Origin of the sequence: Bradyrhizobium erythrophlei (assembly GCF_900129425.1) — a bacterium.
Taxonomy (GTDB): domain Bacteria; phylum Pseudomonadota; class Alphaproteobacteria; order Rhizobiales; family Xanthobacteraceae; genus Bradyrhizobium; species Bradyrhizobium erythrophlei_C.
Genome location: NZ_LT670817.1, coordinates 5,307,741 through 5,365,411 on the forward strand (window position 1 = coordinate 5,307,741; position 57,671 = coordinate 5,365,411).

Annotated in this window: 47 protein-coding genes (1 of these 47 only partly in view); 19 read left to right on the top strand and 28 right to left on the bottom strand. The window is 62.4% G+C overall.

Features of this window, described 5'->3' with window-relative positions; translation table 11 throughout:
- Window positions 1–145: 145 nt before the first annotated feature.
- The 5 genes from B5527_RS25445 to folE all read right to left on the bottom strand — a co-directional run bounded on the left by B5527_RS25445 (window position 146) and on the right by folE (window position 6,210).
- Entirely contained in the window at window positions 146–1,321 is a 1,176-nt protein-coding gene (locus B5527_RS25445; protein ID WP_079603987.1) for a DUF2336 domain-containing protein, read from the bottom strand.
- A 234-nt stretch (window positions 1,322–1,555) separates the two neighbouring features.
- A complete protein-coding gene (locus B5527_RS25450; protein WP_079603988.1) occupies window positions 1,556–3,565 on the bottom strand; it encodes a phospholipase D-like domain-containing protein in 2,010 nt (669 codons plus the stop codon).
- A gap of 127 nt (window positions 3,566–3,692) precedes the next feature.
- Window positions 3,693–4,769, bottom strand: coding sequence for a transglycosylase SLT domain-containing protein (locus B5527_RS25455; RefSeq protein ID WP_079603989.1), 1,077 nt, complete (start codon window positions 4,767–4,769; stop codon window positions 3,693–3,695).
- A gap of 227 nt (window positions 4,770–4,996) precedes the next feature.
- The gene (gene hisI / locus B5527_RS25460; RefSeq protein WP_425305024.1) at window positions 4,997–5,425 is read right to left on the bottom strand and encodes a phosphoribosyl-AMP cyclohydrolase; all 429 of its coding nucleotides are present in this window, start codon (window positions 5,423–5,425) and stop codon (window positions 4,997–4,999) included.
- A gap of 29 nt (window positions 5,426–5,454) precedes the next feature.
- On the bottom strand, window positions 5,455–6,210 hold the full coding sequence (gene folE, locus B5527_RS25465; RefSeq protein ID WP_079603990.1) for a GTP cyclohydrolase I FolE: 756 nt from the start codon (window positions 6,208–6,210) through the stop codon (window positions 5,455–5,457).
- 238 nt (window positions 6,211–6,448) lie between these two features.
- Here folE and B5527_RS25470 point away from each other — a divergent pair, with 238 nt between their 5' ends.
- A complete protein-coding gene (locus tag B5527_RS25470) occupies window positions 6,449–6,904 on the top strand; it encodes an iron-sulfur cluster assembly scaffold protein (RefSeq protein WP_079603991.1) in 456 nt (151 codons plus the stop codon).
- Between the two features lie 135 nt (window positions 6,905–7,039).
- Here B5527_RS25470 and B5527_RS25475 read toward each other — a convergent pair whose 3' ends face one another.
- A complete protein-coding gene (locus B5527_RS25475) occupies window positions 7,040–7,954 on the bottom strand; it encodes a hypothetical protein (protein ID WP_079603992.1) in 915 nt (304 codons plus the stop codon).
- A gap of 228 nt (window positions 7,955–8,182) precedes the next feature.
- Between B5527_RS25475 and yidD the strand changes: the two genes are divergently transcribed.
- Together yidD and B5527_RS45480 are read left to right on the top strand one after the other, a co-directional pair.
- Window positions 8,183–8,536, top strand: a complete 354-nt coding sequence (yidD, locus tag B5527_RS25480) for a membrane protein insertion efficiency factor YidD (RefSeq protein WP_079603993.1) — start codon at window positions 8,183–8,185, stop codon at window positions 8,534–8,536.
- 106 nt (window positions 8,537–8,642) lie between these two features.
- Window positions 8,643–8,810: a hypothetical protein gene (locus B5527_RS45480; protein ID WP_172842663.1), complete on the top strand. Its 168-nt coding sequence runs from the start codon at window positions 8,643–8,645 to the stop codon at window positions 8,808–8,810.
- A gap of 105 nt (window positions 8,811–8,915) precedes the next feature.
- Here B5527_RS45480 and B5527_RS25485 read toward each other — a convergent pair whose 3' ends face one another.
- Both B5527_RS25485 and B5527_RS25490 read right to left on the bottom strand, forming a co-directional pair.
- Complete coding sequence (locus B5527_RS25485; protein WP_079603994.1) at window positions 8,916–10,142, bottom strand: hypothetical protein; 1,227 nt, start codon at window positions 10,140–10,142, stop codon at window positions 8,916–8,918.
- A 2-nt stretch (window positions 10,143–10,144) separates the two neighbouring features.
- Window positions 10,145–11,518, bottom strand: a complete 1,374-nt coding sequence (locus B5527_RS25490) for an APC family permease (RefSeq protein ID WP_079603995.1) — start codon at window positions 11,516–11,518, stop codon at window positions 10,145–10,147.
- Between the two features lie 359 nt (window positions 11,519–11,877).
- On the opposite strand from B5527_RS25490, the gene B5527_RS25495 reads away from it, so the two are divergent.
- Both B5527_RS25495 and B5527_RS25500 read left to right on the top strand, forming a co-directional pair.
- Entirely contained in the window at window positions 11,878–13,116 is a 1,239-nt protein-coding gene (locus B5527_RS25495) for an alpha/beta hydrolase (RefSeq protein ID WP_079607491.1), read from the top strand.
- A gap of 164 nt (window positions 13,117–13,280) precedes the next feature.
- Window positions 13,281–13,607 carry a GrlR family regulatory protein gene (locus tag B5527_RS25500; protein WP_079603996.1) on the top strand — a complete coding sequence of 109 codons (327 nt, stop codon included), beginning with the start codon at window positions 13,281–13,283 and terminating at the stop codon, window positions 13,605–13,607.
- 9 nt (window positions 13,608–13,616) lie between these two features.
- Here the strand turns inward: B5527_RS25500 and B5527_RS25505 are convergent, their stop codons facing one another.
- Window positions 13,617–13,964 (bottom strand): hypothetical protein, encoded by a 348-nt coding sequence (locus tag B5527_RS25505; RefSeq protein WP_079603997.1) that lies wholly within the window; start codon window positions 13,962–13,964, stop codon window positions 13,617–13,619.
- A gap of 489 nt (window positions 13,965–14,453) precedes the next feature.
- Between B5527_RS25505 and B5527_RS25510 the strand changes: the two genes are divergently transcribed.
- Complete coding sequence (locus tag B5527_RS25510; RefSeq protein ID WP_079603998.1) at window positions 14,454–16,568, top strand: pentapeptide repeat-containing protein; 2,115 nt, start codon at window positions 14,454–14,456, stop codon at window positions 16,566–16,568.
- A 101-nt stretch (window positions 16,569–16,669) separates the two neighbouring features.
- Window positions 16,670–18,718: a threonine--tRNA ligase gene (gene thrS, locus B5527_RS25515; RefSeq protein ID WP_079603999.1), complete on the top strand. Its 2,049-nt coding sequence runs from the start codon at window positions 16,670–16,672 to the stop codon at window positions 18,716–18,718.
- Here thrS and B5527_RS25520 read toward each other — a convergent pair.
- Together B5527_RS25520 and B5527_RS25525 are read right to left on the bottom strand one after the other, a co-directional pair.
- A complete protein-coding gene (locus B5527_RS25520; RefSeq protein WP_079604000.1) occupies window positions 18,715–19,086 on the bottom strand; it encodes a helix-turn-helix domain-containing protein in 372 nt (123 codons plus the stop codon). The genes thrS and B5527_RS25520 overlap by 4 nt on opposite strands.
- Before the next feature lie 10 nt (window positions 19,087–19,096).
- A complete protein-coding gene (locus tag B5527_RS25525; RefSeq protein ID WP_245332248.1) occupies window positions 19,097–19,411 on the bottom strand; it encodes a type II toxin-antitoxin system HigB family toxin in 315 nt (104 codons plus the stop codon).
- A 338-nt stretch (window positions 19,412–19,749) separates the two neighbouring features.
- Between B5527_RS25525 and B5527_RS25530 the strand changes: the two genes are divergently transcribed.
- Window positions 19,750–20,313: a nitroreductase family protein gene (locus B5527_RS25530; protein WP_079604001.1), complete on the top strand. Its 564-nt coding sequence runs from the start codon at window positions 19,750–19,752 to the stop codon at window positions 20,311–20,313.
- 79 nt (window positions 20,314–20,392) lie between these two features.
- Here B5527_RS25530 and B5527_RS25535 read toward each other — a convergent pair whose 3' ends face one another.
- The 3 genes from B5527_RS25535 to B5527_RS25545 form a co-directional block, all read right to left on the bottom strand.
- A complete protein-coding gene (locus B5527_RS25535) occupies window positions 20,393–23,761 on the bottom strand; it encodes an adenylate/guanylate cyclase domain-containing protein (protein WP_079604002.1) in 3,369 nt (1,122 codons plus the stop codon).
- 1,064 nt (window positions 23,762–24,825) lie between these two features.
- Window positions 24,826–27,297, bottom strand: a complete 2,472-nt coding sequence (locus tag B5527_RS25540; RefSeq protein WP_079604003.1) for a putative bifunctional diguanylate cyclase/phosphodiesterase — start codon at window positions 27,295–27,297, stop codon at window positions 24,826–24,828.
- Window positions 27,298–27,476: 179 nt separating this feature from the next.
- Window positions 27,477–28,526 (bottom strand): hypothetical protein, encoded by a 1,050-nt coding sequence (locus B5527_RS25545; RefSeq protein ID WP_079604004.1) that lies wholly within the window; start codon window positions 28,524–28,526, stop codon window positions 27,477–27,479.
- A 207-nt stretch (window positions 28,527–28,733) separates the two neighbouring features.
- Here B5527_RS25545 and B5527_RS25550 point away from each other — a divergent pair, with 207 nt between their 5' ends.
- Entirely contained in the window at window positions 28,734–29,783 is a 1,050-nt protein-coding gene (locus B5527_RS25550) for a patatin-like phospholipase family protein (RefSeq protein ID WP_079604005.1), read from the top strand.
- Between the two features lie 10 nt (window positions 29,784–29,793).
- On the opposite strand, the gene B5527_RS25555 is transcribed toward B5527_RS25550, so the two are convergent.
- The 5 genes from B5527_RS25555 to psrA all read right to left on the bottom strand — a co-directional run bounded on the left by B5527_RS25555 (window position 29,794) and on the right by psrA (window position 35,346).
- Window positions 29,794–30,222, bottom strand: coding sequence for a CBS domain-containing protein (locus tag B5527_RS25555; RefSeq protein ID WP_079604006.1), 429 nt, complete (start codon window positions 30,220–30,222; stop codon window positions 29,794–29,796).
- 222 nt (window positions 30,223–30,444) lie between these two features.
- Window positions 30,445–31,218, bottom strand: coding sequence for a rhomboid family intramembrane serine protease (locus B5527_RS25560; protein WP_079604007.1), 774 nt, complete (start codon window positions 31,216–31,218; stop codon window positions 30,445–30,447).
- A 263-nt stretch (window positions 31,219–31,481) separates the two neighbouring features.
- A complete protein-coding gene (gene phnY, locus B5527_RS25565) occupies window positions 31,482–32,930 on the bottom strand; it encodes a phosphonoacetaldehyde dehydrogenase (RefSeq protein ID WP_079604008.1) in 1,449 nt (482 codons plus the stop codon).
- Between the two features lie 29 nt (window positions 32,931–32,959).
- Window positions 32,960–34,204 (bottom strand): phosphonoacetate hydrolase, encoded by a 1,245-nt coding sequence (gene phnA, locus B5527_RS25570; protein WP_079604009.1) that lies wholly within the window; start codon window positions 34,202–34,204, stop codon window positions 32,960–32,962.
- Window positions 34,205–34,224: 20 nt separating this feature from the next.
- Entirely contained in the window at window positions 34,225–35,346 is a 1,122-nt protein-coding gene (gene psrA, locus B5527_RS25575; protein ID WP_079604010.1) for an iron-containing alcohol dehydrogenase PsrA, read from the bottom strand.
- 99 nt (window positions 35,347–35,445) lie between these two features.
- Between psrA and B5527_RS25580 the strand changes: the two genes are divergently transcribed.
- Window positions 35,446–36,327 (top strand): LysR substrate-binding domain-containing protein, encoded by an 882-nt coding sequence (locus tag B5527_RS25580; RefSeq protein WP_197689212.1) that lies wholly within the window; start codon window positions 35,446–35,448, stop codon window positions 36,325–36,327.
- 81 nt (window positions 36,328–36,408) lie between these two features.
- Here B5527_RS25580 and B5527_RS25585 read toward each other — a convergent pair whose 3' ends face one another.
- Window positions 36,409–37,947 (bottom strand): Do family serine endopeptidase, encoded by a 1,539-nt coding sequence (locus B5527_RS25585; RefSeq protein WP_079607493.1) that lies wholly within the window; start codon window positions 37,945–37,947, stop codon window positions 36,409–36,411.
- A 482-nt stretch (window positions 37,948–38,429) separates the two neighbouring features.
- Here B5527_RS25585 and B5527_RS25595 point away from each other — a divergent pair, with 482 nt between their 5' ends.
- Together B5527_RS25595 and B5527_RS25600 are read left to right on the top strand one after the other, a co-directional pair.
- Window positions 38,430–41,054, top strand: coding sequence for an MMPL family transporter (locus B5527_RS25595; protein ID WP_079604012.1), 2,625 nt, complete (start codon window positions 38,430–38,432; stop codon window positions 41,052–41,054).
- A 349-nt stretch (window positions 41,055–41,403) separates the two neighbouring features.
- The gene (locus B5527_RS25600) at window positions 41,404–41,961 is read left to right on the top strand and encodes a PAS domain-containing protein (RefSeq protein WP_079604013.1); all 558 of its coding nucleotides are present in this window, start codon (window positions 41,404–41,406) and stop codon (window positions 41,959–41,961) included.
- 1 nt (window position 41,962) lies between these two features.
- Here the strand turns inward: B5527_RS25600 and B5527_RS25605 are convergent, their stop codons facing one another.
- The gene (locus B5527_RS25605) at window positions 41,963–43,114 is read right to left on the bottom strand and encodes a zinc-binding dehydrogenase (RefSeq protein ID WP_079604014.1); all 1,152 of its coding nucleotides are present in this window, start codon (window positions 43,112–43,114) and stop codon (window positions 41,963–41,965) included.
- Between the two features lie 174 nt (window positions 43,115–43,288).
- On the opposite strand from B5527_RS25605, the gene B5527_RS25610 reads away from it, so the two are divergent.
- On the top strand, window positions 43,289–44,452 hold the full coding sequence (locus tag B5527_RS25610; protein ID WP_079604015.1) for a CynX/NimT family MFS transporter: 1,164 nt from the start codon (window positions 43,289–43,291) through the stop codon (window positions 44,450–44,452).
- 91 nt (window positions 44,453–44,543) lie between these two features.
- Complete coding sequence (locus B5527_RS25615; RefSeq protein ID WP_079604016.1) at window positions 44,544–45,158, top strand: PilZ domain-containing protein; 615 nt, start codon at window positions 44,544–44,546, stop codon at window positions 45,156–45,158.
- An 18-nt stretch (window positions 45,159–45,176) separates the two neighbouring features.
- Here the strand turns inward: B5527_RS25615 and B5527_RS25620 are convergent, their stop codons facing one another.
- The gene (locus tag B5527_RS25620) at window positions 45,177–45,809 is read right to left on the bottom strand and encodes a hypothetical protein (RefSeq protein WP_154072518.1); all 633 of its coding nucleotides are present in this window, start codon (window positions 45,807–45,809) and stop codon (window positions 45,177–45,179) included.
- Between the two features lie 421 nt (window positions 45,810–46,230).
- Here B5527_RS25620 and B5527_RS25625 point away from each other — a divergent pair, with 421 nt between their 5' ends.
- The 3 genes from B5527_RS25625 (at window position 46,231) to B5527_RS25635 (ending at window position 48,786) form a co-directional block, all read left to right on the top strand.
- Window positions 46,231–46,851, top strand: a complete 621-nt coding sequence (locus tag B5527_RS25625) for a transglutaminase-like cysteine peptidase (RefSeq protein WP_079604018.1) — start codon at window positions 46,231–46,233, stop codon at window positions 46,849–46,851.
- Window positions 46,852–47,098: 247 nt separating this feature from the next.
- A complete protein-coding gene (locus B5527_RS25630) occupies window positions 47,099–47,566 on the top strand; it encodes a hypothetical protein (RefSeq protein ID WP_425305025.1) in 468 nt (155 codons plus the stop codon).
- A gap of 332 nt (window positions 47,567–47,898) precedes the next feature.
- Entirely contained in the window at window positions 47,899–48,786 is an 888-nt protein-coding gene (locus B5527_RS25635; protein ID WP_079604020.1) for a dienelactone hydrolase family protein, read from the top strand.
- Window positions 48,787–48,889: 103 nt separating this feature from the next.
- Here the strand turns inward: B5527_RS25635 and B5527_RS25640 are convergent, their stop codons facing one another.
- A complete protein-coding gene (locus tag B5527_RS25640) occupies window positions 48,890–49,510 on the bottom strand; it encodes a hypothetical protein (protein WP_154072519.1) in 621 nt (206 codons plus the stop codon).
- Between the two features lie 276 nt (window positions 49,511–49,786).
- Between B5527_RS25640 and B5527_RS25645 the strand changes: the two genes are divergently transcribed.
- Complete coding sequence (locus tag B5527_RS25645) at window positions 49,787–50,191, top strand: hypothetical protein (RefSeq protein WP_079604022.1); 405 nt, start codon at window positions 49,787–49,789, stop codon at window positions 50,189–50,191.
- 10 nt (window positions 50,192–50,201) lie between these two features.
- Here B5527_RS25645 and B5527_RS25650 read toward each other — a convergent pair whose 3' ends face one another.
- Window positions 50,202–50,732, bottom strand: a complete 531-nt coding sequence (locus tag B5527_RS25650; protein WP_079604023.1) for a gamma carbonic anhydrase family protein — start codon at window positions 50,730–50,732, stop codon at window positions 50,202–50,204.
- A gap of 48 nt (window positions 50,733–50,780) precedes the next feature.
- Window positions 50,781–51,110, bottom strand: coding sequence for a DUF6949 family protein (locus tag B5527_RS25655; RefSeq protein WP_079604024.1), 330 nt, complete (start codon window positions 51,108–51,110; stop codon window positions 50,781–50,783).
- A 227-nt stretch (window positions 51,111–51,337) separates the two neighbouring features.
- Here B5527_RS25655 and B5527_RS25665 point away from each other — a divergent pair, with 227 nt between their 5' ends.
- Window positions 51,338–52,051 (top strand): hypothetical protein, encoded by a 714-nt coding sequence (locus B5527_RS25665; protein WP_079604026.1) that lies wholly within the window; start codon window positions 51,338–51,340, stop codon window positions 52,049–52,051.
- 1,000 nt (window positions 52,052–53,051) lie between these two features.
- On the opposite strand, the gene B5527_RS25675 is transcribed toward B5527_RS25665, so the two are convergent.
- From B5527_RS25675 to B5527_RS25685, 3 genes are all read right to left on the bottom strand, one after another.
- Window positions 53,052–53,264: a DUF3126 family protein gene (locus B5527_RS25675; protein ID WP_079607494.1), complete on the bottom strand. Its 213-nt coding sequence runs from the start codon at window positions 53,262–53,264 to the stop codon at window positions 53,052–53,054.
- Window positions 53,265–53,429: 165 nt separating this feature from the next.
- On the bottom strand, window positions 53,430–54,257 hold the full coding sequence (gene cysE, locus B5527_RS25680) for a serine O-acetyltransferase (RefSeq protein ID WP_079604028.1): 828 nt from the start codon (window positions 54,255–54,257) through the stop codon (window positions 53,430–53,432).
- Between the two features lie 290 nt (window positions 54,258–54,547).
- Window positions 54,548–57,671, bottom strand: partial view of an AAA family ATPase gene (locus tag B5527_RS25685; RefSeq protein WP_154072520.1) — the 3' portion only. The gene runs 227 nt beyond the window's last position; only the last 3,124 of its 3,351 coding nucleotides appear in the window; the start codon falls outside the window, past its right edge — the gene reads right to left on this strand; it ends in the stop codon at window positions 54,548–54,550.

Consider the following 57,671-nt stretch of genomic DNA (forward strand, 5'->3'; position numbering starts at 1 on the left):
ACTCACCGCATTCTAGTTTCGTCGTCCCTGCGAACGCAGGGACCTATACGCCGCAGCTTATCAGCTGCGCGATGTCGTAGATGCTTTCTCAAACAATCAAGGCCGGTGGTTATGGGTCCCTTGGGTTCGCAGGGACGACACCGAATCACGCCGCGATCAGCTCGTGCAGGATCGGGGCCATGGTCTCCTCCACAATCAGTTCGTCGCAGAACATGCGGGCCTCCTCGCGAGCCGACTCGGTCGCAAAGCGCCGCAGCAGGATCAACAGCGGCTCGGCGGCCTGGCGGTCGTGTTCGCAATGCGTCAGCACGCGTTCGACCATCCGGCGCCGCAACCTTGCCGCGCCCCCGACGCTGTCGACATATCCGGTTTCATGGGTGACTTCGAGCGCTACCCTGAACGCCGCGAATGTCGATTCCGGCAATCCGGCGCGCTTCAGCAGCGCCTGCAGGCTGGCGCCGCCGCGGTCGTGGAGCAGCGCCGAGACCCGGGCCTGCGGCAGACCGGACAATTCCGACAGCGCGGAATCGAACAGTTCGAGATTGCCCGACAGCAATGCCCGCAGGATCAGTCCGGCGGTGAGTTGGCCGGTGGCGCGCAGATGCCGGACCAGGCCGCGCATGTCGTCGCCGCGCGAACGCGCCGCGATATTTACGGTGGAGCGATCGCGCGCCTCGCTCGCGATCCGCACCGCCCGGTCCGCACTCAGCCAGTTGCGGGCGACGACGAATTGCGCCAGCGTGTCCGACAGTTTGGCGACCAGCGCCACCCTCGTCGCCGCGGGCAGATCTTCCAACACCAGCATCGATTCCCGGATCGCTGCGAGATGGCCGTGACGCTCGACGATGCGGTCCCACGAAAACGGCGCCAGTTCGGCATAGGCGTTTTCGATCAGCTCCAGCGCCGCTGCGGGCGCGCCAACTTCGGCGATCGCGGCGCAAACCGAGGCCGGCAGATTGACTCGGCGGGCGACGGCGCATTGCATCTCGCAATTGCCTGTCGCGATGATGTCGACGAGGTCGGCATCGATCAGCAGCGGAGAATGTTCGAGCACCGGAAGCGCGACCGAGGCCTGGTCGAGCGACAGCGCCTGCACGATGGCGGCAGGCGCTTCCACGCTGCGCGCAAATACTTCGGCCATGGCCTGGCGTACCAGGGGCGATGCGTCATCGAGCAGCATCAGCAGTGCGCCTTCGGCGGCGGCGCGATCGTCTTCAGTGAGATCGGAAATCAGCCAGGCTCGCGCCAGCGATCGCGTTGCCTCTGCCCGCTCGCCTGCCGGAGCGGTGCGTATCCAACTGATGAACTGCCGAACGATCATTGCCCTGCCGGCTTACGCAACCCAGAACGACACCGTGACGCGGTGCCACTGCAAGACAAAATAAACCACGACGCTTAACAAAGCGTTCACCATAAACGGCTGGTTTTATTGACGTTTTGTTAAGAGAGAAAGGTCGCGTCCCCCGGCCCGCGCTGCGGTTCGCACAGCGCCGCCAACGGACGCGCCGCCTGTTAAGCCGGAGGTTGAAGGAGGAACGCGATTAGCCGGTCGGCGTCACGATCCTTTCCTGGATTTTTTCGGCGTTTTTGTCTTGGCCGGCCTCTTGGCTTCAGCCTTTCTTTTCTTGGCTGCAGACGTCTTCGTCGACTTCTTCTTTCTCGCCGCCGCGATCTTCGTAGGGGTCACCTTTTTCGAACCGCGTTTCGTGCGTTTCGGCGTGGAGCCATTGGCTGGCGGCACGTGCGCAGATGGCGCCGTCGCCGCTGCGGCAGCCGTCGCGGCCGGCTGATACGATCCCATCCAGAACGTAAGTTCGGCCAGTTCGTCGCCGGCGAGATGGCCGTTCTGCCAGTCGTCTGCGTCAACAAGGCCGTGCCAGACCTTCGGGTCCTGCCGATGTTCCTCAACATAGGCGTTCCAGCGATAGGACTGATAGATTGCGATGATGTTGGCAGCATAAGCGACGGCCAGCGGCCGGTTGCCCTGGATGATCATCAGGTTGTCGTCGTTCTTGCTCGACGCCTTGAACCCCAAATTATGCGATCCGGTCATGACCACGGGATTGTCGCCGAAAGGATCGAGCACGATGACCTTGCTGTGAATATGAACACCCTGCCCGAGGATTTCGGTCGCCCAGTCATGAAAGGTATCCTTGATGTTCTTGGGCACCATCGACTCGTAGCCGAGGTGCTGCGGCGGCTGCGTGCCGCCGTTGAACAGCGTGACGGGAGTGGCCGCCGACGGATCGAGAGCTGCATGGGCGGAAGGTTTGGCCGGCGTACCCCCGGTCGACTCCGTGGTGAGACCGGGGATCTCCTGATTCACCACACCGCGGAGATAGAGATCCCCATCGTAGTTGGGTGTGCCCTCGTGGTGCCGGAACAGGATATTTTGCAGCAGCGTCCATTTATTCGCCGGCTGATCGTCGGCGACGAACGCCCCCGGATTGAAGAACAGGAACAAGATGCCTTGCTTGGCGGCGTTGATGAGTTTGCGCGCAAAGTCGAGATCCTGCTCCTTGTCGGTCGGCGCAAACCATTGCGTGATCGTGCCGCCATCGACGTTGAAGACATTGGCGGTGGTCTCTCCGTTGGTCTTGGCCAGGCTGGGCGGATAGGCGTCTTTGGCGTTCTTCAGAAGATTCCATTCGTCGAGGAAATACTGCGCAAGTTTCGCGTCGTTGACGATGATGCCGTTATTGGCCTGCGTGCACAGCCCGGTCATCGTCCAGTTCGTGCTGCCTGAGAGCACGCGTTGAGGTTTGCCGGCAGAATCGCAACACACCAGGAATTTATTGTGCGCGAAGTGTCCCTGGGGAACGAGGCGGTTGTACAGATCCACGACGCCGCGCATTTCCGCGCGCACCGCCTTGTTCTCGTCGTTGTCGTTTTTCTTGCTGAAGGCGCCATTGGCCAGGATCAAGTGGCATTTCTTGCCTAACGCCTTGAGGGCTGCCTTGAGTTCCGGATCGTTAAGCTCGTACAACGCTGCATAAACCTGACCGTTGTTCGCCTTGACGTCGGCGAGCAGGTCCAGAATCTGCGGCCGCAGCAAACCGCTCAACTCATTCCTCAACGCGTTCTTCGGAGGCTGCGTCGCGGCGATCAAATCGGCCATCTTGGGCGGCGGGTTGCCAAGGCTGCTGAGCACGCGCGTTACCCACTGCGCGGCGACGATGCCCTTGTTGAAGTATGCCGAGATATTCGGCGACACCTGACCCGTGATCGTCATCGGCGGCGTCAGCGGGCTGGCCTGGTCGGTCGCAAGCTGAAGGTGGTCCTTGTCGCCGATCACCGGCACCACGGAATATTGCACGACCTGACCCGGCTTCACGCCATAGTCCCACCACATGAAGCGCTGAACGGGATGCTTCCAGGGCGCCGTGGGATCGAGCTTGTCGTCGTCGGCGAATCCGACGAAACCGTGCAAATAGACGTCGGGACTGCCTTGCACCACGCGGCGGATCGTAAAGCCGCGACATCCCTTGATCGGATTGAGATTGGCCGGCAGCCACACCAGCGCCGTATGATCACCGTTGTCATAAATTTTTACATCAATGGACATAGAATATCCTCCAGCGGATGAAACCACCCGTCAACCGAGGCTAGTACTCTACCTGAAATCGTACAAGCCCGCATCCACAGCTTGCGGCGACAAAGCTGCAGGATGGCGCGGCATCGACTGTCGTTGGCTAGCTGAATGTACCGTAGCGATCGCTGAAGAGATCGAGCCCATGCGGCGCCTGAACGTTGGGTGTCGCCGTCGCGGCTGAGCTCGCAACCGGACTTGCCGCAGGCGCGGCCGAGGTCGCTGGCGCGACCGAAGTCGCTGATGCGACCGAGGTCAGCGACGACGAGCTGCCCCACAATTCACGAACTGCAGGCGAGACCGGCTGGGCGCGATCGCCGGCCTGAAACAGCGAACGGAATACCGGATCGGTCGGCGGCGAAGTGTTGGCCGCCGTCGATGCGGATGCCATCGTGACCGGCGTGACCGAGCGGGCATCCGGAAAACTCGACAGGTAGGCTGCATTGGCGATCGGCGCAGTCGCCGCCGCGCTGGCGACCGACATGGTTGCCGGGATATCGCCGACCGACGCCATCGCGCTGCGCGTCGCCTGTGAATTGGCGGCACTGGCGTAGCGCGAGGTCAGCACCGAATGGACTTCCGAAACGCTGCGGGCGCGACCGGAGCGGTCGTAGAAAATCGAATGGTTCGCCGCGGCGGCGTTCGGAAACAGCCGCGCGCCGGAAGCCTGCGGATTATCCTCGGCGTTCGAGATCAGCTTGGCGGCGCCCCCAACGCCCATGAAATGCGCCATATAGAGTTCGGCGTCGGTCGGGCGGCGGCCGATCTGGCCGGTGAGCTTGAAACTGTTGGACTGGGTCAGAACGCCCGCCATCGCAGAGCTGGCGGCCGGATCGTCGCGCAGCTTCAGGATCGCACTTCGGGCGCCGGGATCGCTGACCGAATAGGTGCCCGACGAGGATTTGGTGATGGCGTCGGCGTACTTGCCATAGCCGAGCTGCGGACCCGCTTCCTTCACGGTGCCGAGCCAGGTCTGGTCGATGAATTGAAAAAGCCCGTGCGCCGACGAGGTCGGGGCGCCCGCCGTCGGATTGAAATCGGATTCCATCTTCGCGGTGGCGAGCAGGTATTCGAAGCTGGAGCCGGTGGCGTTGGCGGCCTGCTTGATTGCCCCGGCTATCCGCGCGCGCGACGGGTCGACACCTGCCGTCGCCGTGGCGTTTGACGTGTCGACCGACATGTTTGGTCCTCGCTCCCCGCGAAATGACCCCCGGGCCTGTTCGAGAGCTCCCACTAACGCTCAAGCCGCGGTCACACTGCGGTGATTATGGTTAATGCCGGGTTAAATTTCATCCTCCGTCATTCCGGGATGGTCCGGAGGACCAGAGCCGGAATCTCGAGATTCCCGAATGTGCAATTGCACATCTGTGGTTCGCCTGCGGCGCCCCGGAATGACGGCACGCGAAATCATTTCCGATAGACCGCCTTGGGATCGAACAGCCGGTCCGCATCGACGAACGACAACTGCGCCCCGCCCTCGCCGGCATCGACCTTGCGGTAGAAGCAGGAGCGGCGGCCGGTGTGGCAGGCGGCGCCCGTCTGCTCGACCCGGATCCAGACCGCGTCCTGGTCGCAGTCGAGCCGCATCTCGACCACGCGCTGGACCTGGCCGGAGGTTTCGCCCTTGCGCCAGAGCGCGTTGCGGGAGCGGCTGAAGTACCAGGCCTCTCCGCTGGCGATGGTCTTGCGGAGGGCCTCGTCGTTCATATGCGCGACCATCAGCACGTCGCCGGTGCCGGCGTCGGTCGCCACGCAGGTCACGAGGCCGGACGCGTCGAATTTGGGCTGAAACGCCAGCCCTTCCTCAAAGTCGTTGATAGCTGCGGATGTCGACACGGGCAGTCCTCGCAGATTCTCGGCGAGGGTTAGCGCTGCGGCCCTCGCACCATGGACAGGAAACGCGCCTGCTCCGCAGGATTGTCGCGGAACATGCCGGTATAGCGGCTGGTGAACGTCATCGCGCCATGCTTGGCGACGCCGCGGACCGACATGCAGGTATGCTCCGCCTCGATCATCACCGCAACGCCGCGGGGCTTGAGAATTTCGTCGATCGCGGCCGCGATCTGGGCGGTCAGATGCTCCTGGGTCTGCAGGCGGCGCGCAAAGATATCGGTGAGGCGCGCCAGCTTCGACAGACCCACCACCCGCTCGACCGGCGTATAGGCGATATGCGCCTTGCCATAGAACGGCATCATGTGATGCTCGCACTGCGAGGTGAATTCGATATCGCGGATCAGCACGAAGTCGTCGTAGCCCGCGGTCTCGCCGAAAGTGCGGTTGAGCACCTCGGCCGGGCATTGATGATAGCCCTGATAGAGTTCGTCATAGGCTTCGACCACCCGGCGCGGCGTATCCAGCAGGCCCTCGCGGCCGGGGTTTTCGCCGATATAGCCAAGCAGGGTCTGCACCGCCTCCTCGGCTTCCGCACGCGACGGACGCGGCTGGTCGGCACGTACGGCCGCGGCCAGAAATTCGGAAGGATCCAGCTCGGCTGGACGGGGATCCGGAATTTTCGTCTCCGGAATCTTGCCGTCGGCAGACTTTACGTCTGAGGGCTTGACGTCGGAAGGCTTGACGTCGGAAGGCTTGCCTGGGCGGAGGGATTTGATCAAAGCGTCCATGTCAACTCCGTTCGACCGGTCTCACGGGAGACCGGAGTGTCACCGGCAGACGGGGCGGCTTGCCGCCGGACGCCTGAGTCCCACCATTCTTAACATCCCTGCGACTGAATTGGTTTTTCATTTCAGGCCGCTTGGGGCAAACGGACGGACTGTATTTCCGCCATTTCCACCCATATATAGGACCATGGACCGCGGTCGCCAAGGGCGTTCGCGCCGGCAAGCCCGAGACCCCTATCTTATGCTGAACGACATTTACAACAAACGGATCATCGAATTGGCCGGCAATATACCCAGGCTCGGAAGACTGGCCGCACCAGACGCCAGCGCCACGGCGCATTCCAAGCTGTGCGGCTCGACCGTCAAGATCGACCTCACAATGGACGGACCTGTGGTCACCGACTTTGCCCATGACGTAAAGGCCTGTGCGCTGGGCCAGGCTTCGTCCTCGATCATGGCGAGGCACGTCGTCGGCTCGACCGCGAGCGAACTGCGCGACTTGCGCGAGACCGTCCGCAGGATGCTGAAGGAAAACGGCAGCCCTCCACAAGGCAAGTGGGCCGACATCGCGCTGCTCGAGCCGGTGCGCGATTACAAGGCGCGGCATGCCTCGACCATGCTGACCTTCGATGCTGTCGTCGACGCGATCGGCCAGATCGAAGCGAAGGCCAAAGAGGCGGCCCCGGCGCAGGGGTGAGATTGCGTCATTCCGGGGCGATGCGAAGCATCGAACCCGGAATCTCGAGATTCCCCGATGTGCAATGGCACATCTGAGGTCTGGTGCTAACGCACCATCCCGGAATGACAGGTTCATCCTTCGGATTTACCGCAGCTACTTGGCCGGTGCCGTCACGGCCACGCCGCCAGTCGGAACCATCGCTTCGGCGGTCTTGGTGGATTTCGCAGCTTGCGGATTTGTCCCGGTCTCCGCCGCGGTGCTGACGAAGCGATCCTGCACGGGTTTGGCGGTCAGTTCGGCCACCGGGGCGTTGGCGCTGCCGGTCTGCGGCAGCACGTCGGCAACCGCATCGGTGGTCACCAGATTGGTCAGCCGCAACTCCGGCGCCGACAGTTCGTGCAGATCTTCCCACGGCGGCACGTTCAGCGACAGCGACAACAGATCGCCCGCGCCGCCCATGTCGAAGGTGTATTTGGCGAGGCGCCCGATGTCGCGCTCCACAATCATCATGTCCTGCGCGGTGTAACTGGCGGCCTTGGCGTCGTCGGCGCGGTCGCCCATCCAGATCTGATGCACCCGGACATGCGCGGCCGCAGGCACGTAACGCGTCTTGCCGGACAGCAGCAGGAACACGCACATCGACTCGCAATAGGCTTCCGGCACCACGCTGGCACGCTCGCCCTGCGCAGTGTGGGTCTGGACGCTGATGCCGACGGTGGTCAGCGCACCGAGGTTGCGCCAGCGCCGTCCCAGCGCGATGGAGTCGTTGACCGAACCGCCGCTGGAATCCAGCACGATGGTGGCGCCGCCGAGCTGGCGTCCCCGCGCGAAATCATCGAAATCTTTTGGACTATCCGCGGTCACGATGCCGACCGCGCTGACCCAGCCCCGGCAATTCGGCCCGCACGCGACCCAGTCGAACCGCATCGGCAATTTGCGTTCTTCGAGGGTGACGCTGGCATGTGCCGAACCGGCAGGCGCAGCGGGGATACCGGGCAATGCAATGCAAATGGCGGTGGCGCCGAGCAGCCCCCAACCGCGATAACCGAGCGACTTCACAAACCTCAATTTGGTTCCCCCGCAAGCCCCGAAGAGCAATGGCAATGGCCCCAGTTCAACGCCCGATGATTCCGCATACAGGCGTTATGAAAAAGGTAACCGTGAGAATCCTTGCCGTCCATTAAACTTTGCTGCACTGCTCTTCAGAAATGTTATATTTTTAAAAATGTGGCACAAATATCTGCGCCCGCCGGTTCCATGCTCGGGAACCGCGCAAACCGCGCACATGATTGCGGCATGCCGCCCATGAAGCATTCATCGCCCCATTCCTCATTATGCCCCGACTGCGGTGGCGTGGTGCAGCGCCTGCCGCGCAACGCCGGGCGCGCCATGATCTGGATTTACCGGCACACCCTGTCGCCGCTGGTCGGTTACAACTGCCGCCATTTGCCAACCTGCTCGGTCTATGGCGACGAGGCGATCGAGCGTTTCGGGCTGTGGGGCGGAGGCTGGATGACGCTGGCGCGGCTGTTACGCTGCCAGCCATGGGGCACGTCGGGAATCGACAACGTGCCGCTGACAAGGCCGCCTGGCGCGCGCTGGTATTTGCCGTGGCGGTTCGGGCGATGGCGCGGCGTCAACGCGCCCTGAATAGTTTGGTGCACTGCTTTCAAGCCAAAGACGCATCTCTGCCGTGCGGGGAACCGCGACCTCACAGCCGAATTGATTTGATGCTTCCGCAGGCAGGACACAAACAATGCGCTGGAAAATCAGCCACCACGGTCACGATCCCCGACAGATCGACCTTCTCGCCGTACTCGCGCTTCTCATTATTATCGTCGCGGCTTACCGGTATTTCACCCACAGCCCTGAGGCCGCGCGCGCGACGGCCTTCATCGTGCCGAGCCAAAGCGTGCGGTGGTAAATCAAAGCGCGGCCGAACGGCGCGCTTTGGACGTCAGGGCACGCATCGATGACGCCAGAACATGATCTTTTCGGAAAACCGGCTTCCACTTTTCCGGATCATGCTCTAGCGCCACGGCCATGCTGAGAACCATGGGAAACCTCTCGGCTGAACAACGTCCGGCTGACGTGGCCGCCGCGGGCGCGGTTGCGTCTGTCGCGGCGGTTCGGCCGACGACGTCGCGTCAACGCGCCCGGAATCGCCTGAGGGCAACTTGACGGACAGCAGCAGGTTCGATTCAAACGAACGCCAGCGGTAGCCAATGCCGAAATCCATCGGCTGGCTGCGCTTGAACAGCTCGGCATATTGTTCCTGATATTTCCCGGGAAACTCGGCAATCGGACCGGCGTAGCGGCCGAACGGAAAAAATTGCCATTGCTTCGGATCGTAGTCCGCGAGCGGAATCCCTGAATCGTCCTGGATGATGGTGGCGCTGTTGGCGAGAAGAAAATTGCGCACAGTGGAAAAACTGCCGGAATGCATCAGATAGGAGGCGCTCTTGATCAGGCTGTTGCCGGGCGCGAGCGTCGCGCAAAACTTCAGGAAGCCCGAACTTCTGACGCCGCCATTGGAAAGATCGGTGGAAAAAAAATACAGCGTCTTTTCCTCGCCATCGCTGCCCGCAAACACGATCCGGACGCCGCGCGTGGCGTTCCTGCCGGGATTCTCGTTGGCGAAATAGGCCGCGCCCTTGGCGTCGAGCGCGATCAAGCTGACGTCGCGGATGGTCTTTCCGGAGCGCGCCAGGAACACATAGAGGATCGGCAAGGTGCCGCTCAGCTGTCCGGCGTGCAGATCGGTTTTCATATGCTTGGTGATGAAGAAGCTGAAACTCAGGACCGAGCTCAGCGAACGCTCGACATCGTAAAGCGCGGGCCCGATACCGCCGTACGGCAATCTCGTGAGATCCGGCACCGACCCGACCGGTTCGAGCGCGCTCAGCACGTAGGTCGTCGCCTTCGCGTAAAACGCGTCGGCGTAGAGAAAGTCCGGACCGCTGAACATGTAGAACATCGTCGGCCGCGGCGCGGCCAGATTGGTGGCCGCCCAGGCCCGGATTTTCGAAAGCTGGCGCTGCTCGAGCTGCCCGAACGCGTTATCGAAGAATTTTGCGTGCCGCTGCCATGCCGGATCCTTGGTCAGCGGCGTCAGCGGCGATTCGGCCGAGGGCGGCATCCCCGCAAGGAAACGCGCGGTGTCGTCTGCGGTCACAATGTCGGCGGCGCGGGCCGGTCCGGCAACCGCGAGGAACATGGTTACGGCGACAGCCGCAATTTTCGCGCGTTGGAGCATCACTAGTCGCGGTCCGGAGATGCGGTCGCGGGACCTCGATCGGTCCGCTTGCGAAAAAAGGCATAAATCAAAAGGCCCGAAACCATGATCAATATACCGAAAAACGACTGCAACGGCCGCTCCGTCAAAAGATAGTACATCATGAATGCGGTCACGAGCAGGAAAACCAGCGGGGTTATCGGGTATCCCCAGGCGCGATAGGGCCGCGGCAGGTCGGGATGGGTGACGCGCAGCTTGATGACGCCGAGTACGGTGAAGAACGAGCAGAACAGCAGCGCGGACTGGATGAAATCGAGCACGGCCTCGAAACTGCGGGTGAACAGCATCAGGCTGGCGACCGCGAGCTGGAAAAGGATGGCGTAGGCCGGCGCGCCCCGGCTCGATTTACCAGCAAACAGCCGCAAGGCCGGGATGTCCTCGCCCATGGTCATCATCACGCGGGGCCCGATCCACATCATCGCGCTGATGGACGATATCAGTCCGACACAGATCATGGTGCCGACGATGCGGCCGCCGATGTCGCCGAAGATGTGGCTGCCGGCGATGCGCGCGACATCGAGCTGCCCGGAGAGCTTGTCGATCGGTGTGGTGTATAGGAACACCGCGTTGAGCGCGACATACAGCACAAGCACGATCAGCGTCCCCGCCAGCAGCGCGCGCGGCAGGTTTTGCTGCGGCGTGCGCATCTCGCCGATGATGTAGGTGGCCGCGTTCCACCCGGAGAATGAATACATCACGAAGACGAGCCCGATCGCGAATGGCGCGCTGGTGACATGGGTGAAGTCGGCCGCATCGGGCGCGAAGGAAATCGGTTGCGGCGTGCCGACGACAAATCCGGCAATCAGGAACGCGACGATCAGCACGACCTTCAAGACGGTCGAGACCAATTGAAAGGTGCTGGAGTGCCTGACGCCGCTGAGCTGTACGATCGACACCAGCCAAACGACGCCTATGGCCAGCGCCAGCGGCGGGGCACCGGGGAAAACCGATTTGCCGTATTCCCCGAACGCCATCGCGGCCAATGCCACCGGTGCCGCAAAGCCAACCGTCGCCGACACCCAGCCCGCCAGAAATCCGAAGGCCGGATGAAAGGCGCGGGTCAGGAAGTTATATTCACCGCTGGAGCGCGGAAACATCGCGCCGAGTTCGCTGTAGGAAAAGACGCCGCACAGCGCGACGATCCCTCCCACGGTCCACAGCAACAGAATCGAAAACCCCGACGGGATGTCCTTGACCTGAAAGCCAAGGCTGGTGAAGACGCCGACGCCGATCATGTCGGCCACGACGATGGCGGTGGCCACGATGACTGAAACAGTCGACCCGCCACCCGGGAGCCGGCCGGCCCACGCCGCGCTTTCCGTTCCTGATGCCGCCATAGAGTCCCCTTCGGCGTCACGCCCGTCATTTTTCATCGTGCAGGCTGACCCCGTTCAATTCAAGCAATGTTAACAATGATTTAAATCGTGACCCGATTTGGTACCCCTGTACCGGCGACGCACCGGGCCTCGACGGCATCATGGAAAGCCGCCCCACAATCACGACACGATTGCGTGTTCCGGTACGCTGTCCGGGTGGGGAGTTTTCCCGGAAGCTTAACGTCACCTAAACGCCGCCGAGCTGAAATACGCGAATAGCCGGTGGATCTTGGGGCAGTAGGTGGATGGCCGGGGCGAGTCCGCAATCGCAGATGCATGATCGTGCCGTCCGGGTGATGTCACCGCGCGCGCGTCAGCGTATGCAGGCTCCTCAACATCACTCCGGGTCGGAGCGATGGCGCTGGATCGGCCTTCTATGCGCGTTCGTCCCGCTGTCGTTTGTTCTCGTTCAATGCGGACAGGCGCCGAACGCCGGCACGCTGGCAGCCAATTCACAGGCCTCGATCGGGGACACCTTCGACGACCGCTTCCCGAAACCCCAGTTCAGGGATCGCTTCCCGACGGCGAGCGAGAGCCTGGAGCAGCGCCAGGCCGACGACGTGCCCGTCAAGCGCACGGCGCAGGCAGCACCCGCGCCATACCGGGTCGCTTCGCTGGCGCCGACGGTGCCCTACCAGCGCCCGGCCCGAGAGGATCAGACCACGCTGGTCAGCCTGAAATCCTCGGCATTTCCCTATCTCGGCAACAATCCGCACACCGACGAGCCGTTCCTGAACGTTTCCAGGGACGGGCGCCGCGGCCATCGCAGCTACAGTGGCCGGGTTTACTGGCAGGACGAGACCTTCAACGACAGCCGCGTCCTGATGCATGTCCCGGAGAATTTCGATGTCCGCAAACCGGGCGTCATCGTCGTGTTCTTCCACGGCAACGGCGCAACGCTGGAGCGCGACGTACGCGACCGGCAGCGCGTGCCGCAGCAGATTTCGGAATCCGGCGTCAATGCCGTGCTGCTGGCGCCGCAGCTTGCGGTCGACGCCGCCGATTCCAGCGCGGGCAAATTCTGGCAGCCGGGCGGCCTCAAGCGCTTTGTCGCGGAGTCGGCCGATCACCTCGCCGCGCTCTACGGCGATCCAGCCGCCGCCAAGGCGTTTGCCAACATGCCGGTCGTCATCGTCGGCTACAGCGGCGGCTTCGTGCCGACGGCCTGGAGCCTGGAGGTGGGCGGCCTCGGCGATCGCGTGCGCGGGGTGTTCCTGCTCGACGCGGTTTACGGCGAACTGGACAAGTTCGCATCCTGGATCGAGAATAACCGGTCCGGCTTTTTCGTCAGTTCATATACGCATTATACCGAGCGGCACGACCGCGATCTGATCCAGATGCTGAAAGCAAAAGGCATCACCGTCACCCGCGATATGGACGCTCCATTGCGTCCCGGCAGCGTGGTATTCGTCGAGACACCCGAGGGCGTGACCCATCGCAATTACGTCACGCACGCCTGGACTGAAAATCCGGTCAAGGAAGTGCTGGCCAAAATGGCGGCAACGCCGGCGCTGACGCGGGTCGCGACGACAGGCACCCCCTCGCCCGCTCGCCGATAACCTGACGCGCTTGCGCGCCGTCGCACCGCCGCAAGTTTCCCATCATACCGTCGTCGAAATGTGATGTTGATGCCCGGGCGATTTCCGTTCCGCGGGATTGTTCGGCGCAGGCCGGGGCCCTAGGGTGCCGCGCGCTTACATCTGCAACCAAGCGGGGGCTAAACTTGCAGGAAGGCCTCTACAAGGTTGAATTTCATACCGTTCACGGCACCGGCAACGGCGTGCTCTACGCCACGTCGGGCAAACTCCGCGGCGGTAATTCCGGCTTTGCCTTTATTGGCAACTACACCCGCAAAGGCGACGAAATCCACGTCAAGGTCTCGACCCTGCGCCATAACGCCGACCCCGAACTGAAGCCGCTGTTCGGTACCGACATGATCACCCTCACGCTGAAGGGAACGGCGAATGGCGACATGGTCGATTTCGAAGGCAGCGCCCTGCAACTGCCCGGCGTGGCCTTCAAGGCGGTGCTGACGCGTATCGGCGACTGACCGAGCGCTCTAGAATTTCGGGATGCTCTCCGCGAAGCCGTTGAAGCAGGCCAGCCGCGCGTCTTCTTCCTTGCTGAAACGGCAATCCGCCACGCCCTTCGCGGCGGGCGCCTTGGGGTTCGGTTTCGGCGGAATCACGGCGTCGTAGCAATCCAGCCGCCCCTTGGTTCCGTCGTCGATTTCCAGACAGGCCTGCAGCCGCTTGGCGATCGATAGGTGCTTCGACGCCGCGGCGGGCGGCTTGGCCTGGACCGGCTTGACTTGGACCAGCGGCTTATCCCCGACGGTCGGAGGGCTGCTCTGAGCCATGGCGGCCGCTGAATAGAACATCACGACCAGCGCAAGTATTCTTCCCATGTCACTTTACCTTCGGTTTTGCCTGTCGATGCAATCTTGTATCGAGCCGGGCGGCTCGATCGAATCGAAAATTCCCGCGGCGGACCAAGCACACGACACAAGGCTTGTCGACGGGTTCCGCTTCGGAACGGCTCGCTTATGTCGGTAACGTCGAGGTTTGTCGAGGCCTGGTGGACCGGCACCGGCCAGCACAAGACGGGCTATTTCGCCGCGCGGTCCTGCGACACGTTCGTTGGCACGGGGCCGCCGTCTTTTCGCGGCGGACAGGTTGCGAGCAGGCTCGCAAGCGATCGATCCGCGCGAGGCTTCGTTCGGTCGCCGCAGCCCGTGCCTGCGGGGTCGGCGCACCGCCGGAGAAACGCAGCACCACTTTCGGCGACCGGCGATTTTCGGCCAGCCTTTGAACCGCAACTCCCCGCGACGGCGGAAACTTGCACAACGGCATGTCACCTGCAACTATCTCAACCTCTGCGGGCGGGGTGAATTGTCTTGCCGGACGCCAGGAAAGTGGACCCATTCGACGTCGAAGCGCTGGAGCGCGCGGTTAATGACTCGGCCACGCGCGTGTCCGCCATCTGGATCAGCTTTCTCGTTTTCTCGCTTTACCTTCTGATCGCCGCTACGACGGTCACGCAGCGCCAGCTTCTGCTCGCCGCGCCGGTCCAGCTTCCGGTCTTGAACATCGCTCTGCCGTTGTGGGGCTTTTTCTTTCTCGCGCCGATCCTGTTTGTGATTCTTCATATCTACGTGCTGCTGCAGGTCCTTCTGCTCGGACGCACGACCGCAGCCTATAATACGGCCGTCGCCCGAACCGATCTTTCACCCGAAGAGAACGCCTCGTTGCGGCAGCGTCTCGCAAATACCCTGTTCGCACAGATTTTTGCGGGTTCGCCGCGCGAGCGCGAAGGTTTTGTTGGCTTGCTGTTGAGGGCGATCGTCTGGATCACACTGGCAATCGGGCCGATCCTGATTCTGTTGGCGTTCCAGTTCAGCTTTCTCGCCTATCACAGCCATATCGCGACCTGGACCCATCGCCTGCTGATATTGGTTGAGCTGGCGGCGTTTTTTCTGATCTGGCCGCTCGCTCTCGATGCGCGGAAAGATCTTCAATGGCCAACGGTTGAGGCCGGCCTCAAACACTTGATCTGGATACCCCTTCAGCTATCCGGATTGAGGCGGCCCGACGGAACGTCGTGGTCGCGGCTTCGCGAGCAAGCGATTCCACTGTCGGCTGCCGCTGTTTTCATTCCGGTTTCTCTGTCGCTGGCGACATTCCCGGGTGAGCCGCACGTCAACCTGTTGACCCGACAGCCGCTGCTTTCCGTGCAATGCACGCGGTGGATTCAACAACAATTCAACCTCGCTCAAATTTCGATCGACCTGCGGTTCGATCGTCTCGTTCTGCCGCAGGTAGATGTCGTCGACGACGACAAGCTCGCCAATATTGCAAAGCACGCATCCGAGCGAAAACTGGCGCAAAGCCAAGGCAAACGGACCCAAAATTTTCGAGACCGTGATTTCAATTGCGCCGACATCTATGGCGCAGACCTTCGACGTGTCGATCTGACCGGAGCTTTTTTATTGGATGCGAACTTGAATTCGTCTGCTCTTGACGGTGCGCTGCTCGATTCGGCCCATCTGCAGGGCGCTCACCTCGATTTCGCGCAGCTTCAGGGAGCGTCTCTCAAAGAAACCTGGCTTCAAAACGCATGGCTCTCGAACGCAGATCTGCGGGGCGCATCGCTCGATAGCGCCCAGCTTCAGGGCGCATCGCTCGACGGCGCCGAACTTCAAGGCGCATCGCTTTTCGGGGCTCGGCTACAGGCCGCATCGCTTGATAGAGCACAGCTTCAGGGGGCATCGCTGGAAGACGCCGACCTTCAGGGCGCATCGCTGATTGGCAGCAAGCTTCAGGGCGCCACCATCGTATCCACCCAGCTTCGGGGCGCATACTTCGAAGGCAGCCAGCTTCAGGGCACCAACCTCACGGATAGCCCGATGAGATACAGCCGCCTGTCCCGCGTGTATGTGTGGGGCGCGATGGTTGCGAAAGGTTGCGGCGACGCCGATGTCAGCGTACAGGATGCCACGGTCGTTTCGAACGGGGGTACGGACGAACAAGTCCCCGCGACACCTGATGCAATCGCGAAATACATCGAGCGCTCGGTCGCGGGTATTCTTGACGCGAGCAAAAAGGAAGAAACCCGGGCGCAAATGCTGGCCGGCCTCAAGGTTACACGTGCCGCCAACGATGCCGCGCAGATCAGGAAAATCTGGAGTGATTGCGAGGCGGCGACCAAGACCAGATCTCGATCGGAACTGGATGACCAACTCGCCCATTTCTTGCGCAATCTCTCATGCAATACTCGCGACGATCGTAAGGCCGTGGCCGAAGGCATTGTTCGCAACTGGGTCTTGCAGGCTCCGGATCGTATCACGTTCAATGCCACTATTGCCCGTGGTCTGCTCGGCGAAGATGGAGAAGATTGTGCAGCGACCAGGGATTTGGATGAGCCAACAAAGCAAAGCCTGCGCGATGCCGTCGCCAGGGCAAATAAGATGCCTTCATCCACCGCCGCCCAGGAAAAGCCCCCCGCGGAATAATCTCGCGACTCCGGTTCCCTTCCCGCTCTCCTTACGCTAAAAGCCTGCTCGAATCCCGCTTACCTGCGCTCGTTCGCAGGAGTGAGCATAAGGAGACTGCAATGCCAGACAAGAATACGCCCGCGTCAGGATTCCAGTACAGCCTCACGAATCTGAAACCGGTCGAACCCGTGCACAAGATCGCCCTCACCTTCCCCGACGGCGCGCAGCGCGAATTCCCCAAAAACATCACCGGGCTCGATATCGCCAAGGGCATCTCGCCGTCGCTGGCCAAGCGGACCGTGGCGATGGCCCTCGACGGCGTGGTGGTCGATCTCGCCGACCCGATCGAGCATGATGCGAAAATCGAATTCATCGCCCGCGACGATGCGCGTGCGCTGGAACTGATCCGGCATGACGCCGCCCACGTGCTGGCCGAAGCGGTGCAGTCGCTGTGGCCGGGCACGCAGGTGACGATCGGCCCGGTAATCGAGAACGGCTTCTATTACGACTTCTTCCGCAACGAGCCGTTCACGCCGGAAGATTTTGCCGCGATCGAAAAGAAGATGCGCGAGATCATCGCCCGCGACAAACCTTTTACGAAGGAAATCTGGAGCCGCGAGCAGACCAAGCAGGTGTTCCGCGACAACGGCGAGATGTTCAAGGTCGAACTGGTCGACGCCATTCCGGCCGACCAGACCATCAAGATCTACAAGCAGGGCGACTGGTTCGACCTGTGCCGCGGACCGCATATGACGTCCACCGGCAAGATCGGCAATGCGTTCAAGCTGATGAAGGTGGCTGGCGCCTATTGGCGCGGCGACTCCAACAATCCGATGCTGACGCGCATTTACGGCACCGCATTTGCAAAACAGGAAGAGCTCGACGCTTACCTCAAGCAGATCGAGGAAGCCGAGAAGCGCGACCACCGCAAGCTCGGGCGCGAACTCGACCTGTTTCATTTCCAGGAGGAAGGCCCCGGCGTGGTGTTCTGGCACCCCAAGGGCTGGACCATCTTCCAGGCGCTGATTGCCTATATGCGCCGCCGGCTGACCGGTGATTACAGCGAGGTCAACGCGCCGCAGATTCTCGACAAGTCGCTGTGGGAAACCTCCGGCCACTGGGACTGGTACCGCGAGAACATGTTCGCGGCGCAATCCGCCGGCGACGAGGCCGAAGACAAGCGCTGGTTTGCCCTGAAACCGATGAACTGTCCCGGCCACGTGCAGATCTTCAAGCACGGCCTGAAGAGCTACCGCGACCTGCCTTTGCGCTTGGCCGAATTCGGCGTGGTACATCGCTACGAGCCGTCGGGTGCAATGCATGGCCTGATGCGGGTGCGCGGATTCACCCAGGACGATGCGCATGTGTTCTGCACCGAAGCGCAGCTCGCCGACGAGTGCCTGAAGATCAACGATCTCATTCTGTCGACCTATGCCGATTTCGGCTTCGAAGGCGAACTGACGGTCAAGCTCTCGACCCGCCCCGACAAGCGCGTCGGTACCGACGAGATGTGGGATCACGCCGAGCGCGTGATGGCGACCGTGCTCTCGGAGATCGCGGCCAAGGGCCATAATCAGCAGATTAAGACCGCGATCAATCCCGGCGAAGGCGCGTTCTACGGCCCGAAGTTCGAATATGTGCTGCGCGACGCCATCGGCCGCGACTGGCAGTGCGGCACCACGCAGGTCGACTTCAACCTGCCCGAAAGATTCGGCGCGTTCTATATCGATGCCGACGGTTCGAAGAAAACGCCGGTCATGGTGCACCGCGCGATCTGCGGTTCGATGGAGCGCTTTATCGGCATCCTGATCGAGCATTATGCGGGTAACTTTCCGCTCTGGCTGGCGCCGATCCAGGCCGTCGTCACCACCATTACCTCGGAAGGCGACGAATACGCTGAGGTGGTTGCCGCGGCCGCGCGCCGCGCGGGCTTGCGTGTCGAACTCGACCTGCGCAACGAAAAGATCAACTACAAGGTCCGCGAGCATTCGCTGGCGAAAATCCCGGCACTTCTCGTGGTCGGCAAGAAGGAAGCCGAGACCCATTCGGTCTCGATCCGCCGGCTCGGCAGCGACGGACAAACGGTGATGCCGACCGACGAAGCGATCGCGGCACTGGTCGATGAAGCGACACCGCCGGACGTGAAGCGGGCGCGAGCAGCCGATTAGGCAGCCTTGTGTTGCCCGATCTTGATCAACGATTCGGCGGGAATGCCAAGCCCCGTGTGCAATCGCCTGATCATATTGAGCGTAAGCTCACGCCGGCGATTTAGTACTTCGTGCACACGATTGCGGCTGCCGATGAAGGGGATGAGATCGCGCGGCTGCAGCCCGCTCTGCTCCATGTGGTATTTGATCGCCTCCACCGGGTCCGGCAAATCGAGCGGATAGTGCTTCCGTTCCCATGCTTCCACCAGCGTCACCAGAACATCAAGCCGATCGCCCTCGGGCGAATTGCGCCTGGCATTCATTAATCCCTCGATCTCCCTGAGAACGCGGCGATAGTCACGATGGGATTTGATCGGTGCGATGTCCATGACTGAAGCCTTAGATGCTCTGTGCGTCGATAGCGTCGTATTGCCGATGAGTACCAATGAAGCGGATGTAGACGACGCGATAAGGATAGTTGATCCAGACCACGATGCGATACTTGTTGCCGGCGATGTTGAAGACCACGCGGCCGTCCTTGAGAACACTGGCGCTGCGGATATCACGTTTGACGTCCGCCGGCTTCGCCCAGTCGGCCTGCCTCACCTGCCGAAACCAGGCCATAACCGGCTCGCGGGCGTCAGCAACGCCCGCGCTTCGGTTAAGAAAGGCCTTGATCGTGCTGAGCGCTATCACTCTCACCCAGTCGATCATAGCATAGTCCCATTTTGGGACCAAGCGTTTTATTGTGCGGGCGCTCGGTAGCCCTGATCGACGAGGAGAATAGATGCGCTGCCGAGCGCCAGTTCGTGGGTCCGCTGGGAGGCGAATACGAGCGTAGCGACATCAACCCGCCAGCGCTGCGGCTCGCCTGAGGGCCTCGTCGCTCGCGCGCAGGCCGTCCTCGGCGCGCTGTCAGCCCCGCCCGGGCCGGCGCCGGGCAGGAAATAACCCCCGATCACAATCGGTCTAAAGCCGCCTTTACCGTCTCGTGGCTGGGCGGATCGCGTGCTATGCGATCCCCCGGATGATCCCCATTTGAAAGAACCGCAGTGCCCGACGCCCTTGAACTCCTGAAAATCCGCCGCTCCGTCAAACCGCGCGAGATGACCGGACCCGGCCCCTCGCCCGCCGAGATTGAGACCATCCTGACCATCGGCGCGCGGGTGCCCGATCACGGCAAGCTGACGCCGTGGCGCTTTATCGTGTTCGAAGGCGACGCGCGCGTCCGTGCCGGCGAGGTGATCGCGCAGGTATTTGCGCGGAAAAATCCGCAAGCCGCGCCAGCCGAGATCGATGTCGAGAAGCGGCGGCTGACCGATGCGCCGCTGGTGATCGGCGTGGTCAGCTTTACCCGGCCGCATCCCAAGGTGCCGCCGTGGGAGCAGGAATTATCCGCCGGCGCCAGCGCGATGAACATCGTCACCGCCGCGACCGCGCTCGGCTACGGCGCGTGCTGGCTGACCGGCTGGTTCGCATTCGATCGCGACGTGCTCGACGGGCTCGGATTGAAGGCCGACGAAAAGCTCGCCGGTTTGATTCACATCGGCACGCCCTCAAAACCCAGCGAAGACCGCCCGCGCCCGGCGCTTGCCGATATCGTGACTCGGTTTTAGAGGCGGGTGAGCCGTACTGTGCCTCAGAGGAACGTTGTTCTGGTATCCGGCAGATGTCTCAATAGCGGCGGACGCCTCATCAATGAAGCTCGCCGAGCAAGGCCTTGGCCTTTCGCAGGTCGCTTGTGTCAAAGCCTTCGGTGAACCAATCGTAGACGGGGGCGAGAAGGTCTCGTGCCGCTTGCCGCTTTCCCTGATCGCTCAGGAGCCGCGCCAGGCTCATGGCCGCGCGCAATTCCCACGACTTTGCCTGCTGTGCTCGCGCAACGGCCAGGGAATGCTCGAAATATGCTTGCGCTTTCGTCACGTCCCGCCGCGGCGACTTGAGCGCGATTTCACCGGCAACGCGATGAGCCTCGGCCTCGCACCACCTTTCCCTGGTTGCTTGCATCGCCGTCATTGCCCTGCCGATGCAGCGCCAGGCATCATCGAATTGGCCTAAATCTGCGTGGGCGATGGCCAGCATGAACTCATGCTCCGGCGTAAATATTGTCGATCCGGTCGACCGCCACAACTCAATGCCGGACGTGACCATCTCGACTGCCTTCGTGCCTTTCCCCGTGAGGGTCAGGACATAGCCCTGCCGCAACACCCCTTCCGCCTTTCGGAACGGCGCGCCTTTCTCCTCCGCCAGCATGACGAGTTCTTTGATATGCTCGTTTGCCGCATCGTAATTCCCGCAATAGGTATTGATAAGAATAGGAAAATTCAGCGTGAACATCAGAGTCGCGGCATGTTCGATCTGGCGCGCTTCCATGAGCGCGCAGTCCGCATCTTTGAGCGCAGCCTCGGGATAACCGAGCAGCCACAGGAGCATTCCACGAAAGCCCAGGCACGTCACCCGGAGGTCCTGGCCAAATCGCGTCATCAATCGCCGGTGCTCGGCGGCGCGGTAAAGGGCGAGCGCGTCGTTGTAGTGCGCTCTGGCCTCAACGAGGTCTCCCATAAACGCGAGCGTGCTCGCCATGGTGCGGTGTCCGATCATGAGCGGTGCCGCCGTTCCCTCCTTCTCGCCAAAGGACAGAAACCGTGCTGCGAGCTCTCGCGCAACGTCACCATTGAAGCTTATGAAATTGACGATCCACTGGCCAAACAGGGCTGAGAGCAGCAACGAAGGGTCATCGGGAGGTTCTCCGAGCCGTTCCGCTTGCTCGATCAACGCTCTCACCTGAGCCACGGCAGCCTTGGTTTCGGGCGCGCCATATCCCTTGACATGCATGAGCGTGTTCAAGAGCGCGACTTGTAAAACGATCTGCTCGCGCCGCAGGTCGGGGCTGCTGGGCAAGGTTGCGATTTGCGCAAGAGCGTGGCTCAGTTGTTCTGCGGCTTCGACCAGCGCCGAGCGCTCCTGTGACCGCTGTCCCGCCTTGCCCCACAGGCGCGCCGACTTCTCAATCAGGTCGGCCTTTGTGTAGTGACGCGCCAGCAGCTCGGGCTGGCTCTCGGCGATTTCTGCGAACTCACTTTCGAGGATTTCGGCGATGCGCGCATGCAGCACGCGCCTTGGCTCCCGCAGCAGCGTGCCGTAGGCCGCGTCCTGCACCAGCGCATGCTTGAACAGGTAGCTCGCATACGGCGGGGTGCCCTGTCGAAACAACAAACCCGCCGCAATCAGCCGGTCGAGGTCAGAGTTCAATTCCGCCTCCGGCTTTTGCACGAGCGCTGCCAGCAACATATGGGGAAATTCCCGGCCGATCGCCGCGCCGACCTGTGCCACGTCCTTCGCCCGGCCGAGCCGGTCGAGTCGCGACATCAGCGAAGCCTGCAGGCTTGCCGGAACCGCCACCACCGGCGTTGGCGCCCCTGCGAAGGCCCGCAGCGCTTCACTTTCACCCTCCGCATCCAGCACCGCCTTGGTCATCTCCTCGACGAACAGTGGAATGCCATCGGTGCGCTCGATGATGTCCTGGCGGATGTCCGCCGGTAACGATCGGTTGCCGGCGATTCCCTCGATCAGGGAATCGATGTCGCGCCGCGCCAGCCGATTGAGGGTCAGCGCAGTCACGTGCGGCCGTCCGATCCAGGGCGGGCTGAATTCCGGCCTGAAAGTAACAAGTATCAAGAGCCGGTGGCTCACGGCCAGGTCCACCGCCCGAGCGAACAATTCGAGGCTGGTCGGATCGGTCCAATGCGCATCTTCGAAAGTCATCAGCACCGGATTGATCCGCGCCAGCGCCTCGATGCGCGAACCAAGAGCTTTCAGCGTTTTCTGACGACGGAGCTGCGGCTCAACCTCAACCGGAGGGTAGCGTCCATCGTTGGGCAGCGACAGCAGTTCGGCAAACAGCGCCGCATCTTGGGGCGGCGTCGAGCTTTGCGCCAGCAGCGCGTCAAGCTTGTCCTCTTTCGCTTGCGGGCTGTCATCGTGAGCAAAGCCGGCGGCGCGCATCATCTCGCCGATGACCGGATAGAGCGCGCTGTCGGTGTGCTGCGGCGAGCAGAAGCACCGCAGGCGCATATGCGGCTCGCGAGCAAGCTGTTCCAACAGCGCGACGATGAGCCGTGATTTGCCGATCCCCGCCTCACCGGAAAGCAGCACCACCTGGCCTTCGCCGATCCTGGCCCGCGACCACCGCCGAAGCAGCAACTCAAGTTCTTCCTCCCGCCCGACCAGGGAGATCAGGGTCCCCTCACGCAGCGCCTCGAACCGGCTTTCGACCGAGCTGGGCCGCACCGCCGTCCATGCGCGCACCGGCCCGGTGATTCCCTTGAGGTCTATGGCCCCAAGGTCCTGCAGTTCGAACAGATTTCCGAGAAGTCTCCGCGTGCCCTCGGCGATGACCACCATGTTGGGCCCCGCGATATTCTGTAACCGTGCAGCCAGATTCGGAGTCTCGCCGACAATGCCATGTTCCTGCGCCTCGCCTGCCCCGATGAGATCGCCGACCACCACCAGACCGGTCGCTATGCCCACACGTACTTGCAGAACAACGGGCTCCCTAAGCGCGGCGAGCCCCGCGACCAGGTCCAATCCAGCCCGTACCGCGCGTTCTGCATCATCCTCGTGCGCCTGTGGATAGCCGAAATAGGCGAGCACGCCGTCGCCCATATATTTTGCCACGAACCCGTCGAAGCGCCGCACCGTGTCTGTGACACACTTCTGGTAAGTTGAAATGATGTCTCGTAAATCCTCAGGGTCCATACGTGCCGATAGTTCCGTCGAGCCGACCAGGTCGGCGAACATAACGGTGACCTGACGGCGCTCCGCGGCGTCCAGGGCCTTCGGCGCCGTCGAAGCAGCGGAGGGTTCGGCTGCGGCCTGCGCCGCGGCCGTCGGCTCGCTGATGGCTGCAAGGAGTTTCCGCCGGTGCCCGAGCGGAATACCGATATCCTTCAGGTCCTGGTCGGTCAGATGGGGGAGTACGGAGACATCAATTTCATTGTCGGCAAAACGCTGCGCGTATTGTCCGAGACCAAGTCGCCCAAGCCAGTCGGCAATCTCCGGCACATCGCCTCCGGTTTACAGGCCCTTTACCCAGCAGCGGCAGGATGGATTGCTTATCCTTTTTGCAAGGCAAAATGCAGGCGGTTTCGCGCACTGTAGCGCATGTCTGTGAAACGTCACTTGCGTCGATTTGTCCGCGTCATGTCTTAAAACAACTCGTTGAAGCGGTCAGGGAAAGAACAGAAATACAGCCGCTACAAGGGCGGATTAGCGACAGCGTAATCCGCCATCCTTCCTCGGCCGGCGCGCCTTGCGGCTAAAACCCTGCATACTGATTTGCCCGACAGGCTCTCTCCGACAATTCGTGTCCAGCCCCTTTTGCAAAAATATTCTGATTTTCCGAAGACCCAAATCAGTTCTATATGTTCGCCGTCCAGTCCCACTCAGAGGGGCGTTGCGCAACGTCACCAGCGCGGGACGGGATGCGGTGGACGCGGATGGTGCTCCTGACGAGGGTGCCTGAGGCGGACGGCGAAGACGTGTGGTCCTGACACCCCGACGCTGGTGTCAAGTCGGTGGAGGCAACTCCGCCGGCGACGGTGGCAAGAAAGCCGATCACCGGGGAGAGCACGGTATAAGCCGTAAACCATTGCGCGGGGAATGCCGGGTGATTCCGGTGTGACCTGACTACGCGTGTGCGTTCTACCGCTACCCCTGCACACGCGGCTCTCGGGCGCATCGGGCGCCCGGCATTCCCTGCGCCCTCTGATTGCAGAGGGCGAAACGAGCAGGCCAAACCTCGCGCAACTCATGCGGCGAGATCGCGGAGGTGTGTTTGCGAATAACGTTTGCTGTTTGAAATTAAGATTGGCGTGCACGCAAAACACACTCGTCATGCCCGGACTTGATCCGGGCATCCATCTTCGCAAGAAGTTTCTTTCGAAGATGGATTGCCGGGTCAAGCCCGGCAATGACGACTTGTCGACATTCGTGCCGACCCATGGCTTGCTATGACGTGTATCGAATCCGCAAGGCAGGCAAAGGCGCACCTGCGCCGTGCCCGCGTCGCTGCAACTCAAGATCGGCGCGCTCGCGCTTTGTCCACCCTACCCCACCGTCCGGCGCCCTCAGGCCGCCTGCGACGCGCGGCGGCCGAATTTCGACAGCAGCGCTGCGACCTCGGCTGGTGGCCGCGCCGCGCTGAACAGGAAACCCTGCACCTCGTTGCAGCCTTCGGCGCGCAGCCAGTCGAGCTGGTCGATGGTTTCGACGCCTTCGGCCGTCGTGGTGATGTTGAGGCTGCGGCCGAGGCCGGAGATCGCCCGCACGATCGCGACGCAATCGGAACGCTGCGCCAGATCCTTCACGAACGAGCGATCGATCTTGATCTTGTCGAACGGAAAGCTCCGGAGATAGCTGAGGCTGGAATATCCGGTGCCGAAATCGTCCATCGAAATACTGACGCCGAGTTCGCGCAATTGATGCAGGATCGCAAGATTGGTTTCGGTTTCCGCCAGGAAAAGCGACTCGGTAATCTCGAGCTCGAGCCGCCTCGGCGACAGACCGGATTGCGCCAGCGCGGAGATCACCACCTGAACCAGGTTGCGGCTGCGAAACTGCACCGGCGACAGATTGACCGCGACCTTGATATCGGCGGGCCATTTCACCGCCTCGGCGCAGGCTTCCCGCAGCACCCACTCGCCAAGTGCTACGATCAGGCCGATGTCTTCGGCGACCGGGATGAAGTCGGCCGGCGAGATCATGCCCTTCTCGGGATGCCGCCAGCGCAGCAGCGATTCAAAGCCGGAGATGCGGTCCGCGGCGATGTCCACCAGCGGCTGATAATGCAATTCGAATTCGCCATTGGCGAAGGCGCGGCGCAGGTCGAGCTCCATGTCGCGGCGCTTTTGCGCCTGGCGGTCCATCTCCCGCTCGAAGAACCGATGAACGCCGCCGCCGTCCGACTTCGCCCGGTACAGCGCCATGTCGGCATTGCGCATCAGTTCCTCGCTGGTGTCTCCGTCGCCGGGCGAGAGCGCGATCCCGATGCTGGCGCCAATGACGACCTCGACGCCATCGATGTCGTAGCTGTCACTCAATACCTGGATCAGCCGGGTCGCAAAATCGCTGGCGTCGTTGGGCGAGACATCGGCGGCAAGGATCACCGCAAACTCGTCGCCGCCGAGACGGGCGACCAGATTGTTGCCGCGAACCTGCGACCTCAGGCGGTCGGCCACCAGCTTCAACAGGCGGTCGCCCATCGGGTGACCGAAGGAATCGTTGACGTTCTTGAACAGATCGAGATCGACGCACAGCACCGCCACATGGGTGTTGCCGGGCTGACTCTGCTCCAGCGCCTGCTTGAGGCGATCCTGGTAGAGCTCCCGGTTCGGCAGATTGGTCAGGCCATCATGGTGGGCCATATGCGCGATCCGGGCTTCGGCCTTGCGCCGTTCGGTTATGTCGACGACGGCGACGAGAAAGCCGTCGCGGCCCTCGAAGCTGACGCGTCGCCCGAATGTCAGCACCTCGATCTCGCTGCCGTCGGCCCTGAGATGGCGCCAGTTGCGGGTGGACTGATAGGCATCGCCGATCTGCTGCAGCGCCTCGGTGTGGGTCACCCATTCATCCCGCGGCCAGATCTGCTGCAGCTTCATGCGCAGAAACGTCGCCCGGGTGTATCCATAATGCTGCACGGCGGCATCATTGACGCCAAGGAATTCGGTGGTCTCGGCGTCGAACACCCACATCGGCATCGGATTGTTGTCGAACAGCAGGCGAAACGACGCTTCGCGCCGCTTCAGCGCGGTGACATCCGAAATCGTGAGCGAGAGAATGTCGCCGAACGCGGTCGCGCCGAGCTTCAGGTTGCGCTGATCGCTGTCGATTTCGAACTGGTCGCGGCTGCCGCTCCTGACAACACCGAGCAGGCGTTCGACGACCTCGGGCAAGCACAGCAGATTCCCTCCGGCGCTGAGCCGGCGCCACTGCAGTTCGGTTGCCGGCAGCTTGAGCAGCCGCGACGCGCCCTGGTTATGGTGAACGATCTGGAAATCGAAAGCATTGCCGCCGGCGTCGCGTATCGTCGCCAGCGACAGCACGCCCTCGTCGGTGGTGGAGAAGATCGCGTCCAGCAGATTGTACTGTCCAGCGCGCTCGTTGACGTAAGTCCCGATCAGCGTGCCGCCCCAGCGCGAGGACGTCGGGAGCGCAAGGATATCGTAGGTCCGCACCAGACCGTCGCGCACGCAATGCGCGACCGCGAGATAGGGACGGCTGTTCGCCAGCGCGTTGGCCGCGGCCTCGCCAAGCGCGGTGGCGCAGTCCGGCGACAGCGCGCTCAGGGGAATGTCCCAGCGGTCGTCGTCCAGCCATTTCTGGATATAGCGGCCGGTGCGCGATACTTCGAGCGCTTCATTATTGTGCTTCAGCAGGGCGATATGATCCGCCAGCCGGCCGAGGCTGCCCAGCATCACGTCTTCATAACGCGGCAGCCCTTCGCCCGGCCGAAGTGCGGCTTGCCACTTGCGCTGCAGAATGGGGACGTCGTCGAACATTTCCGCGCTGAATTTTCCGGATGACCTTTTGGCGGCAATCATGAACTTCCCCACAACGCGAACATTTGTCCCGCGGCATCCAATGCCAGGCCGGCTTAATGCGTTATAAAATTTAACGGACGGTAGCCACGAACCAGCGATTATGACGGTTTTAAGTCATCCGATGGTTAGTGCGCGTTAGCGACTATGACAGTCGAAAGGATCTATTCGTACGCCCTGCGCTAGTGCGCGATGACCTCGACCTCGCCGTCAACGCCGGTAACGACGTTGAAGGGACGCTCGTACACCTTGCCTTCGTTCTTGGCGATGGCGCGATATTCGCCTTCGGACAGCACGACGCGGGGGAACGCGCCGATCGATTCCTTGATGACGTCGCCGCCCGGCGTGATCACCGACCACGCGGTGTTCGCCAATGCCTCGCCGCCCTTGTCGCTGACCAGTTTGAGCGTGATCACGGCGGCGCGATGGGAGATGATCACGTCGGTCAGCTTGGCGGCCTGGACCCGGATATCCGAGCGCACCACGGAATTGGCGTCGCCGTAATTGGAAATGATGTAGTAGGTCCCCTCCGGCAGCAGCACGACATCGCCGGCGGAGACGTTCGGCACCAGCGGGGCGCGTTCGCCGACGTCAAACTGGCTGCCCTTGTAGATCGAGAACGCAATCTGGTTTTGCGGAATCTTCGAGGTGCCGACGCGGCCTTCGATGCGCAGGCCGCCCGCCGGAAGCACGAAGGATTCGCGGTCGGTTTCGGATTTCAGCGTCACCGCCCGCACCGCGCTGACCAGTCCAAGCGCGACATGAATGACATAGCTGCCCGGCGGCAGCACGATGTTGGGCGTCGCGCCGTGCTCCTCGCGGACCAATTTGAAAGTGCCGGTCTCGTCCGGCCGGTCGGAAAAAACCCGCCACACCAGCGCGCCGTTGATGACCGGCAGGTCCTTGCCGTAACGCGCCGTCAGCGACAGCACGGCCTGGCCGGCGGTCGATGCGCCCGGCGGCGGAGCAACCGGCGGCACGGCGGCGATGGAAGGCTGCGTCAATGGCGCAGACAGGTTCGGAATCGACGTCGGACCGGAGGGGGGGGCCAGATTCACGGCGGGTGCCGGTTCGGGAACCGATGCCGGCGGCACCGGCGGCGGCTGATCGGTGAACATCTGAGCCCCGGCCGGGGCGGCAAGCGCCAAAATCAGCATCGCCGCAAGCGCGACTGCCAATCGCAGGCGTTTGCCGCACCCTGAATCGCCGATGCCGTATCCCCCGAAAGTCATGTCACATGCTTTTGACCGAAAACGCGGCAAATTCAAGCCTGAGGCGATTGGGCGGACAGGGCCGCGGAACCGGCAAAGTGCCCAAATGTTACTCTGCCGGCCGCGGCCTGCCCGGCCGGTCCCGAACGCGGCATAAACCATGCTTGCGCGACAGACTGGCAGAGCCAGGCCGCAGCGAATAGTTAGTACGCCAAGGAGGAGTTATCGGTGCTGGATAGTTGGATGGGGCGCGGCCAAAAAGGCTCCGACGGCCACGACAAGGTTGGCCTCGGCAGCATCCGGCGGCCGGTGATTGGACTTGCGCTGGGCGGCGGCGCGGCACGCGGATTTGCCCATATCGGCATCGTCCGCACCTTGGTTGCCCACGGCATCGTTCCCAATGTCGTGGTCGGCACCTCGATCGGCGCGGTGGTCGGCGGCGCCTATGCGGCGGGGCATCTCGATACGCTGGAAGAATGGGCGCGCAGCCTGCAGCCGCGAAATATTCTGGGCTATCTCGATATCCGCCTCAACGGCTCAGGCCTGATCGGCGGCCACAAGCTGGCTGCCCAGCTCGAGGCCGCCTTCGGACACGTCCTCATCGAAGACTTGCCGCTGAAATTTGCGACCGTGGCGACCGAAGTCCGTACCGGCCACGAGATCTGGCTGACCCACGGCCGCGTCGTTGACGCGATGCGCGCCTCTTATGCGTTGCCCGGGATATTCTCGCCAGTCCTGGTCGGCGACCGCTGGCTGGTCGATGGCGCGCTGGTCGATCCGGTGCCAGTGTCGGCGGCGCGCGCCTTTGGCGCGGAAATCGTGATCGCCGCCAATCTGTCGAGCGACGTGTTTGCGCACGGCACCACGATCCATTCGCACGGCCCGTCCGGCGAGGTAACGGTGGCAATGGCGCCCGATCCCGTGGTCGAGCCTCCCCCGCCCAAGCGCGGCTTCGGAAAGTTTTTTTCGCCCGAGCGCACGATGAAGCGCGAATTTTTCGGCAGCGGCGGAAGGCCGGGCATCTCCTCCGTCATGGTCGATGCCTTCAACATCATGCAGGACCGCATCACCCGTGCGCGCCTTGCCGGCGATCCGCCCGACTTGCTGATCTCGCCCCGCGTCGGCGAAATCGGCTGGTTCGATTTCCACCGCGCCGACGATCTGATCGCCCACGGCGTGCGGGCCGCCGAACGCGCCATCGACTCCATCCAGGAAGCGATCCACATCCTCGCGCCGGCGTCTGACAAGGCCGGAGCAACCATCGAGAAGGCGCCGTGATCGCTTTCGATCAGGCGGTCTTGATGTACTCGCGCAAGGCTTCCTGTTCGGCCTCGTATTCCCTGACCCGCCACTTGACGATGTCGCCGATGGAAATCAGGCCGACCACCCGGCCGTCCTCGACCACCGGCAGATGCCGGAATTTTCCAAGCGTCATCATTTCCATGATCGCGCTGACGGTGTCGCTCTGTTTGCAGCTGATGACCTTGCGCGTCATCACCGCGCTGACGGGTTCCTCGAGCACGGCCGCACCGCGTTCGGCGAGCACGCGCACGATGTCGCGCTCCGACAGGATGCCTTCGATGTGGCCATTACTCACTACCAGCACGGCGCCGATCTTCCGTTCTCCCAGAATCTTGATCGCGGCCGAGAGCTTTGCCTCCGGCTCCACGCTCTGAATCTGATGGCCCTTGGAATCGAGAATTGCACGTACCGTCATTGCCGTCTCCTTGAAGCCGATCGCGCCCTTAAGCGAGCGCGGTCTTTATTGTTTCTTCGAGTTTTCAATCAACAGTTCAGCGCCGATTTCGTTGCAGGCGCATCGGGCAAGCACAGGTTTAAGCCCGTTCGCGGGCTTACGCCCTTGCCTCACAGGTCGACGATGATGGATTAAATTGCGGTGCGCCGCAAGCGACGATCAGCCACGGTGCGACGCGTCAGATCACGACGCATCTGCAACATCGGCGGTGAGGCGCGGCACCGGATCGAACAGCGAAAACAACATCAGCCCGGCAAGAAATCCGCCGATATGCGCCTGCCAGGCGACACTGGCGCCGTCGGCGCCGATCGCGATCGATCCGACGCCGAAGATGATGTTGACGCCGAACCAGACCGCAAGGAAACCCAGCACGCGCGGGTTCCGTAACGCGTGCATCAGCGACAGCGCCGGCACCCGCGCCGCGGCATCGGCGTCGCCGCGGCTGAACGACAGGAAGCTGCCCTGCACGAAGGCAAAGCGGATTGCGGCCGCCATGGTGCCGGACACCGACGCCGAGGCGCCGATCATCGGCGCCACCGCGTGCTCGTGGGTAACGAGATGCGCCAGCGCGCCGGCCGCGGCCGTCACTGCCATGAACGTGAAAAACCTGACCGCGCCAAACCGGCGCGCCAGCGCGCTGCCGAACGGCAACAGCCAAAGCACGTTGAACCCGATATGGCTGAGATTGGCGTGCAGCAGCGAATAGGTCACGAAGGTCCAGACCTTGGCGCCGGCGCCCCCGGGAAAAGGTATCGCCAGCAGCGTCGAATCGTAGCGCTTCGGAATGAAGCCGAACACGTCGATGGTCCAGTTTTCCAGTTCCGGCGGCAGCAGCACGCGCAGGTGAATGACCGCCAGCAGCAGGACATAGGCGGTCAGCGCGCCGGGCAGCGTCAGGATCGGCTCGCGCGGGGTGTCCTGCGGCAATGCCGGCGGGGATTCTGGCTGGGATTCCAAGGGCTCAAGACCTAAGGCGGGCGGCTCACGCGACCGATTGCGCCCAATTAGGCGGCTTGGCGCTGCAGCGCAAGCGCTGGATCGCCATTGGATGTCGAACAATGCGCCTGGGCCCTGATACACTGCGCTCGGAAGCGCGATGCTGATCCAGCGAGGATCGATTGCACCGGCGCCCCACCTTGCTCCAGTCGGCGCCGAGACAATGCGCCGGGCGGCGGTGCGGCCGGTCACAGGGCCGGCCGTGATGACGGACGCCGTGCGGCCTAGCCGGGCCAGGGCAGCGAATAGGTTTTTACGTTCGTGAAACTCTTGATCGCCTCCTGCACGCCCTCCTTGTAGCCAAGCCCGGAATCCTTGATGCCGCCGAACGGCGACATCTCGATGCGATATCCCGGAACTTCCCAAACGTTCACCGTGCCTACGTCCAGTTCGTTGACAAAACGGGTGATGTAATCGAGGCGGTTGGTGCAGACGCCGGAGGACAAGCCAAATGCGGTGGCGTTGGAAATCCTGATGACGCTCTCGATATCGTTCGGCACCCTGATGATCGGGATCACCGGGCCGAAGGTTTCTTCCATCACCAGTTCGCAGGTATAGGGAACATGATCGACCACGGTCGGAGGATACAGCGCGCCCTTGCGATCGTTGCCGTGAAGCAGCCGGGCCCCGTGGTGGACGGCATCCTCGACTCGGCGTTCGAACTCCTTTGCGGCACGTTCTTGAATGACGGTTCCGACATCCATCGCGGGGTCCATCGGATCTCCGCATTTCAGCTTTTTCGCACGTTCGAGCACGAGATCGGCAAATTCGCCGGCAACCGCTTCCACGCACAGGATGCGCTTGACGGCCGTGCAACGCTGGCCGGAATTCTTGGTGGCACCCAGCACCGCCAGCTCCGCTGCCTTTTCCAGGTCGGCGTCCTCCATGACGATCAGCGGATCGTTGCCGCCGAGTTCGAGAACCAGGCGCTTGTATCCGGCGTTTGCAGCGATGTGCTTGCCCACCCTGACCGAACCCGTGAAGGTAATCAGATCCGCATCGGGATCGGTGATCATGGCATCCCCCATGGAACCGGGATTTCCGGTCACGACCGACAGCATCTCCGGCGGCAGACCGGCCTCGTAGAGCACGTCGGCTAGGGCCAGCGCAGTCAATGGCGTGAGTTCGGTCGGCTTCAACACGATGCGGTTGTTGGTGGCGATCGCGGGTGCAATCTTGTGGCTGACCATGTTGAGGGGATGATTGAACGGGGTAATTGCGGAAATCGTCCCAAGCAGCGGCGTGCGCATCGTGAAGATCTTGCGTGCTTTTCCCTGAGGACTGATGTCGCAAGAAAAGACTTCGCTGTCGTCCTTGATGGTCAATTGGCCCGCGAAGGAATAGACGTCGTAGGCGCGGCCGGCCTCGTAAAGTGAATCCTTCCAGCACAACCCTGATTCCGCGGTAATCAGCCTTGCGAAATCTTCCTTGCGCGCCGCAAGAATCTCTGCGGTTCGCAGCAGTATTTGCTGGCGTTCATAGCGCGTGAGCTTGGATTTGAAAGCCTTGGCTTTGGCGAAGGCATTCCGCACATGCTCGGGTCGTGCGGCGGGAACGGTTCCGACGACCTTGTTGGTGTAGGGGTTATAGACTTCGACCCGCTCGTCGGTATCGACACGCACGCCTGCGATCCGCATTTGCTCATGACGGACGGCTGGTGTTTGAATATTCATTGAACTCTCCTGTTCGGACGTCGCTTCGACTACTGGATACGATTGAGAGCGACGTCGAAGACGTCGAAGTTTCTCAGCACGTGCCCGGACGGAACAACGATCTTGCGGTTTGCAATGAGCGGCACCCGTTGCTCGGTGAGCCCACCGTGCGATCTGAGCGGCTCGGTCAGGCCGGACAAGTCGTGGCGGGCGCGGCTGGTGCCCAGCACTTTGTGCCTGGCGGAGATCACGACGATGTCGCCAACGCGGTCGGTCGGCAGCTCGAAGCGATTGCAGGCTGCGTTGCGGGTCAGAGCCAGCTCAACGCCCGCGATGTCCTGGAGCCTCTTGATCATTTCGCCGGCGTTATGCCCGGCCGGCGTGTAGATCGTCGCGAATGAGCCCAGCGATCCGTGATGGGCAACGTAGGGATCGGTAATCGGCAGGATGACCCGTGCCTGCCCCGCGCCGACCCATTGATCGAACAGATCCTGCAGGTAAAGCACGTCGGGCTTGCCGTCGCCCGTGTACTTGTCGTTCATGCCGTGGTCCGCGGTCGCAACCACGTTGCAGCCCAGCGCATCGAGTTCCGCCAGATAGCGATCGATCATGGCGTAGAAGTCGTTGGCGATCTTGTTGCCGGGACCGACCTTGTGCTGGATGTAATCCGTGGTCGAGAGATACATCAGATCGGGGCGATGGCGCTGCACCAACCTGACGCCGGCGGCGAACACGAATTCCGACAAGCCGGCGGAGTAGACTTCGGGAAGCGGCAGTCCGACAAAGTTGAGAAGATCGTCGATTCCGTTGGCCTGCTTCGTGGCCTGGTCGGCTTTTTCCGACGAGAATGCGATGGCGCGGCCGTCGGAGTAGTCGAGCCCGTGCGCCAGTAGCGAACGCAGCTTGTCCTTGGCCGTGACCGCCGCAACCTTGAATCCAGCCTCGTACATGCCGGCCAAAATGGTCGGGGAGCGAAGAAACTGCGGATCGTTCATCATCACTTCGCGATCGTTGGCCGCGTCGTAAAAATAATTTCCGGCGATGCCATGCACCGAGGGCGGCCGGCCGGTGATGATCGAGAGGTTGTTCGGATTGGTGAAGCTCGGGATCACGCTGTCGGCGTGGACATGCGCGCCGTCTTTCATAAATCGCGCGAATGTCGGCGCGACGCCGGCCTTGATGGCTTCCTCGATATACCCGGGCTCCGAACCGTCGAGGCAAATCACGACCGTGGGACGGGTCGGCGCGCGATAGTTGCGGCCGTTGACGACGATTGTTCTTCCAGAAGATTCCATTACTTTTTCCTTTGGACCACTCAGGCTACGGCGGCGACGACGGCGTCGCGCGTCCCGATGAAATTCCGACCGCGCTCGCCCAGCAAAGCTTCGTCGATGACGTTCAGCCACTCCTCATGGGCGAGGCCGTAATCGGTGGCTCGCGTCGAAACGCCGAGTTGCGTCAACGTGGCAGCCAACCGGTCGACGCTCGCTTCAAGGTCGGAGCCGAAGATCCGCGACAGCGCGGCATCGCAGTCCGCGCTCCGGCCGATCACGCTGCGCATCACTGCGGGCAGACTGAAGGAACAGGCGATACCATGAACGATGCCGTGATGCAGGGTCAGATGATATGAGAGCGAATGGGCCAGTGCGGTCTTGGTGTTGGAAAACGCCAGCCCGGCAAACAGGCTGGCTCGCGCCATGCGCGACCGCAGCACGACGTTGTCGAGATCCCGCGACAGCCGCGGCAGACATTCGATAACCTCGCGGGCGGCGAATACTGCGTGGTTTGTGGACACCGGATTGGAGTTGACGTTCCAGATGCTTTCCAGCGCGTGCGAAAGCGCGTCCAGGCCGGTGCTGACGGTCAATCCCCTGGGCACGCCGAGCATGAGCCGTGGATCGATGATGGCGGATTCGGGGTAGAGGTTCGGCCGCGCCAACGAATATTTCTTCTTGTTTTCGGTGTCCCAAACCGTCGCCCAGGAAGTCACTTCGCTGCCGGTGCCGGCCGTCGTGGGCACGGCAATGATCGGCAGGTGCCGCAAGACGTCGAAGCCGCGACGGCCCTCGACATAATCCTGCACGCGGGAAAAGTCGTCGCCGGCCGTGGCCAGAACCTTGGCCGTGTCCATCACCGAGCCGCCTCCCAGGGCGACGATGACAGCCGGAGATACCGGCGCCTCGCCGAATAGCCGACATGCGGCGTCCAACGCAGGGTAGCTTGGATTGGGCTCGACGTTTCGAATCACGACGGCAGCAGGTCCCGCGGTCTTGGCCAGGCTCTCTTCGAGTTGGGCAAAGATAGCAGCGTCGCTGTAAGTCACCAGGCAATAAGGCCGCCCTGCGATCTTGTCGGTCAACGATGCGAACGCGTTTTCGCCGAAAACGACTTGCACCGGGTTGCTGTAAGACCACGCGCGGTCCGCTTGGTTGCCCATTTGGATACTACTCCCTGAGTTCTTCTTAACGGAAACACTCGGCGGGGTGGGGTCATTTTTCCAATTCATTTTCCAAGGGGGGTCCTATATAAAAAATCTATGAGGTATACCCAGCTTCGCTCGTTCCATGCCGTTGCCATGGCAGGCAGTTTTACCAAGGCCGCAGCGCAGCTCCACGTCAGTCAGCCGACGCTGACGACGCAAGTGCGAGCGATGGAAGCCGACTACCAGGTCGAATTGTTCCTGAGACGAAGCACCGGCCTCGAACTGACCGATACTGGACGGGACCTTCTGCAGATCACCAACCGGCTGTTCGCTCAGGAGAAGGAAGCCGAGCTGTATTTGAGGGAGAGCAAGGAACTGCGCACCGGACATCTGCGCGTCGGAGCAGTCGGACCGTTCCACGTCACCGAGATGCTGGTCGCCTTCAACGAGCGTTATCCGGGAATCGAGGTGTCCGTCTCGATCGGCAACTCGCGCGAGACCGTACGCAGTCTGATGGAATTCCGCACCGATATCGCCGTGCTCGCTTATGTCGACAACGATCCAAAATTATTGGCCTGGCAGTACAGCAAGGACAAGATCGCCGCCTTCGCTCACAAAGACCATCCGCTGGCAAAGGGCCGGCGATCGATCAGGGCGCGCGATCTCTCGGGACAACTCATGGTCATGCGCGAACGCGGCTCGAATACGCGGCGAGCGATCGAGGAAATGTTGCAGAAGACCCAGGTCAAGCCGAAGGTCATGATGGAAATCGGAAGCCGCGAAGCGGTCCGCGAAGCCGTCGCACGCGGCATCGGCATCGGTACCGTGTCCACCGCCGAGTTCATCCCGGATCCGCGCCTTACGCATGTTGCCGTTCGCGGATGTCGATGTATTCAATTACGCGCACGTTGTCTGTCTCGAAGAGAGAAAAGGCGAGCGACTAATTGGAGCATTTCTCGGCGGAGTGATGGAATTGCTGAAACGCCATGCCAATGAGGGACGGCACTCCCGCTCGAACAATCCGATGAGATGAATTGAACGAGCGGGCGCGACCGCCTCCCTTTTTGGCGGCGAAGGTCAGCCCTTCGCCAGCGGCATCGCGACGAACCTCGTCGCATCCGCGGTCTTCACTTGCATCAGAACGCTATGCTTGCCCGCAGCATTGGCCTCCGTCAGCGCCGAGCGCACGTCGTCGACGTTGGCGACCGCTTTGCCGCCGATATTGAGGATGACGTCCCCGGTCTGAAAGCCGTGATCCGCGGCCGGACCTTCCGGATCGACTGACGTCACCACGACACCCTTCTGGCCTGCGCCTTCGACATCGCCCGCGGGCGCAAGGCTGAGGCCCAAATGGGTGCCTGCCGAGGACTTCTGCTGCGTCTCGCCAGCATTCGCCTGATGGTCATTCGGCATTTCGCCGAGCGTCAGCGTTACCGGCTTGGCTTCTCCCTTGTGCAGAACGTCGAGCTTCACCTGAGTTCCCGGCGCCATCATGCTGATGGTGCGGGCCAGATCGCGCGAGTCCTTTACGGCCGTACCGTTGACGGATGTGATGACGTCACCCGCCTCGATCCCGGCCTTGGCCGCCGGGCTGCCATCCTGCGGATTGTCCACCATCGCGCCTCTGGCCTGCTTCATGCCGAGGCTGTCGGCGATGTCGGCCGTGACCGGCTGCACCTGAACGCCGAGCCAGCCGCGCGTGATGTAGCCCTTGTCCTTGAGCTGAGCGACGACGAGTTTCGCCGTGGCGGCAGGAATGTCGAAGCCGATACCGACCGAGCCGCCCGACGGCGAGAAGATCGCGGTGTTGACGCCGATCACATTGCCGTTCATGTCGAAAGCCGGACCGCCGGAATTACCCTTGTTGATGGGCGCGTCAATCTGGACGTAGTCGTCGTACGGTCCGTCGCCGATATCGCGGCCGCGCGCGGAAACGATTCCGGCCGTGACGGTGCCGCCAAGACCAAAGGGATTGCCGACGGCGACCACCCAGTCACCGATGCGCGGCGGCTGGTCTGCGAATTTGACGTAAGAGAAGTCTTTCTTGCCATCGACCTTGATCAGCGCCAGATCGGTCTTCGGGTCGGTGCCGACGACCTTGGCGGTGTAGATCGTGCCGTCGTCGGCGGTGACCTGCACAGACTCGGCGTGATCGACCACATGATAATTGGTCACGGCGTAGCCATCCGGCGAGATGAAGAAGCCTGACCCTTCGCCGGTGATAATCTGATGGCGATGCGGCATGCCGTTCGGGACGCCGAAGCCGAATTGTCGTGAAAACTGGTCGAACGGCGAGCCGGATTGATCTGGATCGGACCCCTGGCTGTCGCGCTCGGAAACTGCTGTATTCTGGCCATCGTCATCGATTTTGACACGGACCGATATGACCGCCGGTTTGACCTTCGCGACGAGGTCGCCGAAGCCCTGAGGAGTTTGAGCCGTTTCGGCCGCCTGTGCCGACGCGGTCCATGCCGGCAGGTTGAGAGGCCGGTAAGCGCCCGGCCCTATTACGAGGACGGCCATGCTGAGGCCAGCAACCGAAGCCAGCAACGCGAGGCGGCGCGGCTCGAGGAATTTTCGTGGCGCGCGATGTGAGGTGTTCGATTGATCATCCATGATCAACATCTCCAAATTGAGTGAGGGAAATCCGTGCCTCAAACATGGAGAGCACACATTACGAGATCCTGTTCGTCGGATTAATCTTTCGAAAGAACGAGGACGGCGAACCGCGCGCGTGGCTGTCGAACATTCAAGATGAGCCCGACGATGCCATCGACCGGCGAATTCGTTGCAGTCCCACGGACACGGCCGGCAAGGCCGCGAAGAAAACTTTCCGCCGGGCCGTCCAGTCCATCGGGTAAAAAGTTCGTGAGCGGTCGTTGCGGGACCTGATGAAAATTAATTACCCCGCCGAGACCGCCATGGCGAAACATTTCGCTGCCTTGCGTTTTTACTTGGGGCTGCTCGTCGAAAACTGTCTTGAGACAGGCCCTTGTTGCCGTTCAAGGAATTGTGACCAGGAAGTTGAACGATTTTGCCGGCCAACGCGTTGTTGCACCGCTTCGCGATTTTGCGAGCGGGCCAAGGCTGCGCTTGCCATGATCAATCCAGCGATTGTCCGACTGGTCTGCTTTTGCGCCCGCCACCGTTGGACGGTCGTTATTGTCGGCATACTCCTGACAATCGGCGCCGGCACCTTCGCTGCCGCCAAATTCTCCATCAATACGGATGTAGAGGGATTGATTTCTGAAAATATCCCCTGGCATCGGCGTCAACTGGAATTGTCGAAGGCGTTTCCGCAAAAGGGCATTGCAGTCGTCGTCAAGGCTCCGACCGCGGAAAATGCGGAATTGGCAACCAACCAACTGGCGCAGAGCCTCGCAAAGAAACCGGAGCTGTTTCCGACGGTCGGACAACCCGAGAGCGGCGATTTCTTCGAGCGCAACGGGTTGTTGTTCGAGTCTCCGACCGATGTCAAAAAGGCAGCAGATGGATTGGCGGCGGCCGAGCCTCTCCTCTCGACGCTCGCTGGCGATCCGAGCCTCCGCGGCGCCATGTCAGCGCTCTCGATGGGAGCCGAGGGCGTCGAGGCACACAAGATCAAGCTGGACCAGCTTGCCTGGCCCCTCTCCCTGGCCGATCGCACACTGAGTGACGTCCTGTCCGGAAAACCGGCAGCATTTTCCTGGCAGCAGCTGCTGCAAGGCCACCCACTGCCGGCCAACCAGCTACGGCACTTCATCGAAGTTCAGCCCGTGCTCGATTTTGCCCAGCTGCAGCCGGGACTCAGGGCGGAACAAGGGATACGTCAGGCGGCGGCCGATTTAGATTTGCAAAATAAATTCGGCGCGACGATCGGTCTGACCGGTCAGGTGCCGATGAATGACGACCAGTTTTCGGTGATCCAAACCAGCGCCTTGCGCGACACCCTGACGGCGGTGTTCGGCGTGCTAATCATCTTGTGGCTGGCGCTGCACTCCTGGAAAATCATCGCCGCGGTCTTTTTCAGCCTGATGGTTGGGCTTGCGATGACGGCCGCGATCGGCCTCGCCATGGTCGGCTCATTCAATCTGATCTCGATCGCATTCTTTGTGCTGTTTGTGGGTCTCGGGGTCGACTTCGGCATTCAATTCGGCGTGCGCTATCGTACCGAGCGGCATGAACATCATGACTTGCGAGAGGCCCTGCGATGGGCCGCCTGCAAGGTGGGCGATCCGCTCGCCCTGGCCGCCGCGGCCACCGCCGTGGGATTTTTTGCGTTTCTGCCCACCAGCTATCGCGGCCTTTCGGAGCTCGGGCTCATTGCCGGTTGCGGCATGCTGGTCGCCTTCCTCTGCAGCATCACGTTCGTACCGGCGATGCTGGCGTTGCTCAATCCTGCGGGCGAACCCGCCGCGGTCGGCTTTCGCAGACTTGCGCCGCTGGACCATTTCCTTCAACAGCATCGCATTGCCGTGATCGCCGGCACGCTTCTCGTCGTTCTGGCGGGGACGCCGCTGTTGTTCCATTTACGTTTCGACTTCAACCCGGTCGACCTGCAAAGTCCGGACTCGCCGTCCGTGGTGATTTATCGCGAACTGCAGAGTGATCCGGAGACCAGCGGCAACGACGCCGAAATATTGGCGCCGTCGCTCGAACGGGCCGACGCCATCGCTAAACGCCTCGCTGCACTGCCCGAAGTCTCACGCACCTTGACGCTAAACAGCTTCATTCCCGCCGATCAGGACCAGAAGATCGCGGCCTTGAAGGGCGCGTCGCAGCTCCTTGACGCCACCCTCAATCCTCAGGACGTGGATCCCGCACCGAGCGATCAAGATAATATCAGCGCGATTCAAGCCGCAGCTGACGACCTTTCCAAGGCCGCAGGCAATGCAACCGGCGAGGTGGCAGACTCGGCCCGCCACGTCGCCGATTTGCTGAAGCGTCTTGCCGCGGCGGACGCTGGTGTCAGGGCCAGGGCGCAAGCCGCAATCGTGCCACCGCTGGTTTTTGATCTCAACCAGCTTCGCAAGAGCCTCGCCCCCGAACCGGTTACGATCAAGACGCTGCCGCCGAACCTCGTCCGCGATTGGTTATTGCCCGACGGCAGAGCCCGCGTCCAGGCTTTGCCGAAGGGCGATCCGAACAACACAGACGTGCTGCGAACATTCGCGACCGCGGTGCTGCGTGCCGAGCCGTCGGCCACCGGAGCGGCGATCAGTTACTACGAAGCCGCGAAAACGGTCACGTCGGCCTTTGTCGAAGCGGGCGTCCTGGCTCTCGCCGCAATCGCCATTCTGCTGCTTATCGCGTTGCGGCGTCTGACGGACGTGCTGCTGACGCTCGTCCCTCTCCTGCTCGCCGGCGCCCTCACGCTTCAGATCAGCGTGCTGGCCGGCCTCACCCTCAATTTTGCAAACATCATCGCCCTGCCACTGCTTCTCGGCGTCGGCGTCGCGTTCAAGATCTATTACATCATGGCGTGGCGCGCTGGAAAAACCGGCCTGCTGCAATCGACGCTGACCCGGGCGGTCGTATTCAGCGCCATGACCACGGCGGTCGCGTTCGGGAGCATGTGGGCCTCGAAGTATCCGGGCATGTCGAGCATGGGCAAGCTGATGGCGCTCTCGCTGCTGTGCACGATGTTTGCCGCCGTGCTGTTCCAGCCGGTCCTGATGGGGCAGCCGCGGCAGCTGACAGTCCATCGGGAGCCACCAAAGGATTTGCGCGAAGCCGCGGAATAGAAAAAGGGAGGGCCTGAGAAACCCTCCCTCATCCGTGCTGACCTTACGCGCGAGGCAAACCGGGCGACATCCCCACCCCTCCCCGCGCGACGACCAAACTGTCTGACCTTACCCTGTGTAACTGCCTCGCCGGCCCTTGGAGAAAACCGGCGAGAACAGGACCTTAGCAGGCCCGCGCCGATCCCCAACCGCATAGTTAATTTAACGTTAACGGCGCAAACCCGTCGCCGGCAGCCCCTCCGGCATGGACGCTGCAAAGCCAGTCTTGCAAAACAACCAGGGAAGCGGGCGTGCGCGAAAGCGGGACAGAGGTGTCCCGCCGACCCGCGCCCCGGGGCAAAGGCCGGCAATGAAACATCCGTCAAACCGTGAGTTTTTCGCATATTGGGACGAGAAGCGTGGCGGCGCGCGAGCGCCGGACCGTAGCGAGATCGAGCCCGGCGCGGTGCGCGAACTGCTCGGCGATATCTTCGTGCTGTCCTATGACGCGGCCGCCGGCTATCCGTTTCGGGTCGCCGGAACGCGGGTCTGCGCCCTGCTCGGCTGCGACCTGAAAGATCAAAGCTTTTCCGCGCTGTTCGCACCCGACGGCCGCCGCGAGATCGAGGAGATCGTCGCCGTGGTCGCCGAAGAGACATTGGCCGCTGTCGCCGGTATTACCGCGACGTCGCAACATGGCGCGCCGGTGCATCTGGAATTATTGCTGCTGCCGTTCAACACCCGCGCCCACACTCCGATCAGTCTGACCGGACTGCTGGCCCCGTTCGAAAGCAACCGTGGCCTGCTTTCAGATTTCAAACTGACATCGTGGCGCTATCTCGCCCATCCTCCGCAACGTTTCGTGCCCCGCGCCTTGCGCAAACTGGCGGTCGCCCGCGGCCTCATGGTCTATGAAGGACTGCGCTAAATCATTCCGCCAGTTCCGGCCACGGCACGATGGTCGATTTCACCGTCTTCATCGCCATCGCATCCGCTACCGCGCGGCCGATGCCTTCCTCGGAAAACGGATACAGCGTCTGCATCTCGAGCCAGGGATATTTGGCGCGCGTGCGATAAAGCATATCGACGCCGAGCGGCAGATCGTTGCCGGTGAAGCCCCACGATCCCAGCACGTTGAGATCCTTGGTGCAGATGCGATGCCATGACGTCTCAATCGAACCGGCATCGGTGAACTGCCCCATCTCGACATAGGTGCCGCCGTCACGCAGCATTTCGATGCCCTCGGGGCCGGCGCTCGGATGGCCCGAGCAATCCATCACCAGGTCGGCGCCAAAACCGCCGACGATGTCGCGCACGGCTCTGATGCGCGCTTCCGGCGTCGTGATCTGCTCGATATCGACGGTCGCTTCCGCGCCGAACTTGCGCGCCAGCTTGAGCCGCGGGTTCTCCGGCGCGCCGACGCAGATCACGCGGCCCGCGCCCATCTCCTGTGCAGCAGCCACCGCCAAAATCCCGATCGGGCCGGAGCCCTGGATCACGACGGTGTCGCCCCATTTGAATCCGCCCGATCGGGCGGCGCGATTGAAGGCGCGGATGCAGGAGGTCAAAGGTTCCGACAAGGCGCCGAGCCGTAGCGGCATGTCGTCGGGCAGCTTGTAGATCTTGGTGCCCGGCAGCATGTCGAGATCGACATAGACATATTCGGCCCACCCGCCCCACAGATGCGGCGCCTTGTCGAAGCCGAGATAGCGGCCGTAATACACTGGCGTCAGGCATTTGTTGGCGCTTTCGGGATAGTGGATGCAGTAGTAGCAATGCCCGCACGGCATCAGCGGCGGGATCATTACCTTCGATCCCACTTTAAGCGGCTTGCTCATGAAATCTTCCGAAAATTCCGCGCCGACCTCGACCAGCACGCCGCCGATCTCGTGGCCGAGCGTGAACGGCCACGGCAGTTGCTTCGGCCAGTGGCCTTTCAGGATATGCAGATCAGTGCCGCAGACACCGCACGCGCCGACTTTTATCAGCGCCGCCTTTTTCGGAATTTTCGGCCACGGCACCGCGCGAATGACCGGCTGCGCACCGGGACCGTCATAGGTGCATACGCGAATCTGTTCCATGAAGTTTCCTCCGGCCCTTCGGCTATTGTTGATTTGAGTGGCGTGGGCGAAGCAAGCCTATGTGAACCCGGCGGCGATGCCAATGCACGGCCGGTACGATCGGACTTGCCGTGCGATTGACAGCCGCATCGCAGCGCATCAGGCTGCACGCCAACTTCAAGAGGGGGTGAGGCGTTGCGCAATCGCTGGTTTATTCTTGCCGTCCTGTTCGTGGTTCGCCTCACCATGGCCTTCCAGTTTCAAAGCGTCGCAGCGGTTGCGCCGCTGCTCGGCCAAGAGTTCAGCGTTGGATTGGCCGACATCGGGATCCTGATCGGCCTGTATTTCACCCCTGGCATTGCACTGGCGGTGCCGGGCGGCGCCATCGGGCAAAGATTCGGCGACAAGAACACCGTACTCGGCGCCCTGCTGCTGATGCTGATCGGCGGCCTCGTGATGGCGCTTTCTGCTTCCTGGAGCGGCCAGATCGCAGGACGGTTGGTCGCCGGCGCCGGCGGCGTGCTGCTCAATGTTGTGATGACAAAAATGGTGGCCGACTGGTTTGCCGGCAAGGAAATCGCAACCGCAATGGCGATTTTCGTCAATTCCTGGCCAGCCGGCGTCGCGCTCGGGCTGCTGACGCTGCCCCTGATCGGCACCGCCTATGGCGTCGGCGCGGTCTATCTCGCGGTGGCCGCACTGATTGGCGCAGCGTTCGTTCTGCTGGCTGCGGCCTATCAGCCTCCGGGGAATGCGGCGACGATGGCTGCGACCTCCGGGCGCCTCGACCGCAACGCCTTGGGCGCCGTGATCGTGGCGGGTTTGATCTGGGGCCTCTACAATGTCGGCTTCGCGGTGATCTTCAGCTTCGGGCCTGCGATGCTGGTCGAACGCGGCTGGTCGATTACGGCGGCAGGATCGGCGGTCAGCATCGTGTTGTGGCTGGCGGTGATCTCCGTTCCCGCCGGCGGATTTGTGGCGGATCGCTCCGGACGACCTGAATTGGTTCTGGTCATCGGCTGCATCCTGTTCGCGATACTGATGGTGGCGCTGCCGCGCAGTGGCGCGGTGATTTTAACGATCACGGCGCTCGGGCTGATCAGCGGCCAGGGCGCCGGGCCGATCATGAGCCTGCCCGCGCGCGTGCTGCAGCCGGCGACGCGTGCGCTCGGCATGGGCGTATTCTACACCCTGTATTATGCCACCATGATGTTAGGTCCTGTCGTCGGCGGCGCCTGCGCCAAATGGGCCGGCAGTGCTTCGGCGGCATTCGATTTCGGGGCTGCGATGATTCTGGCGTGTCCGGTGCTGCTCTGGGGATTTAATCGGATTCCGGCGGCGAGACTGAAAATGGCGTAATCAGCTCGTCATGCAACCCCCGCTAACCCCTCATTAACCCTGTCGGCCGTAGGGTCAGGCGACACCGAAAAACCGGTCGTCGGGTGGCGAAATGGCGTTGGCGAGCAAAAAATCACTCCTTCCGGCCGCCGAAGAGCGCCGACGTTTTCAGCGGGTGAGGGTTCACCTGCTCGGCCGCTACATGCTGCCGGACCGGCGCGAGTTTCCCTGCCAGATCGTCAATATGTCCCCTGGGGGACTAGCCTTGCTCGCGCCCGGAATTGGCAATGTCGGCGACCGCGTGATCGCCTATCTCGACCATATCGGCCGGGTCGAGGGCAAGATCACCCGCATCATCGACAACGGTTTTGCCATGACCGTCGGCGCGACCGCGCGCAAACGTGACAAGCTCGCGGCGCAACTGACCTGGCTCGCCAACCGCGACATTCTCAACCTGCCGGAAGACCGTCGCCACGACCGTATCGTGCCGCGCAATCCGATCTCGCTGCTTACGCTCGAAGACGGCAGCCAGATGACCTGCCGGATCATCGACATGTCGATGTCCGGTGCCGCCATCGCCGCGGAAAACCGCCCGCCCCTGAAATCGCTGGTCCTGCTCGGCAAGGTCCAGTCCCGGGTGGTTCGAAACCTCGAAGAAGGTTTTGCGCTCGAGTTCGTCCACGAGCAGTTGGCGGAAACCGTCGAAGAAGCCGTTACCGCAAGGTAAAGCGCACCACCCTGTACTTCATTCGCCGCGGCGCGCCGGCTTCGACAAATATTCCTGCGATTGCGCCTCGCTTTTGAGCGGCGTCACTTTGTCAGGGTCGATCCGCACCATGAGATAGTCGATGTGATCCTCGATCCGGGTGAACCAGTGCCCGGTACCGGCCGGAATCACCACGACGTCACCGGCCTTGATCTCATAAGCGATACCATCGCGAACCTTGGAACCGTTATTTCCGGGGCCGTTGAATTCGACCACCGTGCGCATCGTCGCCGGGCGCCGCTGCCGGTTGACGATATCGGGGCCCAGCACCAGCGTGGCCGCGCCCGACAGCACATGGTAGACTTCGCTGATCTGGTCATGTTCGGCGACCGAATCCGGGTTGGGCTTGTCCAGTCTGCCGCGATGGACCATGCCGATTCCGATCTGCGCCTTGCCGATGTCGATATCCCGCACCTGCTGGTCGAGCAGCTTCTCCGCGAGCGCTTTCCTGGCATAGCCTTCGAGTTCGGAGGCCGGAATGTAGGTCCCGGGACACATGGTGCAAGTCGGTTGAGGATCGGTGGGATTGATCCGGGCGGGAGTCTGAGCCAGCGCCGGCGCGCCGACCGTGAGGCACAGGATTGTCGGAAAGCTCCGGAAAACAGATTTCATGACCACCTCGCTATCGTTCGGCATCGATGCGCGGACATCGCGCTTGCCAAGTTCTCCTGACATCACCGAAACAGCGTTACCGCACGGTAAAGCGCCGCGTCGCATGATTCCCCGGATTTCCCGGGAGCCGAAGGCGCCATCCATTTGGCGGAGGCAGCCTTGGCAGCTTTGGCGTCGGCACCTCGCAGGTTAACACGGCACGCTTTTGTCGTCGCAACCGCTGTATCGGCGGCCCGCGAGATCTTAATTCGTAAAATTTGAATCAATGGCAGTTGTTTAAAATTATAAGCTAATTTTAGTCAAGTATAGGTCGAGTTATCCGCGATCTTTACTTGTATTAGGCTCAAATCTACTTGGCGCACTTAGCCGCAGCGCAAAGCCTTTGTGCCAAACATGGTCCCAACAAGAAACGGGGGCCACAATGTTTGGGTTCAGGGGACAGGGGAAGGGATTGGCGATTGCCGTCATCCTGCTGGGGTTGAGTGTGCCGGCGCACGCCGGCGACGAGCGAAGTTTGTATGCGAGCCTTGGCGACACCACGCGCGCGCCGATCGGCTGGGTTGAGTTCTGTGCCGACAGTCCCGGCGAGTGCGGCGGCGGCGCGTCACAGCCCCGCGATATCGTAATGTCGCAGACGGCGTGGCGGGATCTGCTGCGGGTTAACCACTGGGTCAACGAAAACGTCAAGCCGATGACCGATATGGATCATTGGGGCGTGATCGAGAAATGGTCGTTGCCGACGGACGGCTACGGCGACTGCGAGGACTACGTGCTGTTGAAGCGCAAGATGCTGATCGACGCCGGTTGGCCGCGCGAGGCGCTGCTGATCACGGTGGTGCGTGACAAGAAGGGCGAAGGCCACGCGGTGCTGACGGTAAAAACCGACAAGGGCGAGTTCATTCTCGACAACCAGAATGAGAACGTCGTGGCCTGGACCGAGACCGGCTACCGCTTCGTCAAGCGTCAATCGCAGAGCGATCCGAATGTATGGGTCTCGCTCGGCGATAGCCGCCCGGCGGTCGCCACAGCCAGCGCCCACTAAGGCATAGAGACAACAGGACACGCGACCCGGTCACATCCCCACCCCTCCCCGTCCCAGACCGGATCGCGCGCGGCCAGCTCTCCCCCAAGAGCTGGCCGCAACTTTTTTGGGGGCGCGCGTAAACCTCGGTTTTGTTGAGATTTCACCAGTTGAAAATGCCGCTCCCGCAGGCCGGGAACTTTCACCTCCCGAGCGGCTTTGCAGTTTCATGACCGAAGTCAGGCCCGACGATGCGAACTCCGGCGGCATGGCGCGTATCGGCGCGCAGCCGATCCTGCTCACCGCCGCCGCCCTCGTCGTCATCCTGATCGGAGCCGGATCGGTCGCCCTATGGCGCGCTTATACCGGCGCTTACCCCGAGCAAGACCGCACCGCGTCCGCCCGCCAGTTGCAGGCGCGCAACGCCCAGGCCTCCGAGCAGCTTGTCGTGAAAACGAACGCCCTGGAGATCTCGCAACAGGAAGCGATCGATCAGTTGCAAGTCGTTCAGGACCAATTGCAGACAGTAAAGCGCCTTCTCGCTGCGCAACAAGCCGATGCAAAGCGGCTGTCCGAGCAGGTTGCCGGTCTCGCGACCGCGATCGACGGCCTCCGACAGGCTTTCGCGAGCGCCCCGCCTTCCGAAGCATCCAATCCGCCTTCGGTTAGCCACTCGGCCGAGCCAAAACCCCGCGCAGCAGCCAGCCATCGCAGGCGCGCCAAACCGCCGGGCTGACCCGCAGCAATGTGCAGGAGCCGACCGGTCGCAACTTTTTTGCGCAAGTTGTGAAATGGATCACATTCGCCCGTACGAATCCGGGTCATCGTGCGGCTTACCGGGCGGCGCAAGCCGATTTCAATGTCCGGGGCTGGCAAGGCCGTTAGCGTTATACTGCGCCGACGGCCTTGTTCTTTGTGCCCTGTTTTTGCCCCCCCCCCGATTCGTCCGAACCAGCGCCGTGTCGGCCACCGACGTCGAGCGGATGGATGCTCGCAGGCTGGTGATTTGCGTTGCGCTGCGATCGCTTGCTGAATGCGCTTCCCAGATTAGACCGTAGGAAATCCATCATGAGCGCCGAACCTGTTCTCACGTCCGATGTCATCGGGCTGACAAAAGTCGCGCCGTTTTCGCGCCGCGGCTTCCTGACCGCTTCTGCCGCCGTCACAGCCGGCTATACGCTGGCCGCAGGACCCGTTCGCGCCGACGTCATCAAGACCGACACCGATGGCCTCACCGCGGGCGATGCAAAGATAAAAGTGGCCGATGGCGAAATGCCCGGCTATTTCGCGCGGCCGAAGGGCGTGAGCAATCCGCCGGTCGTGCTGGTCGCAATGGAAATTTTCGGCTTGCACGAATACATCAAGGACGTCACACGGCGTCTCGCCAAGCTCGGCGCGTTCGCCGTCGCGCCGGACTATTATTTCCGCAAGCGTGTCGATCTCCTCAGGATATCAGACATCCAGCAACTGCTGCCGATCGTGAATTCCAAGCCCGACGCGGAATTGCTTTCCGATCTCGACAGCACGGTGGCTTGGGCCAAGTCGCAGGGCGGCGACACTAACCGGCTCGGTATCGTCGGTTTCTGCCGCGGCGGACGGACGGTGTGGGAATATGCCGCCCACTCCGGCACCCTCAAGGCCGGCGTCGCGTTTTATGGCCCGCCGGTCGATCCGCCGAATCCGCTATGGCCGAAGAGCCCTACTCAACTCGCGCCCGAGATGAAGGCGCCGGTGCTGGGCCTGTATGGGGAAGCCGATACCGGGATTCCGGTGGCACAGATCGAGGCGCTGAAGGCCGCGCTGGCGGCCGCCGACAAGACCGCTGAGTTCAAGACCTATCCGGGCGCGCCGCACGGTTTTCACGCCGACTATCGCGCCAGCTACCGCCGGGAAGCCGCCGAGGATGCATGGAGCCGGATGCAGGCCTGGTTCAAGAAATACAAGGTGCTGGGCTGACGAGTACGGCATCGCCGATGGCGCGCAGCCCGCTGGCCGCGCGCCATCGTATTATTGCTCAGGCGGCAAGGTGCTTACCCGGCGCCGCCGGAGGCCAGCGGGATCAGCCGCAAACCTGGACAGGTCGAACGCGCCAGCCGGCTTTGGTGTGGATCCGCCGCTGTACGACGTAACAGCCGCCATTGTTATAGTAGGAATCGTTGTAGGCGTAATCCGGGTAACCGTAGCCGTAGGCGTAGTCCGGGTAATTATAATAGTCGTCGTAGGCGTAGTCCGGATAATCCCAATAGTCGTCATAGCCGAGCCCGTAGCCGAAGCCGAAGCCACGGCCGAATCCACGCCCGCGGAATCCGCGCCCGTGGAACCCATGGTCGCCGCCGCGGAACCCGCGACCGGCTCCTAAGCCTCCGCCGCGAACGGCATCGCCGCCGATCGCGGCATTAGCCGCGAAGGCTCCGCCGCGTGCGCCGGCAAAACCGCGGCCACCAAAACCGCCGCCGCCGAAACTACCACCGTGGAAACCACCTCCGCCGAACCCACCGCCGTGGAAACCGCCGCCGCCGCCGAACCCACCACCGCCAAACCCGTGGCCGCCGCCTCCACCGAAACCGCCGCCACCGCCGCCGTGGCCACCACCACCGCCGCCCCGGGCCAACGCGGCACCAGGCGCAGCGATGCCGACTACGGCGGCTGCGAGCAAGGCTATCATCGTTTTGCGTAACATCTTTCTACTCCGTCGATAATTCGCTCCCAGCAACCAGACGCACGCGCGAACATATAGTTTCGGCTTCAGGGGAAATTGATAGGCAACGCCAGGAGCGTCTTTAAATTCGAGTTTAGACTCGCAGCGCTTGCGGCCGAGAGGATGGCGACGGTAAAAACAGCGTCACTGCGCTGACGCGGTTGCGGTCGCCACGACGCGTTGCCGAGCCTTTGGGAACCATTCGTCAGCGCGCCGCTTGAATTGGCGAGCCTCCAGCTGTCGCAGGAGTGACGACGGGTGCGTAAGCTGATCGCCTTCGATGACGAAACCTTCGATAAACTGAAGCAGCTCGGCCGCGACCGGATGGCGACCATTCAGGAGCTCGCGGACGAGGCGTTCGCCGACGTGCTGAGGAAACACGGCATTCCCCTCGACCTCAAGGACGCGCTTCGCAAGAGCGCCAGGAGCGCATCGCCCGCGGAGGCGCCCGCGAAAAAGAATGCAACATCGAAACCATCAAGGGAAGCGAAAATCATGACGACCGATCCTGACCCGTTCGAGGAAGGCCAGCGCGCCGCGCGAAAGAACATTCCGGCGGAAGGCAATCCCTATCGCGACGGCAGCGACGAACATTCGCTGTGGGCGGCCGGCCACGAGCAGGTCGCCGGCGAGGCCGAGGCCGATGAAGCCGAGGGCACCTGAAGCGCCGCCCTCAGCCGATCTTCTTCAGGCCTTTCTTGAACCGCGGTCCGTTGCCGGCGTAGAACTTCGCGGCACTTCCCATCTTGGCGAGCTGCGCAGGCTCGAGCGTGCGGATCACCCGCGCCGGCGCGCCGATGATCAGCGAATGCTCGGGAAACTGTTTTCCTTCCGTGATCACCGAACCCGCACCGACGATGCTGCCGCGACCGATCCTGGCGCCGTTCATGACGATCGAACCCATCCCGACCAGCGAGCCATCCTCCAGCGTGCAGCCGTGCAGGATGACGTTGTGGCCCACCGTGCAATTCTTTCCGATCGTCAGCGGAAAGCCCATGTCGGTATGACAGGTCGAGTTGTCCTGGACATTGGAGCCTTCGCCGATCTCGATCCACTCATTATCGCCGCGCAACACCGCGCCGAACCACACGCTCGCTGAACTGTGCAGGCGAACCTTGCCGATCACCGTGGCGGTGTCGGCGATGAAATAATTGCCGTCGCTGGGAAGTTCGGGCGCCTGCCCGTCGAGTTCGTAGATAGCCATAGCCTTGATGGTCTCCTGTTCGCGGAGACTTTGGCATAGCCTTCGCGTTCAGGCCAGCAATCCGGCGGCGCGCAGCGTCATCAGGAAAAACGTGCCGGACATCAGGCTCCAGAACCCGGCAAGCACGGTCGCCATCATCACGAATTCGAAGCGGCGGCGCTCGATCGGCGCCCCGCGTAGCGTATTGCGCATGATGATGAAGGGAGCGGCGAACACCAGGAATGGCACCGCGGCGAAAGCCTTCGGCACCGCGCCCTCCTGCAGCAGCCCGAATCCCGCGGGACGCTGCACCAGCGCCTGATATCCGCTGGAGAGTGCGCCCGCCAGCGCGAAGCCGATGCAAAGCGAGAACAGGGAATTCAACGCATCTGCCGACATCGCATGCTCTTCTACTGGCCACAGAACCTGCCTTGCTTCGCAAAATTGGCCGCCGGCCGCCACATCATCCTTAAAGAAAGGTTAACGGCGACAGGCTGGAACCGCGATCCGCGCATGGCTCGCGGAACCCTCGATCTCGCGAGACCGTGCGGAAATCCCATCGCGCATGGCATATTCGCCGGTGATTCGGCATTCGCCCTGGACATCCCACCCACCATGCTTCGTTCATGACATTCTACTCGACGGCCCAGCAGATCGCGCGCGGTTCGCGCGAGCAACGCGGCAGCCACCTGATTCCGATCCTGCTGGGAGGCGCGATCACCGCGGGCGCGATGGCCCTGATCGCCTATTTGCTGTGGCCGACCTGGGAAGCGGACGGCTCCAGCGCTCCGGCGCGTTTGCCGGTGAGCGTCGGCGCGACCATCTTCAACGTGCCGACCGCGGCGATCCGGATGAAAATCCAGCGCCACTCGGGACCGCAGGAACGCGTCGATCTCAGCTTCGCCTATCCTTCGCTGGAAGCTTCCGATTCCCCGAAACATGTCAGCGCCGACACCGTGGAGGAAACCATCCAGCCGATCGACCGGATTTTTCTGTCGATAGCGGCGCACCATGACAGCCTGGCGCCCGACGCCCGCGTGCGCACCATCTATCCGCGCTATCTGGAGCAGGCTTCGACGCCCGGGCAGGACGGATTGACCAGGCGCGCGTTCCGGGATGGCACGCCGTACGGCCATGAAGACCTGTTCTTTGCCAACACGCCTGATCTCACCGCGCGCTGCAGCCGCGACAGCACCACCCCCGGAATGTGCCTGAGCGAGCGCCGCATCGACGGCGCCGATCTGACGTTTCGCTTTCCGCGCAGCTGGCTCGCGCAATGGCGCGACGTCGCCAATGCGATGGACCGGTTGACGGCGCAGATGCACGGAACGGGAGGATGAGGTCTCGTGCTGCCAACGCGGAATGACAGTCGTCATGCGCCGCGCATGCGGGGTGTCCAGTACGCTGCGGCCTCTCGGATCCATCACTGGCGTCTACCGTCATTGCGAGCGAAGCGAAGCAATCCATGGATCAGCGAGAAAGAAAACTGGATTGCTTCGTCGCTTTCGCTCCTCGCAATGACGGCGAATACAGCCACACTTTCGCGATCTCGCGACGCGATGCGTCCGAGGTTTGCTAAAAACATCCGCCCTGAAAACAGAGGGCGTGGGGAATGCCGGGCGCCCGATGCACCCGCAGCCTCGTGTGCGCTATTGGTAGCAAGTATGCACACGAGTATTCACAGCGAGCCATCGGAAATCACCCGACATTCCCGCACGCAATGGTTTACGGCTTATACGTGCTCTCCCCGGTGATCGGCTTTCTTGTCACCGTCGCTTGCCAAAGATTTGCAAACTTGATGCCGGCGTCGAGGCATCAGGACCACACGACTTCGCCGTCCGCGCATGCGCCTGTCGTCTGCAGCGCATTCCGCGTCCACCGCATCCCGCCCCGCGTCCGTGACGATCGCGCGAGCGCCCCTCTTTCGGGACGGGACGGCGAGGATATATTACTGATTTGGGTCAGGCGGCAAGCGATGTTTCTGAAATTCAGAAATTTCAGGGCGCCGACGCGAGATGGCTTTGACGTGAACCGGCGCCGCGCAAAGCAGCGCCCCGAGGGTCTGACCGAAAAGCAGCCAGCATCATTTTGAGGCTTCTTCCAAGCGATTGAAAACGATCCACTTTTCGTCATGGCCGGGGTGCTGTCCCGGCCGTCCACGCCTTTTCGCCGCCGCCAAAAGACGAGAATGCCCGGGGGATCCAGCGCAAAGATGCGCTTCGCGCTTTGCCCGGGCATGACGAATTCTACGATAAGCCCACGCTTCCAATGGCGGGATTTCGAGTGAGACTCTGAGAAATCAAACCGCCGGCGCGCTTGTATCCTGCGCCGCCGCCGGCCTCACTCGACCAGATCGTCCTCGAGGATCGCCATCTGGAACTGGAACGAGCGGTCGTCGTCTTCGTCGTCGACGAACAGCACGCCGATGAATTCCTCGCCGATATAGACCTCGGCGGAATCGTCTTTCTTCGGCCGTGGCACCACGCGGATCTTCTGGTTGCCGAACAGGCGCTTGAGATAGGCGTCGAGTTTCCTGACTTCCTGAACGTCCACGGCAGTCTCCAATACGATTTTAGGTTTCGGGAAGTTTTAGGATGAGACGATGCGAAGGGCTAGCCCAACTTGCAGATATCGTGCATGCAATCCAGACGGCTTGTAACTTGCGCGTATTCCGGTCGCAAAACCGCTCCCCGCTTTTGCGGAATACGCGCCACGACGTCAAAGTCCGATCGCGTTGATCATTTGGTCCATGGTGCGTGACGGCTCGGCGCAGCCGGCCTCGCCGACGATCTTGGCGGGAACTCCGGCCACCGTGACGTTGTGCGGCACCGGCTTCACCACGACGGAGCCGGCGGCGATGCGGGCGCAATGGCCGACCTCGATATTGCCGAGAATCTTCGCCCCCGCCCCGATCAATACGCCATGGCGGATCTTGGGATGGCGGTCCTCGTTCTCCTTGCCGGTGCCGCCGAGCGTGACGCCGTGCAGGATCGAGACGTCGTCCTCGATAACAGCGGTCTCGCCGCACACGAACCCGGTGGCGTGATCCAGGAAGACGCCGCGGCCGATCCGGGCTGCCGGATTGATGTCGGTCTGGAATACCGCCGACGAGCGGCTCTGCAGATAAAACGCGAAATCCTTGCGGCCCTTTTGATAGAGCCAATGCGCCAGACGATGGGTCTGCAGCGCATGAAAACCCTTGAAGTAGAGCAAGGGATCGATGAACCGCGAGGTCGCGGGATCGCGGTCGTACACCGCGACCATATCGGCGCGGAAGGCGTTGCCGAGATCGGGATCGTCGCGCAGCGCCTCGTCAAAGGCCTGGCGGATCAGATCGCCCGACAGCGCCGAATGGTCGAGCCGCTCGGCGATGCGATGCACCACCGAATCCTCCAGCCGTTCGTGATGCAGCACGGTCGAATAGATGAAGGAGGCCAGTTCGGGCTCGCGGCGCACGATGTCTTCCGCCTCGGTCCGGACCCGATCCCAGATCGGATCGAGCGCCGCCAGTTTGGCGCCCTGCGGATTGATCTGATGCATGGCCATGTATTGCTCCCGCACGTGCGATTGTCTCGTCCGGCATTGTACGACGGACGGACGGCCGTCTCAAGGCGCGCCTTGGGCCAAGGCGAACGTCAGCTTTGGCTTGACTTGTGCGCTAATGCATTGAAGCAGCACATTTTCCCGCGCCGGCCGAAATCCACCTTCTGTGAAAGCGTCGGCTCAAGGTGGTCGGGAATTTCAGGAAATCAAGCGGGCCGGCGCGGTATTATGGCGCAAATGCCAGCGGGCCAAATGCCCGGCCCGACTTTGAGAGCCCGTTTCGAAATTGGTTGTCAGGCGTGCAGCTCGCCGAGCAGAGCCTTGGCCTCCTTCAAGTCGAGGGTATCGAAGCCCTCGGTGAACCAGCCGTAGATCGGAGCGAGAAGGTCGCGGGCCTCATCGCGCTTGCCCTGATCGCACCACAGCCGCGCCATCCTCATCGCCGCGCGCAGTTCCCAGGATTTTGCCTGCTGCCCACGCGCAACCGCGAGCGCGCGCTCGAAATGCGCTTCCGCTTTCGCCGCGTCCGGCTCCAGCAGCGCGATTTCGCCGGCCATCCGATGGATCTCGGCCTGCCACAATCTTTCCCGGGTTGTCTCCATCGTCGTTGTCGCCTCGCCGATGCAGCGCCAGGCGTCATCGAATTTACCGAGTTCCGCATAGGCTCTCGCCAAACAGGATAAGTTAAACGGCATCAGCAGTGTTGATCCGGTTGACCGCCATTCGGTGAGTCCGGCGATGATCCTGTCGACAGCGTCCGAGGCTTTGCCGGTCAGGGCAAAAAGCCAACCTTGCTCCAACATTCCTTGCGCCTTCCAGTACAAGGCGCCTTTTTCGCCCGCCAAACCGACAACTTCATCCAATTGGACATTCGCAGTCGCGTAGTTTGCGCGCTGGATATGAGTCCACGATGTGACGGCCAGGGCAAACATCAAACTGGCGGCGTGACCGGTCTCGCGCGCATCCTTGAGCGCGTGGTCGGCGTCCGCGAGCGCGGCCGCGGGATAGCCAAGCGACCACAAGGCAAACGAGCGATAAGACAAGATCGACACCCGGACGTCTTGGCCCAATCGCGTTGCCAGCGGCCGATGCTGGACAGGATCATACAGCGCGATCGCCCGATCGAGATGCGCCCGGGCTTCCGCGATGTCCCCCGTCAACAGCAGGGACGTGCCCATCATGCGATTGCCGACCATAAGCGGGGCTGTCGTCCCTTGTTTCCCGGCAAGCGCCAGAAACTGCGCCGCAAGGCTCCGCATCACCTCACCGTTGAACGCCACGTAGCTCGCGACCCAGACGCCGAAGAGGACGGAGAACAACAGTAGCGGGTCCCCGGGAGGCTCTCCAAGCGCTTCAGCCTGTTCGATCAGCAGGCGCGCCCGCTCCGCAGCCGCCTTGGTTTGTTCCGCGGCATAGCCTTTGAGATGCATAAGAGGGCTTATGAGCGCGACCTGCAGTTTGATCTCTTCGCGGCGCAAGGCGGCAGTGGCCGGCAAGGTCGCGATCTGGGTAATGGCACGCTTGAGCTGCTCTACCGCTTCAACCAGCGCCGAGCTCTCCAGCGACCGCTGTCCCGCTTTGCCCCACCATTCGATCGCGGCCTCGGTAAGGCCCGCCTGGGTGAAGTGATGCGCCATCAACTCGGGCTCGGCCGCCGCCGTGGCGGCGAGATTGTCGAGCAACGCCTCGCCGACGCGGCGGTGCAAAACCTGGCGCCGGCTCTTGAGCAAATTCTCATAAGCCGCGTCCTGGATCAGCGCGTGCTTGAAACGATAACCGGATTCGGGCGGCAGGCCCTCGACCAGCAGGATGTCGGCTTCCGCGAGTCTTTGCAGCGCCATCTGCAGCGGCCCGTCCTCCATGGCGGACACCGCGCGCAGCAGGCCATAGGAGAAGCGCCGTCCAATCACCGATCCGACCTGCGCCACCTCGCGCGCCGGGCCGAGCCGGTCGAGCCGCGCCATCAGCGATTGTTGCAGCGTCGGCGGGATGGCCTGGATGCCGCCCTGCTCACCGCGCTCCAACAACAGCCGCGTCACTTCCTCGACGAATAGCGGCACGCCGCCGGTGCGCGCGGCCACGCCCTCCGCCACCTCGCGCGGCAGCGCGTGCCGCGCCGAGAGCTCCGCCACCATCTCCCGCACCTGCAGGCGATCGAGTGGCGCCAGGGAGATCGTGCCGTGATTCGAGCGCATGCCCCATGGTGGCCGGAACTCGGGCCGCGTCGTCGCCACGATGAACAAAGGCGCCAGCGCGCCGCGCTCGGCCATGCCGCCCAGCACGTCGAGGGTGGTCGGATCGGCCCAATGCAGATCCTCGAACGCCAGTACCACCGGCTGAACCCGCGCACCCGCCATCACCCAGCCAGTCAGCGCCGCCAATTGCCGGCGCCGCAGCTCCTCGGGCGCCAACGTCGACGCGCGTTCCTGCGGCGGCGGAATGTCCAAGAGCGGCGCGAGCAATGCGACGTTCTCCGCCGGATCGAACCTGACCTGCGCCAGCGAACTCTCCAAATCCGCAAGACGCTGCTCGGCGGGTACATCGGCGCCGCCGAAGCGCAGGCGGCCCCATTCGGCGATCGGATGAAGCGGCGTGTTTTGCAGGAGCTGTGAGCAGCTCCATTCGAGCCAGGTGTGCGGCGTGTCGCGCAGCCGGTTATGAAATTCCTCGATCAGGCGGGATTTACCGAGTCCCGGCTCGCCGACGATCAGCACCAGCTGTCCGTCGCCCTGCCGCGCCCGCTCCCAGCGCCGCATCAGCATTGCCGTTTCCTCGCCGCGGCCGACGAGCGGCGTGAGATTGCGCGCGCCGGAACGCCGTCCACCACCGCTCGCCCGAACCAACCGGAATAGTGTCACCGGCTCGGGCACGCCTTTCAGCATGTGACTGCCGCGTTCCTCGGCGACGAACAGGCCGGCGACCTGGCGCTGCACCCGCGCCGTGACCACGACCGCGCCCGGCTCGGCGAGCGCCTGCACTCGCGCTGCGATGTTGGGGACGTCGCCGAAGATTTCGCCCGTCGCGTCCACAACCACCGGACCCGTTTCGAGGCCGATGCGGGCCGCGAGCGATGGCCTCGCCGAACCGGAATTCTTGCGGTTCAACTCGGCAAGCGCGCGCTGGATCGCGAGCGCCGCCCGCACGGCGCGCTCCGAATCGTTTTCCTGCGCCACCGGATAGCCAAACAGCGACATCAGCCCGTCGCCCAGCTTCTTGGCGACATGGCCGCCCATTTCCACCACCGCCGCCGAAGCCGCGTCGATGTAGGCGCCGACCAGGTCGCGCCACTCCTCGGCATCGAGCTGCGCGGAAATGCCGGTCGAACCCACCAGATCGCAAAACATCACGGTGAGGTGCCGGCGCTCGCCGGCGGCTTCGACCGCGGCGGAGATCGGTGGCGGCACAACACTCGCCGGG

Excerpts from the sequence above, each read along its gene's own strand:
- B5527_RS25445 (WP_079603987.1), bottom strand. The coding sequence starts at position 1,321 with ATGATCGTTCGGCAGTTCATCAGTTGGATACGCACCGCTCCGGCAGGC.
- B5527_RS25450 (WP_079603988.1), bottom strand. The coding sequence starts at position 3,565 with ATGTCCATTGATGTAAAAATTTATGACAACGGTGATCATACGGCGCTG.
- B5527_RS25455 (WP_079603989.1), bottom strand. The coding sequence starts at position 4,769 with ATGTCGGTCGACACGTCAAACGCCACGGCGACGGCAGGTGTCGACCCG.
- folE (WP_079603990.1), bottom strand. The coding sequence starts at position 6,210 with ATGGACGCTTTGATCAAATCCCTCCGCCCAGGCAAGCCTTCCGACGTC.
- B5527_RS25470 (WP_079603991.1), top strand. The coding sequence starts at position 6,449 with ATGCTGAACGACATTTACAACAAACGGATCATCGAATTGGCCGGCAAT.
- yidD (WP_079603993.1), top strand. The coding sequence starts at position 8,183 with ATGCCGCCCATGAAGCATTCATCGCCCCATTCCTCATTATGCCCCGAC.
- B5527_RS45480 (WP_172842663.1), top strand. The coding sequence starts at position 8,643 with ATGCGCTGGAAAATCAGCCACCACGGTCACGATCCCCGACAGATCGAC.
- B5527_RS25485 (WP_079603994.1), bottom strand. The coding sequence starts at position 10,142 with ATGCTCCAACGCGCGAAAATTGCGGCTGTCGCCGTAACCATGTTCCTC.
- B5527_RS25490 (WP_079603995.1), bottom strand. The coding sequence starts at position 11,518 with ATGGCGGCATCAGGAACGGAAAGCGCGGCGTGGGCCGGCCGGCTCCCG.
- B5527_RS25495 (WP_079607491.1), top strand. The coding sequence starts at position 11,878 with ATGCAGGCTCCTCAACATCACTCCGGGTCGGAGCGATGGCGCTGGATC.
- B5527_RS25505 (WP_079603997.1), bottom strand. The coding sequence starts at position 13,964 with ATGGGAAGAATACTTGCGCTGGTCGTGATGTTCTATTCAGCGGCCGCC.
- thrS (WP_079603999.1), top strand. The coding sequence starts at position 16,670 with ATGCCAGACAAGAATACGCCCGCGTCAGGATTCCAGTACAGCCTCACG.
- B5527_RS25520 (WP_079604000.1), bottom strand. The coding sequence starts at position 19,086 with ATGGACATCGCACCGATCAAATCCCATCGTGACTATCGCCGCGTTCTC.
- B5527_RS25525 (WP_245332248.1), bottom strand. The coding sequence starts at position 19,411 with ATGATCGACTGGGTGAGAGTGATAGCGCTCAGCACGATCAAGGCCTTT.
- B5527_RS25540 (WP_079604003.1), bottom strand. The coding sequence starts at position 27,297 with ATGATTGCCGCCAAAAGGTCATCCGGAAAATTCAGCGCGGAAATGTTC.
- B5527_RS25545 (WP_079604004.1), bottom strand. The coding sequence starts at position 28,526 with ATGACTTTCGGGGGATACGGCATCGGCGATTCAGGGTGCGGCAAACGC.
- B5527_RS25555 (WP_079604006.1), bottom strand. The coding sequence starts at position 30,222 with ATGACGGTACGTGCAATTCTCGATTCCAAGGGCCATCAGATTCAGAGC.
- phnY (WP_079604008.1), bottom strand. The coding sequence starts at position 32,930 with ATGAATATTCAAACACCAGCCGTCCGTCATGAGCAAATGCGGATCGCA.
- phnA (WP_079604009.1), bottom strand. The coding sequence starts at position 34,204 with ATGGAATCTTCTGGAAGAACAATCGTCGTCAACGGCCGCAACTATCGC.
- psrA (WP_079604010.1), bottom strand. The coding sequence starts at position 35,346 with ATGGGCAACCAAGCGGACCGCGCGTGGTCTTACAGCAACCCGGTGCAA.
- B5527_RS25580 (WP_197689212.1), top strand. The coding sequence starts at position 35,446 with ATGAGGTATACCCAGCTTCGCTCGTTCCATGCCGTTGCCATGGCAGGC.
- B5527_RS25585 (WP_079607493.1), bottom strand. The coding sequence starts at position 37,947 with ATGGATGATCAATCGAACACCTCACATCGCGCGCCACGAAAATTCCTC.
- B5527_RS25595 (WP_079604012.1), top strand. The coding sequence starts at position 38,430 with ATGATCAATCCAGCGATTGTCCGACTGGTCTGCTTTTGCGCCCGCCAC.
- B5527_RS25600 (WP_079604013.1), top strand. The coding sequence starts at position 41,404 with ATGAAACATCCGTCAAACCGTGAGTTTTTCGCATATTGGGACGAGAAG.
- B5527_RS25605 (WP_079604014.1), bottom strand. The coding sequence starts at position 43,114 with ATGGAACAGATTCGCGTATGCACCTATGACGGTCCCGGTGCGCAGCCG.
- B5527_RS25615 (WP_079604016.1), top strand. The coding sequence starts at position 44,544 with ATGGCGTTGGCGAGCAAAAAATCACTCCTTCCGGCCGCCGAAGAGCGC.
- B5527_RS25620 (WP_154072518.1), bottom strand. The coding sequence starts at position 45,809 with ATGAAATCTGTTTTCCGGAGCTTTCCGACAATCCTGTGCCTCACGGTC.
- B5527_RS25625 (WP_079604018.1), top strand. The coding sequence starts at position 46,231 with ATGTTTGGGTTCAGGGGACAGGGGAAGGGATTGGCGATTGCCGTCATC.
- B5527_RS25630 (WP_425305025.1), top strand. The coding sequence starts at position 47,099 with ATGGCGCGTATCGGCGCGCAGCCGATCCTGCTCACCGCCGCCGCCCTC.
- B5527_RS25635 (WP_079604020.1), top strand. The coding sequence starts at position 47,899 with ATGAGCGCCGAACCTGTTCTCACGTCCGATGTCATCGGGCTGACAAAA.
- B5527_RS25640 (WP_154072519.1), bottom strand. The coding sequence starts at position 49,510 with ATGTTACGCAAAACGATGATAGCCTTGCTCGCAGCCGCCGTAGTCGGC.
- B5527_RS25650 (WP_079604023.1), bottom strand. The coding sequence starts at position 50,732 with ATGGCTATCTACGAACTCGACGGGCAGGCGCCCGAACTTCCCAGCGAC.
- B5527_RS25655 (WP_079604024.1), bottom strand. The coding sequence starts at position 51,110 with ATGTCGGCAGATGCGTTGAATTCCCTGTTCTCGCTTTGCATCGGCTTC.
- B5527_RS25665 (WP_079604026.1), top strand. The coding sequence starts at position 51,338 with ATGACATTCTACTCGACGGCCCAGCAGATCGCGCGCGGTTCGCGCGAG.
- cysE (WP_079604028.1), bottom strand. The coding sequence starts at position 54,257 with ATGGCCATGCATCAGATCAATCCGCAGGGCGCCAAACTGGCGGCGCTC.